Annotated in this window: 50 protein-coding genes and 4 pseudogenes (1 of these 54 running past the window's edge); 30 read left to right on the forward strand and 24 right to left on the reverse strand. The window is 62.7% G+C overall.

Annotated elements, in window-relative coordinates; genetic code table 11:
* Both CXY72_RS04720 and CXY72_RS04725 read left to right on the forward strand, forming a co-directional pair.
* Positions 1-753: SulP family inorganic anion transporter (locus CXY72_RS04720; protein WP_146071051.1), on the forward strand; the 753-nt coding region annotated here is incomplete at its 5' end.
* 692 nt (positions 754-1,445) lie between these two features.
* Positions 1,446-2,360 (forward strand): SDR family NAD(P)-dependent oxidoreductase, encoded by a 915-nt coding sequence (locus CXY72_RS04725; protein WP_199183956.1) that lies wholly within the window; start codon positions 1,446-1,448, stop codon positions 2,358-2,360.
* Between the two features lie 176 nt (positions 2,361-2,536).
* On the opposite strand, the gene CXY72_RS04730 is transcribed toward CXY72_RS04725, so the two are convergent.
* On the reverse strand, positions 2,537-3,133 hold the full coding sequence (locus CXY72_RS04730; protein ID WP_104126554.1) for a hypothetical protein: 597 nt from the start codon (positions 3,131-3,133) through the stop codon (positions 2,537-2,539).
* A gap of 200 nt (positions 3,134-3,333) precedes the next feature.
* Here CXY72_RS04730 and CXY72_RS04735 point away from each other — a divergent pair, with 200 nt between their 5' ends.
* The 4 genes from CXY72_RS04735 (at position 3,334) to CXY72_RS20000 (ending at position 5,372) form a co-directional block, all read left to right on the forward strand.
* Positions 3,334-3,552, forward strand: a complete 219-nt coding sequence (locus CXY72_RS04735; RefSeq protein ID WP_199183957.1) for a hypothetical protein — start codon at positions 3,334-3,336, stop codon at positions 3,550-3,552.
* 3 nt (positions 3,553-3,555) lie between these two features.
* Positions 3,556-4,113, forward strand: a complete 558-nt coding sequence (locus tag CXY72_RS04740) for a putative immunity protein (protein WP_104126555.1) — start codon at positions 3,556-3,558, stop codon at positions 4,111-4,113.
* Positions 4,114-4,326: 213 nt separating this feature from the next.
* The gene (locus CXY72_RS19995; RefSeq protein WP_233197656.1) at positions 4,327-5,037 is read left to right on the forward strand and encodes an NAD-dependent epimerase/dehydratase family protein; all 711 of its coding nucleotides are present in this window, start codon (positions 4,327-4,329) and stop codon (positions 5,035-5,037) included.
* Positions 5,034-5,372: a hypothetical protein gene (locus CXY72_RS20000; protein ID WP_233197657.1), complete on the forward strand. Its 339-nt coding sequence runs from the start codon at positions 5,034-5,036 to the stop codon at positions 5,370-5,372. The genes CXY72_RS19995 and CXY72_RS20000 overlap by 4 nt, the downstream gene beginning before the upstream one ends.
* 141 nt (positions 5,373-5,513) lie before the next feature.
* On the opposite strand, the pseudogene CXY72_RS04750 reads toward CXY72_RS20000, so the two are convergent.
* From CXY72_RS04750 to CXY72_RS19170, 4 genes and pseudogenes are all read right to left on the reverse strand, one after another.
* Positions 5,514-5,972 (reverse strand): annotated as a pseudogene (locus tag CXY72_RS04750) (recombinase family protein); the annotation flags it as partial.
* A gap of 3 nt (positions 5,973-5,975) precedes the next feature.
* Complete coding sequence (locus CXY72_RS04755; RefSeq protein ID WP_104126556.1) at positions 5,976-6,353, reverse strand: hypothetical protein; 378 nt, start codon at positions 6,351-6,353, stop codon at positions 5,976-5,978.
* A gap of 187 nt (positions 6,354-6,540) precedes the next feature.
* A complete protein-coding gene (locus CXY72_RS19485) occupies positions 6,541-6,864 on the reverse strand; it encodes a hypothetical protein (RefSeq protein WP_158252469.1) in 324 nt (107 codons plus the stop codon).
* 344 nt (positions 6,865-7,208) lie between these two features.
* On the reverse strand, positions 7,209-7,463 hold the full coding sequence (locus CXY72_RS19170) for a hypothetical protein (RefSeq protein ID WP_146071053.1): 255 nt from the start codon (positions 7,461-7,463) through the stop codon (positions 7,209-7,211).
* Between the two features lie 101 nt (positions 7,464-7,564).
* On the opposite strand from CXY72_RS19170, the pseudogene CXY72_RS20555 reads away from it, so the two are divergent.
* A pseudogene (locus CXY72_RS20555) lies at positions 7,565-7,831 on the forward strand (GNAT family N-acetyltransferase); the annotation flags it as partial.
* Positions 7,832-8,046: 215 nt separating this feature from the next.
* Here the strand turns inward: CXY72_RS20555 and CXY72_RS04770 are convergent.
* Positions 8,047-9,000: an LCP family protein gene (locus CXY72_RS04770; protein ID WP_233197659.1), complete on the reverse strand. Its 954-nt coding sequence runs from the start codon at positions 8,998-9,000 to the stop codon at positions 8,047-8,049.
* Between the two features lie 931 nt (positions 9,001-9,931).
* Here CXY72_RS04770 and CXY72_RS04780 point away from each other — a divergent pair.
* Entirely contained in the window at positions 9,932-10,648 is a 717-nt protein-coding gene (locus tag CXY72_RS04780; RefSeq protein ID WP_104126560.1) for a hypothetical protein, read from the forward strand.
* Between the two features lie 57 nt (positions 10,649-10,705).
* On the forward strand, positions 10,706-10,831 hold the full coding sequence (locus CXY72_RS04785) for a CatA-like O-acetyltransferase (RefSeq protein ID WP_233197660.1): 126 nt from the start codon (positions 10,706-10,708) through the stop codon (positions 10,829-10,831).
* 1 nt (position 10,832) lies between these two features.
* On the opposite strand, the gene CXY72_RS04790 is transcribed toward CXY72_RS04785, so the two are convergent.
* A complete protein-coding gene (locus CXY72_RS04790) occupies positions 10,833-11,462 on the reverse strand; it encodes a cysteine hydrolase family protein (RefSeq protein ID WP_104126561.1) in 630 nt (209 codons plus the stop codon).
* 467 nt (positions 11,463-11,929) lie between these two features.
* Between CXY72_RS04790 and CXY72_RS04795 the strand changes: the two genes are divergently transcribed.
* A complete protein-coding gene (locus CXY72_RS04795) occupies positions 11,930-13,276 on the forward strand; it encodes an acetyltransferase (RefSeq protein ID WP_104126562.1) in 1,347 nt (448 codons plus the stop codon).
* A 22-nt stretch (positions 13,277-13,298) separates the two neighbouring features.
* A complete protein-coding gene (locus CXY72_RS04800; RefSeq protein WP_104126563.1) occupies positions 13,299-13,820 on the forward strand; it encodes a hypothetical protein in 522 nt (173 codons plus the stop codon).
* 194 nt (positions 13,821-14,014) lie between these two features.
* On the opposite strand, the gene CXY72_RS04805 is transcribed toward CXY72_RS04800, so the two are convergent.
* From CXY72_RS04805 to CXY72_RS04815, 3 genes are read right to left on the reverse strand one after another with little or no spacing between them, the layout of a single operon-like run.
* Entirely contained in the window at positions 14,015-15,382 is a 1,368-nt protein-coding gene (locus CXY72_RS04805) for an Ig-like domain-containing protein (protein ID WP_146071055.1), read from the reverse strand.
* A 34-nt stretch (positions 15,383-15,416) separates the two neighbouring features.
* Entirely contained in the window at positions 15,417-16,172 is a 756-nt protein-coding gene (locus CXY72_RS04810) for a TIGR03943 family protein (protein WP_104126565.1), read from the reverse strand.
* Positions 16,162-17,256 (reverse strand): permease, encoded by a 1,095-nt coding sequence (locus CXY72_RS04815; RefSeq protein ID WP_233197658.1) that lies wholly within the window; start codon positions 17,254-17,256, stop codon positions 16,162-16,164. Before CXY72_RS04815 ends, CXY72_RS04810 begins: the two co-directional genes overlap by 11 nt.
* A 238-nt stretch (positions 17,257-17,494) precedes the next feature.
* Between CXY72_RS04815 and CXY72_RS04820 the strand changes: the two genes are divergently transcribed.
* Positions 17,495-18,397 carry a DUF808 domain-containing protein gene (locus CXY72_RS04820; RefSeq protein ID WP_104126608.1) on the forward strand — a complete coding sequence of 301 codons (903 nt, stop codon included), beginning with the start codon at positions 17,495-17,497 and terminating at the stop codon, positions 18,395-18,397.
* A 130-nt stretch (positions 18,398-18,527) separates the two neighbouring features.
* On the opposite strand, the gene CXY72_RS04825 is transcribed toward CXY72_RS04820, so the two are convergent.
* The 3 genes from CXY72_RS04825 to CXY72_RS04835 all read right to left on the reverse strand — a co-directional run bounded on the left by CXY72_RS04825 (position 18,528) and on the right by CXY72_RS04835 (position 24,197).
* Positions 18,528-20,144: an isocitrate lyase gene (locus CXY72_RS04825; protein WP_104126566.1), complete on the reverse strand. Its 1,617-nt coding sequence runs from the start codon at positions 20,142-20,144 to the stop codon at positions 18,528-18,530.
* Between the two features lie 305 nt (positions 20,145-20,449).
* Positions 20,450-21,604, reverse strand: coding sequence for a threonine synthase (locus tag CXY72_RS04830; RefSeq protein ID WP_104126567.1), 1,155 nt, complete (start codon positions 21,602-21,604; stop codon positions 20,450-20,452).
* Positions 21,605-21,629: 25 nt separating this feature from the next.
* Positions 21,630-24,197: an Ig-like domain-containing protein gene (locus CXY72_RS04835; protein WP_104126568.1), complete on the reverse strand. Its 2,568-nt coding sequence runs from the start codon at positions 24,195-24,197 to the stop codon at positions 21,630-21,632.
* Positions 24,198-24,504: 307 nt separating this feature from the next.
* Between CXY72_RS04835 and CXY72_RS04840 the strand changes: the two are divergent.
* From CXY72_RS04840 to CXY72_RS04850, 3 genes and pseudogenes are all read left to right on the forward strand, one after another.
* Positions 24,505-25,602: pseudogene (locus tag CXY72_RS04840) on the forward strand (type I restriction endonuclease).
* A 39-nt stretch (positions 25,603-25,641) separates the two neighbouring features.
* Positions 25,642-26,136 (forward strand): hypothetical protein, encoded by a 495-nt coding sequence (locus tag CXY72_RS04845; protein WP_104126569.1) that lies wholly within the window; start codon positions 25,642-25,644, stop codon positions 26,134-26,136.
* A gap of 16 nt (positions 26,137-26,152) precedes the next feature.
* On the forward strand, positions 26,153-26,590 hold the full coding sequence (locus CXY72_RS04850) for a hypothetical protein (RefSeq protein ID WP_104126570.1): 438 nt from the start codon (positions 26,153-26,155) through the stop codon (positions 26,588-26,590).
* Between the two features lie 150 nt (positions 26,591-26,740).
* On the opposite strand, the gene CXY72_RS19180 is transcribed toward CXY72_RS04850, so the two are convergent.
* Positions 26,741-26,965: a hypothetical protein gene (locus tag CXY72_RS19180; RefSeq protein ID WP_146071057.1), complete on the reverse strand. Its 225-nt coding sequence runs from the start codon at positions 26,963-26,965 to the stop codon at positions 26,741-26,743.
* Here CXY72_RS19180 and hutU point away from each other — a divergent pair.
* Genes hutU through CXY72_RS04860 form a run of 3 tightly spaced genes read left to right on the forward strand, consistent with a single transcriptional unit; the run spans position 26,964 to position 30,093 of the window.
* Positions 26,964-28,628 carry a urocanate hydratase gene (gene hutU / locus CXY72_RS04855; RefSeq protein WP_104126571.1) on the forward strand — a complete coding sequence of 555 codons (1,665 nt, stop codon included), beginning with the start codon at positions 26,964-26,966 and terminating at the stop codon, positions 28,626-28,628. The two genes, CXY72_RS19180 and hutU, sit on opposite strands and share 2 nt — an antisense overlap.
* A gap of 2 nt (positions 28,629-28,630) precedes the next feature.
* Entirely contained in the window at positions 28,631-28,753 is a 123-nt protein-coding gene (locus tag CXY72_RS20325) for a hypothetical protein (protein ID WP_255409254.1), read from the forward strand.
* Positions 28,750-30,093, forward strand: a complete 1,344-nt coding sequence (locus CXY72_RS04860; RefSeq protein ID WP_104126572.1) for a formimidoylglutamate deiminase — start codon at positions 28,750-28,752, stop codon at positions 30,091-30,093. Before CXY72_RS20325 ends, CXY72_RS04860 begins: the two co-directional genes overlap by 4 nt.
* Here the strand turns inward: CXY72_RS04860 and CXY72_RS04865 are convergent.
* Positions 30,087-30,512: pseudogene (locus CXY72_RS04865) on the reverse strand (hypothetical protein); the annotation flags it as partial. The gene CXY72_RS04860 and the pseudogene CXY72_RS04865 sit on opposite strands and share 7 nt — an antisense overlap.
* Positions 30,513-30,860: 348 nt before the next feature.
* Between CXY72_RS04865 and CXY72_RS04870 the strand changes: the two are divergent.
* The 4 genes from CXY72_RS04870 to CXY72_RS04885 all read left to right on the forward strand — a co-directional run bounded on the left by CXY72_RS04870 (position 30,861) and on the right by CXY72_RS04885 (position 42,274).
* Positions 30,861-35,930: a multicopper oxidase domain-containing protein gene (locus CXY72_RS04870; RefSeq protein ID WP_104126574.1), complete on the forward strand. Its 5,070-nt coding sequence runs from the start codon at positions 30,861-30,863 to the stop codon at positions 35,928-35,930.
* A gap of 299 nt (positions 35,931-36,229) precedes the next feature.
* Complete coding sequence (gene hutI, locus CXY72_RS04875; protein WP_104126575.1) at positions 36,230-37,411, forward strand: imidazolonepropionase; 1,182 nt, start codon at positions 36,230-36,232, stop codon at positions 37,409-37,411.
* Positions 37,412-37,455: 44 nt separating this feature from the next.
* Positions 37,456-39,582, forward strand: a complete 2,127-nt coding sequence (locus CXY72_RS04880; RefSeq protein ID WP_104126576.1) for a S9 family peptidase — start codon at positions 37,456-37,458, stop codon at positions 39,580-39,582.
* Between the two features lie 4 nt (positions 39,583-39,586).
* Positions 39,587-42,274: a DEAD/DEAH box helicase gene (locus CXY72_RS04885; protein ID WP_104126577.1), complete on the forward strand. Its 2,688-nt coding sequence runs from the start codon at positions 39,587-39,589 to the stop codon at positions 42,272-42,274.
* On the opposite strand, the gene mgrA is transcribed toward CXY72_RS04885, so the two are convergent.
* The 3 genes from mgrA to CXY72_RS04900 form a co-directional block, all read right to left on the reverse strand.
* Positions 42,275-43,300 carry an L-glyceraldehyde 3-phosphate reductase gene (mgrA, locus tag CXY72_RS04890; RefSeq protein WP_104126578.1) on the reverse strand — a complete coding sequence of 342 codons (1,026 nt, stop codon included), beginning with the start codon at positions 43,298-43,300 and terminating at the stop codon, positions 42,275-42,277.
* Positions 43,301-43,373: 73 nt separating this feature from the next.
* Positions 43,374-43,853 carry a Dps family protein gene (locus CXY72_RS04895; RefSeq protein ID WP_104126579.1) on the reverse strand — a complete coding sequence of 160 codons (480 nt, stop codon included), beginning with the start codon at positions 43,851-43,853 and terminating at the stop codon, positions 43,374-43,376.
* Positions 43,854-44,011: 158 nt separating this feature from the next.
* Positions 44,012-44,314: a hypothetical protein gene (locus CXY72_RS04900; protein WP_104126580.1), complete on the reverse strand. Its 303-nt coding sequence runs from the start codon at positions 44,312-44,314 to the stop codon at positions 44,012-44,014.
* Positions 44,315-44,451: 137 nt separating this feature from the next.
* Between CXY72_RS04900 and CXY72_RS04905 the strand changes: the two genes are divergently transcribed.
* Complete coding sequence (locus tag CXY72_RS04905; RefSeq protein ID WP_104126581.1) at positions 44,452-45,009, forward strand: MOSC domain-containing protein; 558 nt, start codon at positions 44,452-44,454, stop codon at positions 45,007-45,009.
* Positions 45,010-45,073: 64 nt separating this feature from the next.
* On the opposite strand, the gene CXY72_RS04910 is transcribed toward CXY72_RS04905, so the two are convergent.
* Both CXY72_RS04910 and CXY72_RS04915 read right to left on the reverse strand, forming a co-directional pair.
* Positions 45,074-45,949 (reverse strand): DarT ssDNA thymidine ADP-ribosyltransferase family protein, encoded by an 876-nt coding sequence (locus CXY72_RS04910; protein ID WP_146071058.1) that lies wholly within the window; start codon positions 45,947-45,949, stop codon positions 45,074-45,076.
* 188 nt (positions 45,950-46,137) lie between these two features.
* The gene (locus CXY72_RS04915) at positions 46,138-46,818 is read right to left on the reverse strand and encodes an HAD-IA family hydrolase (RefSeq protein WP_104126583.1); all 681 of its coding nucleotides are present in this window, start codon (positions 46,816-46,818) and stop codon (positions 46,138-46,140) included.
* Positions 46,819-46,947: 129 nt separating this feature from the next.
* Here CXY72_RS04915 and CXY72_RS04920 point away from each other — a divergent pair, with 129 nt between their 5' ends.
* Positions 46,948-47,691, forward strand: coding sequence for a sulfite exporter TauE/SafE family protein (locus tag CXY72_RS04920; RefSeq protein WP_104126584.1), 744 nt, complete (start codon positions 46,948-46,950; stop codon positions 47,689-47,691).
* A gap of 25 nt (positions 47,692-47,716) precedes the next feature.
* On the opposite strand, the gene CXY72_RS04925 is transcribed toward CXY72_RS04920, so the two are convergent.
* Positions 47,717-48,478 (reverse strand): endonuclease/exonuclease/phosphatase family protein, encoded by a 762-nt coding sequence (locus CXY72_RS04925; protein WP_146071059.1) that lies wholly within the window; start codon positions 48,476-48,478, stop codon positions 47,717-47,719.
* A 220-nt stretch (positions 48,479-48,698) separates the two neighbouring features.
* Here CXY72_RS04925 and CXY72_RS04930 point away from each other — a divergent pair, with 220 nt between their 5' ends.
* Positions 48,699-49,298 carry a histidine phosphatase family protein gene (locus CXY72_RS04930; protein WP_104126585.1) on the forward strand — a complete coding sequence of 200 codons (600 nt, stop codon included), beginning with the start codon at positions 48,699-48,701 and terminating at the stop codon, positions 49,296-49,298.
* Between the two features lie 265 nt (positions 49,299-49,563).
* A complete protein-coding gene (locus tag CXY72_RS04935) occupies positions 49,564-50,337 on the forward strand; it encodes an ice-binding family protein (protein WP_104126586.1) in 774 nt (257 codons plus the stop codon).
* A 77-nt stretch (positions 50,338-50,414) separates the two neighbouring features.
* On the opposite strand, the gene CXY72_RS04940 is transcribed toward CXY72_RS04935, so the two are convergent.
* The gene (locus CXY72_RS04940) at positions 50,415-50,705 is read right to left on the reverse strand and encodes a hypothetical protein (RefSeq protein ID WP_146071060.1); all 291 of its coding nucleotides are present in this window, start codon (positions 50,703-50,705) and stop codon (positions 50,415-50,417) included.
* Between the two features lie 62 nt (positions 50,706-50,767).
* Between CXY72_RS04940 and CXY72_RS04945 the strand changes: the two genes are divergently transcribed.
* From CXY72_RS04945 to CXY72_RS19490, 4 genes are all read left to right on the forward strand, one after another.
* The gene (locus CXY72_RS04945) at positions 50,768-51,064 is read left to right on the forward strand and encodes a hypothetical protein (protein WP_104126588.1); all 297 of its coding nucleotides are present in this window, start codon (positions 50,768-50,770) and stop codon (positions 51,062-51,064) included.
* A gap of 50 nt (positions 51,065-51,114) precedes the next feature.
* The gene (locus CXY72_RS04950) at positions 51,115-51,387 is read left to right on the forward strand and encodes a glutaredoxin domain-containing protein (protein WP_104126589.1); all 273 of its coding nucleotides are present in this window, start codon (positions 51,115-51,117) and stop codon (positions 51,385-51,387) included.
* 60 nt (positions 51,388-51,447) lie between these two features.
* Positions 51,448-51,771, forward strand: a complete 324-nt coding sequence (locus CXY72_RS04955) for a hypothetical protein (RefSeq protein ID WP_104126590.1) — start codon at positions 51,448-51,450, stop codon at positions 51,769-51,771.
* 242 nt (positions 51,772-52,013) lie between these two features.
* Positions 52,014-52,169, forward strand: a complete 156-nt coding sequence (locus CXY72_RS19490; protein WP_158252472.1) for a hypothetical protein — start codon at positions 52,014-52,016, stop codon at positions 52,167-52,169.
* A gap of 78 nt (positions 52,170-52,247) precedes the next feature.
* Here the strand turns inward: CXY72_RS19490 and CXY72_RS04960 are convergent, their stop codons facing one another.
* Together CXY72_RS04960 and CXY72_RS04965 are read right to left on the reverse strand one after the other, a co-directional pair.
* A complete protein-coding gene (locus tag CXY72_RS04960; protein ID WP_104126591.1) occupies positions 52,248-57,098 on the reverse strand; it encodes an NAD-glutamate dehydrogenase in 4,851 nt (1,616 codons plus the stop codon).
* A gap of 353 nt (positions 57,099-57,451) precedes the next feature.
* Positions 57,452-57,671 carry the end of a hypothetical protein gene (locus CXY72_RS04965; RefSeq protein WP_104126592.1) on the reverse strand. It continues 659 nt past the right edge of the window, so 220 of the gene's 879 nt are visible here — the last part of the coding sequence; its start codon lies beyond the right edge, outside the window; its stop codon occupies positions 57,452-57,454.

A 57,671-nucleotide genomic window follows, 5' to 3' on the forward strand; every position in this document is an offset into this window, starting at 1 on the left:
GTCGACGAGATCACCGACACCCACTCCAACAAAACCCGTGAGACCTGGGGCCAGGGCGTCGCCAACATCCTGAGCGGCTTGTTCGGAGGAATGGGCGGTTGCGCCATGATCGGCCAGACCATGATCAACGTCAAGGCCTCGGGCGCCCGCACCCGCATCTCCACCTTCCTCGCCGGCGTCTTCCTGCTCGTTCTGGTACTCGGCCTCGGCGATGTACTCGCCGTCGTGCCCATGGCCGCCCTGGTCGCGGTGATGATCATCGTGTCGTATCTGACCTTTGACTGGCACAGCGTCCGCTTGTCAACTCTCAAGCGAATGCCGGGGAGCGAGACCACCGTCATGGTCACCACGGTCGTCATCATCGTTCTCACCCACAACCTGGCCATCGGCGTCGTCGCCGGCGTGATCGTGGCGATGGTCGCCTTCGCGCGCCGGGTCGCCCACCTGGCCCGGGTGGAACGCACGGTTAAGCTCGACCAGCCCGTGCCGACGGCGTATTACACCGTGACCGGGGCGCTGTTCTTCGCCTCGAGCAACGACCTGATGACCCAGTTCGAATACGCCGACGACCCCGCCCGCATCGTTATCGATCTGTCGGCATCACACATCTGGGACGCCTCAACCGTCGCCACCCTCGACGCCATCACCTACAAATATGAACGGCACGACAAGCACGTCGTCATCGAGGGATTGAACGAGGCAAGTCACGAACTGCATGCCCGCCTCGCCGGCAACCTCGGCGGCGAGCACTAACCGGGGCAGCTGCGTCGCCGCGCACCGGCGCTGACGGTTCGACGGCCTGACGACTCGGTGCGGGCCGTCTACGAGCTTCAGGCCGACATACAGCCGATCAGGCCAGGCAGCAACGCGATTTTTGGCCAAGTGCATCACCTCCAGACGGTCACCGCCCGTTCAACGCTCCTCCTTTTCCCTGTCGAGCTTCGCACACCGCCGTGAGTTCGCCCGCGTCGCGGCGGGCGAACGACGCAACCCCGCGTGTTCTGACGCCCAGGCGGACGACTCGAATTCTGCCCACATTCTGCCCACAACTGGCAGGCAGTGTATGAGTAGTGGTGGACACTTGTGTGATCCATAAATGGCCTCGAATCGGGTATTTTGTCCTTGGTCACTGACCACGTCTGCGGCGTGGTTCGCCCTCCGGAGGCAGGGGCGGCAGTTCGAATCTGCCTGGGGGCACACTCGCAAGATCCGCGTAATCACGCGGATCTACGCCCCATCTGGTGTAAGTGAAGATGTCGGCAATTCGTCGCTTGCCCACATTCATTTTTGTAATGAACTGATTCAGCGCCGCTCCAACGCTGTCTAAGGCAGCAGCGGCTGCATCAAACCACCCGCGTCGATAAACCCGATTGCGGAGCACACCGCCACCGCGAGCGCCGACAAACAGGTGATCCGTCGGCCTAGGGGATCATCACGACCGACGTGTGCACGTCCGCAAAGCAGACCACCCCTATTTTCGGGCGTCGCGCCACGCTGTTAAAATCAACGGAACAACACTTGCAGGTGGACTGGCCTGGTCGTGCTGGCATGCAAGTGCCCTACAGACTAGAAGCAGTAAGAGAGATACATTGACGAATTTCTCAGGACGCAGCATCTTTATCACGGGTGGAGCTGGCGCGATCGGTGTCGCAACAGCGGAAGCTTTCCTCCGCCTCGGCGCGAAGGTCGCCTTAGTGGACATATCCCAAGAAGCCCTCGACGCAAAAAAGACGGAATTGTTACCGCACGGCGAGGTGATCACCATTCAGGCGAACGTGACCGATGAAGCCGATGTTGCACGGTACGTCGCTGAAACGGTCTCCGCGTTCGGCACCATCGACGTCTTCTTCAACAACGCCGGCATCGAAGGTAAAGTCGCCGCAATCGTCGACACCCCAATTGAAGACCTGGATTCCGTTCTCGCTGTCAACGTCCGCGGGGCGTTTCTCGGCCTCAAGCACGTCCTACCAATCATGACGAAGCGCGGCAGCGGAAGCATCATAAACACATCCTCCGTCTCCGGTTTAAGTGGGACCCCGAACCTGTCCCCCTACGTCACATCAAAGCACGCGCTCGTCGGCCTGATGAAGGTCGCCGCTTTGGAAGCAGCACCGTTCAACGTCCGCGTGAATTCTGTCCACCCGTCCCCGGTCAACACACGCATGATGCGCTCGTTGGAAGCTGGCTTCAGCCCAGACGATGCTGAAGGTGCGCAGGCTGCGTTTGCTAAGGCAATCCCGCTCGGCCGTTACGGTGAAGCAGCCGACATCGCCAACCTCGTCGTGTTTCTTGGATCCGATGAAAGTGCATTCATCACCGGCGCTCAATACCGCGTCGATGGCGGAATGGGCGCCCTGTAACGGTTTAAAGCCCTGACGATGAATTGGCTGGGCGGACGAACGAAACGCTCGGCGGCCCGGCCAATTCATGTCGCCTGAGCGTCTCAGGAATCGATACCTGCGGAACCGAACTGAGTCGAGTCCTCAGTTCTAGGAGCGATCCCGTTGCCATCCACGTTCTTACCTGACGCAGCAGCCTACGGGTGCGCGAAGGGCTCGATCGAGCCCCCCTGCACTAGAGCCCGGGACCCAGGGGTGTCGCAAGACACTTCTGCGAGGTACATCCAGTTGTCGCCGTCGAACCCACCCGTCACTCGTAGTTGGTCGCTGTCGACCAGTCCAGCGAGCTGGGCCCCGTAGGTGAACGAGTCATAATCCGGGTCGAAGCTGGTAGTAGGGAAGGTTGACGTCCAGACCCGCGCGTAGCATTCAGCGGCAGTCCACGGGTCCTCGTCCCTATCGAACCAGGAGTTCTTTGCGGAGAAGGCGACTTCGTAGCCGTCTGACCTTTTCTCCCAGTGCGGGGTACCACTCACGTCCTCGGACTCGGTCCAGCAGGCGGACTCCGGTGGCGCGGCGCGCGGCACGTCCCACGTTCCCTCGAACGCGTCGAAGGTGGGCCGGATGGAGCCCGCGATCGTGTCGGTGATGCTCGACCACTCGGTCAGCGTGACGCCGAACGCAGCGGCCGGCGACACATGGGCATCGGTGGACTGGGAAGCGCAGCCGGTAACGCCCCACAAGAAAAGCGAGACAACTGAGAGAACGAGCGCGGTGCTTCGGATGCGAGCCATGGCTTCACCCTAAGACCAGCGTTGCTGCGGGCGAGTCGGGCGCAGGTATGACGAACCTGATCGGTGTCATTCTTCGAATTCGTCTGCACAAACGTTAGTCCTCGCGTGCACACCTTCTGCCAGTCACCGACGAACCTCAATTTCCGTAAGGTGAGCCCCTACCGGGCGACAGGTGAGTCGGTCAGGGTACGTTGGTAAACGTGACTAGCCCTAGCGGACGTATCGCCCTGATCACCGTCGGCGTGATCGCTCTAATCCTTGGTGGAGTCTGGGCCGGGCAGGGCCTGAATCTGATCCCGGGAAGTTTCATGACGGGCAACCGGATGTGGCTTTCCATCGGGCTCATCCTCGCGATCGTCGGCATCATCCTGATTGTGCTCGGCCTACGACGGCCAAGGCACGGCCGCACGAGCCGGTGAGACTTGCCTTCCCCGCAGTCACTCAGTGAAGCTGATCGACGCTTCGTCGCAGCGTGGGCCGCGGACTGTGCCGAGCGAGTCCTGGTCTTTTTTGAGACGGAGGCTCCAACAGACGGCCGACCACGTGATGCCATCGCTCGTACTCGGGCATTTGCTCAGGGTGAACTTGATACCGCCGGCGAAATTCGTAGGCGCTTCGTTGCTGGTCGGGCCGCGCAAGCCGTGAACTCGCCCTCGGCAGTGGCAGCTGCTCGGGCTGCTGGACAAGCCTCCGGCGTCGCTCACATGGGCGCGCACGCACTCGGCGCAGCCGCTTACGCCGCGAAAGCCGCCGGGCTGGCCGCCACGGATCAGGCCGCGGCAGTCTCCAATGAGATCTCCTGGCAACTCGAGCACATGAATGCCCCAGTCAGGGCAGCGCTTCGGCAGTTGCCACCACTTGGTGAGGACTCCGCGGGCCCACTCGGTTCAGGGCTTCTCGCGTCGGGCATCCTCGGGTCGATCATTCGGAGAATTCAGGCCGTCCTAGACAGCAGTTCACCAGAGGATGGTGCCCGGTAGCCGGACGTTGGCGGCCGCACGTTCGGCGCCAACTCGCCGACGTGTCGAAACCTCGGGAGAGTGGCATTGTGGAACCTCACAGAATCCGAGGATGCCAGCTAACCCGGACTACCCACGTGCGTGCTGAGAGGCGACCTGCCCAGCGTGTGTCTCGGTCTTTCCAGAGCGAGAGAGATGAGACGCATTGAAGGACCTGCTCAATCTACGCCACGAGTGAACACCCTTGCTGATCTCGCGAACGTTCAGTTGGCTGAGGGCATGGATTTACTGATTTTGGGCGGGACTGCTTTGCTGGGGCAGGCTATCGCGCAAGCCGCACTGGATCGTGGACACGCTGTGACCTGCCTGGCGCGGGGCAGTTCATCTGCCCCGAAGGGGGCGACCTTCATATCTGCTGACCGCGATGACGACGACGGTCTAGCGTCGGTCGCTTCGCGATCCTGGGCCGCAGTGATCGACGTGTCGCGCCAACCTGGGCAGGTTCGCCGTCCCGTGCGTGATCTGAGCACCCAACACTGGGTGTTCATCTCCTCCGGCAACGTCTACGCCGACTTCTCCACCGTCGAGCAGGACGAGAACGCACCGCTTCGACCTCCACTGCAGGGTGAGGTGATGGAGGCCATGTTGACCTACGGCGAGGCGAAGGTCGCCTGCGAGAACGCTGTCCGCGCCAGCAACTCCTCGGCCACGATCGTGCGCTCGGGGCTGATCGGGGGCCGGGTGATTGGTCGGGCCGGACCGGGTAATGGCCATGGCGATTTGCCAATCCCACTGGGGATGACGTCATCGTCCCTGACGACCCCGACTTCCCATGCGCGATCGTCGACGTGCGCGATCTTGCTTTATGGCTCATCACCGCCGCCGAGCAGCACCTCGATTCAACGTTCAACGCCACAGGCCCGACCATCCCCTTCCACCAGGTGATCACCGTCGCCGCGCGGGTGACCAACAGTGCCACACAGCCACGTGCCGTTCCGGCCGAGAAGTTAGCCGAGCTCGAGATCGGTTCATGGATGGGCCCGGCCTCACTTCCGCTATGGATCGATGACCCAGCATGGCGTGGTTTCGCCACCATGAACACCGACCGTGCACGTGCTGCCGGCCTTGTGACACGACCATTGGAGGACACCCTGCGAGACACGCTTGCCTACGAGAACCAACGCACAGAACCCAGGCAGGCTGGTCTCAACGACGAGCAGGAACAGCGAGTCCGGGCCGCGCTCGATCAAACCAGCGCCCGACCGCGCGTTGGCCACTAAAAATAGGATCCGACATTCCATGACCGTCAAGCGGATGGCGACCGGGACACCGACGAATCATCGTCGCCTTCGCGGTTGTCATTTTTCGAAGTCGTCTGCACAAAACGCCCGTTTACCCATAGTCCTCGGCACGATGCACGTTCAGGCGGCGGTGTCCCCGGCTCGTTGGATTGCCCGGTAGACCGTGAATCTGGCGACGCTGATTAGTTCTGCGATCTGTGCGGTGGTGTGTTCGCCGCGCTAGTGGACCTCGACCAGGTGATTCTCCTGCGCCGGGGACAGTTTGGGCTGCTTGCCGCGCAACCGGCCAGTAGCTTTGGCGACTTACATCCCTTCGCGGGTGCGTGCTCGGATCAGGTCGGCCTCGAATTCAGCGACCATCGTGAGCACCTTGAAGAGGAGCCTGCCGACTGGGTCGGTGGGGTCATGGACGGAACCGCCGATTCTGAGCTTGACTTCACGAAGGGTGAGATCATCAACGATGTCTTTGGCCTCACGAAGTGAACGGGCCAGCCGGTCGAGCTTGGTCACGACGAGGGTGTCACCGGCACGGCAGGCGGCTAACGCTTCGCGAAGACCTAGCCGGGCCCGGTTAGTTCCGGGTCAGCGTGGCTTTTCGTCGGTAGTGGGTATGACGACTACGCCAACGCCTAGGACCGTGTGGCAGTCGAATCCGGCGTTGTTCGTTTCTCGGTCGAGCTGCCAGTAGGATCGGCCGAACCGGTCGCAAATGAGGCCGCCCACGTCGCCTGCAACCGTCGTATAGCGGATAGTGCCTTCGGCATCCGTCTCGGTCTTTCCCATCGCGCCCTCGACCGGCCCGGTGTCGACGATCGGGTCGGGCGTTGGCGTGGGGATCGGCGCTGTCGTTGGGCTCGCCGACGGCATCGCCGGTGGAGCATTGGTGGGCAAGGTGCAGCCTGCTAAGAGAAGAGCGCCAATCAGCGCGACCCCCGCGACGCTCAGCTGACGGAGCGACATTGTGCAGCATGAGATGAGAGGCATAGCTTTTTCGTCTCTTGAGTAGTCGTCAGAATACGCCGTGACCGCTCCGCGGCCACGTACTCTCAGCTTGCCGAAGGACGCCGAGCAGCGCGAGTCGGCTGTTCGGAGGACACGGCCTCGTCGTTGTCTGAAACCGCGATGGCCTTCGCCAGTTGAACGCGCTTCAACTGCAGGTGGGTACGTGGGGCATTCCACTACGGGCGCTCCAAACGTGCGTCGTTGCTCTGCGGCTGCGGATTCTCACGCTGCCAGAAGAGGGTCGGGCAAATCGTCGATAATGCGCGAGCCCGACGAGGCGCTCCCCGCAACTGGCAACAAAAGCATTGACTTCATGCGTGCCGTCGTTTACCCCAGTCCAAACACGTTCAACAATGCCTTCATCAGAAGAAAGTGCGTAAAAAGCTCGATATCCTCGATAAAGCCCCGCCCACTCGATGAAATCTGATGCCTGCACCGCGCGAACAAAGACTAAGTCGTTTGTGCTCATCGCCCCAGAGTAGTGGCCCGCATTCTGTTCCCGATGGAGGTTTCCCTTGCGGGCTCCCGCTGCGTTAGACATGTTTGAGATGTCTGACGTAAACCACAAGTGCCGCAACGAGAAGCGCAAGTGACGCCACCTAGAACAGCCAGACCGTTCCGTGGAAGACTTCGAAGCGCGCGTAGGCAGAAAGTGCAGCGGCGAGCAGAATCAAAGTCACTACGGCTACGCGGCTACGCGGCTACGCGGCTACGCGGCTACGCGGCTACGTCGCGAAGTTCGCCGATTGTCTTTCATGAAGCCATCTTCGAACGCAACACCGCTACTGTCCAATTGACGGTTCCGGAAATGACCTAGGCAGTAAAGACATCGTCGGGTTGTGGGCCAGTACCGGTGGTGAGGGCGAGAACGCCACGTTGCGGATGTCCGTACTGACCGAAATCATGCCCGTTCGTGCGGGAGCTCACGAAGAAATCACGATCGGACGTCCGGCTCCCTACACCATACGAGGCCCACTCGGGGGCGCCGACTGTGCCACCGATCTGACAAACGCCGGACATTTCGTTTGCTGTCTCGTTGTCGATTGTTTCGATGTAGATGCCGATCACGCCGTCGTCCCTGACAGCGGTGATCGCTTCCTCGAATGGTGCCCTTAGCGGGATCACCCAGGGGCCTTCAGTCGTTCAACATAAGCTGATGGGTCGCTCAAGAGAGCAACGGACGTGGCTATGCCACAGATGCAGTTCGAGCAATGACCGCGCTGGCATTCAAAGAATTGGGCTCGCTTAGGGTTCAGGCGGAGACGCTGATCCCCAACGCGCGCTCCCAACGAGTCCTCGAACGCGTGGGCTGCGTGCGCTATGGCACGGCACCCCAATACCTGAAAAATAGCAGGCCGGTAGCAGGACCACTTCATGTCTCAGCTGCTCACCAATTCCCAATGCACGGGCAACTTACGCTTATTTCGTCCGCTTAGTAGCGCGGTGTGATCGCTGTCACCCGGTGGAGGCTTGGGCGCACGAGTCATCCTGCGCTGTTTGACCGGTGAGTCCGTCTAACGCTTGAACGGTCGACTCTGGGGCGGGGACGACGGTTTCGCTCGGATCCGGCGTTGACGTTTCGACCGGCACCGATGCATCCGTTGTTGATGTTGGTGTTGGTATTGGCGTTGTTCCAGGGAGGGTGAAGGGCTCATCGGTGGCGAGTTTGGTGAACATGTCTGCGGCCACCGCTTTCAGGGGAACGACCTTGCCGGGGAAGTTGGAGTCTCCGGTCGTGCCGGGATACTGCACGAACAGCAACCGATCCAGGTCGATGTCTTGGAGGGCCAGGGCCATCGATACCATGGTNGATTTTGGCGAGGGACGTCGAGAGCTTGATGTTGGTGGCCGCGGCGGTGGCGAGGTTGATCAGGGTCGGAATGCTCGTGAGTGTTCCGTTGCCCTGCACCGTGCGCATGAGTGAGGCCATGTAGATCTGTTGTGAGGAAATCCGTGACAGGTCGCTCTCGTCGCCGACGCCGTGGCGGCTACGCAGAAACGCCAAGGCGGTATCCCCGGCGACGACGCTCGTACCCGCGGGCAGATACAGGCCTGCCGAGTCGTCGTTCACGGGCGCAGTCAGGCAGATGGGTACTCCGCCGACAGCGTCGCTCATTTGCACGACCCCGTCGAATGAGATGAGTCCGGCATACGGAATGGTGAGTCCCGTCAGCTCGGACACGGTTTTGACCACACACGGTAGCCCGCCCCGGGACATGGCCTCATTGATGGGGCGGGCGGCCATCGCCGAAAACTCGGCACCGCTCTCGCCATCCGTGCATGCCGGGTGCGGCACGATGAGGTCGCGGGGGATGCTTACGACGACAGCGTTACTGTGGTCGGCGGACACGTGCACAAGAATGTTCACATCGTTGCGAGTGCCGTCGCGTTCGCCATACGCCGCGCTTTGAGTTGCGTCGTTGTCGACGCCGACCATGAGAATGTTGAAGCCGTTTTCGTAGCTTTCGAGCTGTGGCACGAGCGCTGCCGTGTCGCCAGCAGTGATGTCGATGGCGTTATCATCGACCGTCTTACTGAAGCTCCACACCGACACAGCAGCGACCGCTGACGTGCTGACTACAGCAACGGTCAGCACGGCCGCCACCAGTTTCAAGGCTGTGGCGTACGAATTCGAGCGCTTTAATCGCCCATGACGTGCGATCCCGACCATCCGCTTGCTTCCCCCGCTCGCGTCAACCACAAAGCCCCGTCCCCTTGAGTTCGATCTTTGACCGAACCATCTCTTTGCGTTGCGACAGATCATGCCCCTCGACGTTGCGCTGGGCCCTCCCGAGGTTACCGCTTTCCACGGCGACGGCTGTGACGCACGGACAGGGCCCACGTTACCGAGACTGAAGTTGCTGGGCGCCATTCTGGCAAGGGGAATCCTCCACAGGCTGGCCTGAAACTCAATTTGTCGGTGGGTCTTCTCGAAGTCACGAGAACTCGCAGTACTCGTGGACCCCACCAAGGAATCACCCTTTTCGGTGGGAACGAGCGTCGAGTGGACCTCACACGCTATTACCGTCGTCGACGAACATGAGCGAGACTCGGCACTACAAATTGACAAGCTCATGCGTAAACCCAGCTAGCGTCACCCCTTCACCGACGTACTCCATCAACGTAACTTCGACTCCTCGGTGGCGACGCTGGCGCCGACCGGATAGGCATGCGGCCCGACAGCATGTCAGTCGTCAGCATCGATGCTGAGACGGGCGAGGCCGACATCAGTGGCCTACCCCGCGACCAGGTGTCGCTTCTCGAGACGCAGTGGCGGCTTTCATCAGATTCCCGCAGGGGGGTTCCCTTTGCGGGAATCTCTGTTCGCCCGGACAGCATCCAAGTTCACGGCGCAAGTTGAAGAGCCTGCATCAAGGCAACGGTCCACGCATAGACATCGCACACACGACCGCACCTGTCGAATTGTCGAACGAGCTGAGGCAGTGCGAAACTCAATCTGAGACAGTGGGGCGCCAAGGCGCAGAGCGACGACGTCATCTCAACGCGGAGTAGACGATAAACACCAAGGGGATTTTATGAAGCGTGTGACATTTGTTTTGGCCGCAGCGACCGCAACGGCTGTTATCTTGTCCGGCTGCCAAGCGGAGCAACCCGTCGCACCTGATTCATCAGCGTCGGTCTCTTCAACCCCCGCCCAGACGGATGAACCCACTGCGCAGGAATCTGCACAGGCGTGGGCGGACGAGACATTCGGAACGTTCAAGGCTTTCACTGTCACCGGTAGCGGCGCTGATGAAATTGTCTTTCCCGACGACGCTAAATCTGGCTTTTACACAATCACGTGGGCGCCCGGCCACTATGCCAATGAGCAGTCCGGCGCGCAGGTTTATGGTGAAGACGGCACGTACCACGAAACTGGCATGGCTGACTATCAAGGCGATGTCGCCAGTGTCGCCTATGGCTTGGACTCCACGGTTGGCCCGGCGGGCTGGATCGCCGTCGGGCCCGGCGCCGGCGACTGGTCCATTACCGTGTCACCGATTTCGGCCCTTCCCGCGCTACCCGAGACCGGCGGCTACGACGCCTATCTGTACGCAGGTACAGAGCAACCGGTCATCTTCTCGTCCACAAACTCGGGGCGGGTCAACGTGCGACAGTTCAATGGCATCGACTCGACCGACAGCATCCTCCCTCAACAAGACTTCACGGCTGTTGGAACTCTCCTCGCTGGACCCAGCGTCGTGAACGTCCAGCTGGAAAGCGTGAGCCCTTGGACGCGATCCACGAACTAGCCAGGACGACACGACCGGATTAGCGGCCGGTTCGGTCCAGGGGACCACAAAACACCCATTGACCTAGCCACCTGGCCGCGTCGAGAACATTTCGACCATTACCAAACCCGTGTCCCGTGCACTTACAACGTGACAGTCCAACTCGATGCGACCCGTTTTGTACCGATTTCTGCTGTTCGTTGAATTACCTGGCGTCCCGCCCCCGGGCAGCTGACTCAATGAGGTTGTCTGCTGCGACAGCGTTCCCGGATGATACGGCTTCGGTCCAGGCGCTCGTCGTGGCGACCGCAGCCCAGTTGGAGTTCAGGACGGCCATGATTGTCTCGTGCACCCGCTTTGCCGGCGCAGAACCAGCGGAATTCACAATGTCGATGGCTCCGGTTGCATCCGACAGCACCTCAACGGCGAACCCGAGGGGTTCAGCAGCGGCGGCGGAACCGATAACGCAGTTGTTCGTCATGTAGCCCACGATGGTGATTGTGTCGATTCCGCGTTCGCGCAACCATTCCTCAAGGCCCGTACCCGCGAAGATGCTGGCGAATGACTTCGTGAAGCGATGAGCCACATTGTCGGCGCGCTTCGCGATCTCGGGGCGCAATTCGAAGGTCGACGACTCCGGCGCGAAGACCGGGAACCCCGCGGGAGATTGATGTTGCCCAACGACGACCGGAATGCCAGCCTGCTCAGCAACGTCCATTGCCTCGGCAATACGACTAAGTGACTCATCGCGTGCGGGATATTGGATCGGCAGCAGTCCTTCAAAATACTCCTGTTGGGCGTCGATGACGATCAGGGCGCGGCGGGGTGCGGACATTGGGATCTCCCTTGGTTGATGTGGTGGGACGGGGCTTCAAACGGATGGGATGCGGTGCTTTCGGTGAGGACAACTTTCTGGTCGGCTCCGGCAGACGATGTTTGACGATGTTACGTCGCCGATTTCAATGAGGGCGGCGGCCTCGGCTGGAGCGACCGGGCTGAGACGCCGCTACCGTTCATTTTCGCATGCGGCCGCAAGGTGCACCCAAGCATTCGTTGAAACGCTTTCACATCGGCTCCCGCCGATAGGGCAAGGCAGCCCAGCAAATCCGCATTTCCCAAAAAACAAGCCCATAAATCGGGGTAGCTAGCGAGAAAGCCCGTATGCCACACTGGCGCACACTAAGTTCACTGACGAATTGACGTCGCGTCACATCCGGTATCACCGGGATGAGCGCCAGGGATGTGAGAGGAAGACCCATGAGAGGAAGACCCATGAGAGGAAGACCCATGAGAGGAAGAATCATGAGACGTACACTCGCGGCGAGCGGCGCGGCATCGGCACTGCTGCTGACGGGGCTGGTGTCTTTGAGCGCCACGGCCGCCGAGCCCGAGGGTTGCCACCCCACCAAGGAGAACCGTCCGGTCTGCCAGGCTGGATCTTCTGCCGAGACCGCGACCTTCTTGGACTCCACAGCAAAGGTCGAGGAGCCGGAGCACATCAGCCTGGCCGAACACGTGTACGTCGGCCCGTTCGCCGAGCTGGTTGCCGATGACGATGCCCCCATCAGCGTCGGTGACGAGAGCAACGTCCAGGACAACGTCCTGATCCTCGGCGCACGAGACGACGACGGTGACTCCGCCGGTGACTCCGACTCCGACGATGACGGTGACGGTGACGGTGGGCGTGAGACCGCCCGCGGTGAAGGCCACGCGGAGCCCGGCGTCGAGATCGGCGATCGTGTCATCCTGGCGCACGGTGTCTCGGTAATCGGACCGGCCCAGATCGGTGTCGAGGGCAATGACATTCCGGCCGACCCGGCCGGCGACCAGGAGGTCTTCCTGTCGTTCTCGAGCCAGGTGGACGGTGCTGTCCTGGAACGCAACACCGGTGTCGGGGCGCTTGGCCGGGTCGGCCCCGGCGTGCGGCTGCGCAGCGGCTTCATCGTGCTGCCCGGCAAGAACGTCACCACCCAGACGGAGGCTGACGACCCTGCGCTGGGCAAGGTGCGCCTCATCAACGAGGCCGATGTGGCCTTCAACGAGGCCGTCATCGAGGTGAACACCGCTTTCGCGCGAGAATACACCCGGTTGTACCGGGACAACCCGAGCAACGTGCGCGGCGTGAACTTCGACCCGGGGCACACCGAGTTCAACCACGACCGCGACCTGCCGAGCTTCGCCGGGCAGGAGAAGCGGGTGCCCGGGTTCCGGAATCGGCTGATCGGTGACCTGAACCTGATCGACACCTTCAGTCGTTTCTCCAGCGTCAGTGGCGCACGAATCTCGCTACGGGCCGACGAAGGTGAGCCCTTCGGAGTCGGGTCGGTGGACCGGATGGGCGATGACGTGGTCTTCCATGCGCTGGAAGAAGCTGACCTAGTCGTCGGTGATCGCGTGGAGTACGGCGACAAGGTCGTCGTACACGGTGGCGGCAGAGTGGCCGTTGCCGGTGAGCCCGAGGAGCCCACGGTGGTGGGCGACGACGTGGTGCTGGAGGACGAGTCCATCGTGTTTCGCAGCACCATCGGGGACGGCAGCGTGATCGGTCAGCGCAGCGTGGTCGTCGGCAGCGAGCTGGCGCCCGGCACTGAGGTCCCGCCGCGAACGGTCATCATCAACGGCGTCAAGTTCGGCGACGTCGAGTGGTGACGACTCCTTGAGGAAACGCCACGTGACGGGGCGGCGCCTGCCGCCCCGTCACGTGCACCCGCGCTCGGTCGCGCTGCTGACCGGTCTGGGTCTGTCCGCCTTGCTCCTAGTCGGATGTTCGACCCCGGCGGACACCGCGCAGCCGGAGACAGCACCGGCCGAACCCGTGGAGGCCGGCGTACCGGTTGAGGTGGTCGAGGCCGTCCTCAACGACGAGATGACCGCCGAGCAGAACGGCCGGATATCCTGGACCACCACCTGGCGCGCCTGCTTCGAGCGGGACGGGGGCAACACGACACGGTTCGAGGCGCAGGCGGTGACGACAGAAGGGGCCGGAACCAGCCTCCGGAAGATGGACGGGCAGTGTCTGGAGCTCGACATCGCCAGCGGCGTCAACGACGCGGCTGCCGGGATGCTCGGACGCGACATCCAACTGGCCGAGGCCTCCACATTGGCCTACCGCGTCCGTGCCGTGCTTGACGACGGCGCGGTGACTCCCTGGACCGAGCCGATACGCGTCGGGGCTACCAGACCACCCGGATAGCTCCCACCCCACCGCGCACCCGGGCGTCCGTGCGACACCGTGCACGGCACGATACCGTCCGCTACGTCGTGGGCTGCCCGGTTGGACGGTGAAGTCTCGAGCGTGTCGGAGGGCTTTTCCGCAGCCATCCAAGGTCATCGTGTCAGAGCCCTGGCGCTTTGGGGATGGTGAATTTTATTTGCCAGCGAGTCGAATTACTTACACCAGTGCGGTTGGAATCCGTTGATGCTGCGGTTGCTGACACCGGTGCTCAGGTCTACGAACGTAGTCATCATTGCGGAAGAGCCAGGCAGAGTCGGGTATTGATCACTATCTCCCCCGCGAGGGAAGGTTTCCACCGCCACATATCGACCGTTCGGGGATACGCAAAAATCCCGAATGTCGGTGTCCGGTGAGGCTGGCACGTAGACGAACGAGCTGCCTTCGTCGTCGGTGAGAGCCAGGAGCGGGCGGGACGTTCCATCGGTGCCCCACGCGTAATACAGGCGAACGTATTCGCCCTCCCGGTTGAGGACTTCAAGTTTTGCGGGGATGGCATCACCAAGCTCATCATCGGCAGGTAAGTCCAAAGGGGTCACGGTACTGTCGCGCAGATCTATTGATGCGCCTTGGGTCGGGTCAGCAACCACCAAAGAGTTTGTTCCTGGGATGAGGCCCCGCATCTCGACGTGCTGGCCGAGGGGAACTATGTCACCCTCCACAGTCACGTCGATCAGATACATGACCTCGTCCGGACCGTGCGCCACCAGGGATGTGGTGTTAGGAACGAAAACGTAGTCCGTTACCGGCAGGGGCCGCTGGTCGAGGCCGAAAACAGGTTGTGGCACTGCTGTCTGCTCGTTGACGTCGTATGTGTAGAGAGTGTCAACCGGATCGTGATCCCCACCAACTAGCCCGCCAGTGAGCGTGAAACCGATCAGATTTGTCGTGCGTGATGTTTGAAGATCTTTCAGGACCGTATCGGAGGGCAGTACAATTTCAAGCTCGGTTTCCTCCGTGAGAGAAAACAGTGTGAGGTGATTTTTATTATCCTGATCTAGCGTGACCACGGCGAGATACCCCGGAAGCACCGCGAATTCCTGTATCCGCTCCGCTGTGAATAGTGCTCGCCCCGCCTCGGTACCCAGAAGCGTGTCGCGCCGTATTTCGTCCGGTCGCTTCGTGCCATCATCGGTGGTTCTTGAGTCGCGATGCAGGGTGTACAGGTCCACATCATCGGTGGTGAAGTCATACTCAATCGACGCCTGGGCGCCCTGGAACAATCCGATTACCGGGTCGATGTTGACCCGGTAATCGGTGTTGTAGTTGAGGGCCTCTTCGAAGGTGATGGTTACGACTGTGCCGTCTACGGCGACGGATACCGGGACCTCTGGGGTTACCGTGATCTGATCCCGGTCGATGCTGGATATCGGCTGGTCGGTGTTGAGCAACAATCGTTGCCCCGCGTGATCGATGACACTTCCGAGGTTGATCGCCGCCGATTCCAATCGGGGTCCTCGTGTGGTGTTGAGCAGTGCCAGTGCGCCCGCCAGCATGGCGAGGACGATGACGGTCGTGAGCAACAGCCGGGTGAAGTCTCGGCCGGATCGGGTGAAATCAGTAGACATACGGCTGTTGGGGTTGGTCGACGGCGGCTACCACTTCAGGAATGATGACTATTCCCTCACTGCTGGCGACGCTGGGATTAGCGGTCAGGCCGCCAGAAACACCCACCCAACTGTCGAGCGGAAATGCGTCCTGCCATCCCGGCCGGTACACCGGCACTCCCACCGGTTGGGCATCGACTACGCAGTGGCTCACGACGAATCGTGCCACGTAGAACACGTTCTCTGGATCCTCCTGGTCGGGCGTCACGAATCCGGTGAGCTGAGCTTTTTTTCCGGCGTAAAATTCGACCCCGGCGCCTTGTCGCAGCAGTGAGGCCCAGTCTTTGACAGAGAATTGTGAGGCGTCTCCTGCTGTCAACTTTGCCGACTCTTCCTCGGTCAGCGCTGCGGCGGAACCGTTCAAATCGCGTTGCTCCAGGGTGGTTGTCGTGAGGGTCGTGGGTGGCAAAACCAACAGAGCCACCGCAGAGGCGGCGATCACTATGCTGCTTGCACCTGCCCAGAAACGCTTGTGCCCGGTTTCGGCTTCGTGATCGTGCCCTGCGTGTTCGTCATCTGGGGACAACGCGAATGACACGATAACGACCGCGGCGGCCACGACCGCCATGATGATCGAAAAAGCAAAATACCGGGGATGAATGTAGAGGCCCAATTGACCGGTGATGCCCAGCCACACCGTCGCGACAATTCCGATCAAGCTCAACAGGGCTCCCCGCCATCGAGTGATCAGATGACTAAGCGACATAGTTCACCGCCAGCCCCAGCGCGGCCGAACAGAGCGCCACAACGCTCGTAATTTGGACCAATGTTCGCGTCGTGAACGTGGTTCGCATCAGAACGAGCATTTTGATGTCAATCATCGGGCCGAAGACCAGGAAAGCGACGATCGCACCAGGAAGGAACGTCGCTCCAAACGACAACACGAAGAACGCGTCCACGTTCGAACAAATCGATACGACGAAGGCCAGCACCATAAGAGCCAGGACGGACCACACCGGATTGGTGCCCAGGGTAACTAACACGTCACGGGGTATCCCCACCTGGATCGCTCCGGCAATGGCGCAACCAATGAACAACGCCGGCATCATCGCGCTGGTCTCTTTCGTGAAGAGACGAACACTGCGCTGCAGTTTGCCAGTGGCAGTGTGATGCTCCCCTTCGCTGGCGCAGGCCGCCTGGAACTGCGACGTGAGGAGGGCCTCCTGACGGGGGTGTCGGCTGTATATCCAGCCGATGAGGTTTGCAATTAAAAACCCGCCAGCGATACGACTGACCAAGATTCCGTTCTCCCAGCCGAACGCTTGATACGTCGTGATGATTGTGATCGGGTTGAGAATTGGCGCGGCAAGAAGGAACGTCATCGCCTCGGCTACAGTGAGCCCCTTTATGATGAGGCCGCGGGTGAGGGGTACATTTCCGCATTCGCAAACAGGGACCAGAACACCGATCAGCGAAACCGCAAACCGCCGCAATACTCCCCGTCGCGGCAAGTGACGAAGCAAAAAGCCATCCGGAAGCCAAACCTGTACGACGACAGACAAAAAAATACCCAAGAAAACAAACGGCAGTGACTCGATAAGTACGCTCACGGCCAGTGTGACGAAGTCCTTGGCAGAGTCCGACATCCCTGTAGCCACAGACTGAGGTGCCGACATGCGCAATACAGCAAGGAGAGCTAACACGGCCAGCCCCAAGAGCAAGCCCATCAGCCCGCGGCGTTGGCCCCTGGCTCTTTCACCACCCCGCTGCGCAGCTTTACCTGGCTCCGCCGCAGCCGTATCGGTCAACAGCACGGAATCTTCTCGCTGAGTGCCGATAGTTCTGCTCATTTCGTTTGCGAAGCGCTGTTTCGACCCACGCGCGGCCAGACAGTTTCAGACCCAACAATTCATCCGGGTACAGAAAGAGCATCTCACACACAGTCTCACCACCCGAGCTTGAGACACCCGGCGGCGTTGCTTACTTGATCGTCCCTGAGCCAGGAATCACCCGCACCCGCGACGCAGTATTGTGGACACCACTGCCATCGCCCTGCACCAGAGCGATGCCCGATCCGAGGAGAACCAGATGTCGGTCGGCCTGCTTGCCGTAGTGGATGACATACTCAGCGCCGCCCTCAAGGCGAGTGTGAAGACGGCAGGAGTCGTCATCGACGATGCTGCCGTCACCCCGCAGTACGTTCAGGGGCTGTCGCCGGCGCGCGAGCTTCACGTGGTCTGGCGGATCGCACTGGGCAGCCTGTTCAATAAGTTCATCATCATCATCCCGCTGGCACTGCTCCTGTCCGCGTTCGCGCCATGGGTGTTGCCGTGGTTGCTGATCTTTGGCGGCACCTATCTGTGCTTCGAGGGTGCCGAGAAAGTGACCGAATGGTTCGGCGTTCATCATGGCGCCGGCGAGACGGAAACGAGGGATGAGCGCAAGCTCATCTTCGGCGCCATTCGCACCGATCTAATCCTTAGCACAGAGATCATGCTCATCTCGCTGGCAGGCCTTGATCCTGATTTCGAGATCTGGATGACGCTCGGTGCTCTGGTGGTGATCGGCCTCGGCATGACGGTGCTCGTCTACGGCGCGGTCGCTTTGCTGGTGAAGATCGATGACGTCGGACTGACGTTGATGGAGAACTCAGCACGATGGCTGCGACGCACCGGTGCGCGCATCGTGCGGTCAATGCCCGCCGTGTTCCGGGTGATCGGCATCATCGGGACGGTCGCTATGTTGTGGGTTGGCGGCCACCTGGTTATCTCAAACCTGGCCGATACGTTCTGGCAAGCGCCCTACGACGTGCTGCACGCAGCAACTCAAATCGTCGAAATGGCCGGACCCGTCGTCGTCTGGGTCACCGACACCGCTATGTCGGCCGTGTTCGGCCTCATTCTTGGTCTGATCATTGTCGTGATCGTTCTGGGAATATCGCGCCTTCTCAAGCAGAACCGACCAGACGGCAATGTGCCCGGACGGGTCTGATACGCGCCGATTGCGGCGGCGGTCAGTCGCGATCTGACAGCTCCACGGCTGTTCCCTCCTCCCTCGGTCTGTGTAACGAAGAAGCCCCAGTCGATTGACTGGGGCTTCTTCGTTATGAGCTTTGTGGGAGTCAGTGGCTGCTCAGAGCCGGTTCGTCGAACTGGTTGCTCGTGTTGTTCACGCCGCCAGCCTTCAGTGCTGCGTCGCCGGCGAAGTACTCCTTGTGGTTGTCACCCAGGTCGGAACCGGACATGTTCTGGTGCTTGACCGTGGCGATTCCCTCGCGAATTTCGCGACGCTGCACGCCCTTGACATAGGCGAGCATGCCCTGGTCGGCGAAGTAGCCCTTGGCCAGATCATCCGTCGAGAGTGCGGCCGTGTGATAGGTCGGCAGGGTGATGAGGTGGTGGAAGATACCGGCCTCCTGTGAGCTGTCGCGTTGGAAGGTACGAATCTTCTCGTCGGCGTTGAGGGCCAGTTCGGTCTCGTCATAGTCGACGCTCATGAGCTTGGCGCGGTCGTAAGCGGAGACATCCTTGCCCTCGGCGAGGAAGGCGTCGTATGCCTGCTGGCGAAAGTTCAAAGTCCAGTTGAACGACGGGCTGTTGTTGTAGACCAGCTTGGCATTCGGGATGGCCTTGCGAACCTCGTTCATCATGGCCGCGATCTGGCCGATGTGCGGCTTCTCGGTCTCGATCCAGAGCAGGTCGGCGCCGTTTTGCAGTGACGTGATGCTGTCCAGCACGCAGCGCGCCTCACCGGTTCCGGAACGGAACTGGAAGAGGTTGCTGGCCAGGCGCTTCGGGCGCAAAAGCTTGCCGCCCCGCTTGATGACGACGTCGCCGTTGCCCAGGTCGGCCTCGGTGATCTCGTCGACGTCGAGGAACGAGTTGTACTGGTCGCCGAGGTCGCCGGGCTGGTTGGTCACGGCGAGCTTCTGCGTGAGGCCGGCACCGAGCGAGTCGGTGCGGGACACGATGATGCCGTTTTCGATGCCGAGCTCGAGGAACGCATACCGAACGGCGTTGATCTTGGCGATGAAGTCTTCGTGGGGAACGGTGACTTTGCCGTCCTGGTGACCGCACTGCTTCTCGTCCGAGACCTGGTTTTCGATCTGGATGGCGCAGGCGCCGGCCTCGATCATTTTCTTGGCCAGGAGGTAGGTAGCTTCGGGGTTTCCGAAACCGGCGTCGATGTCGGCGATGATCGGCACGACGTGGGTCTCGAAGGCGTCGATTTGACCGGTGAGCGTGGCGATCTTGGCGTCGTCGCCAACGATGCGAGCATTGTCCAGGGCCGTGAAGAGCAGGTCGAGCTCGCGGGCGTCGGCCTGACGGAGGAACGTGTAGAGCTCTTCAACGAGGCCCGGGACGGCCGTCTTCTCGTGCATGGACTGGTCGGGGAGAGGACCGAATTCGCTGCGCAGCGCGGCAACCATCCAACCGGACAGGTACAGGTAGCGCTTGTTGGTGGTTTTGAGGTGCTTCTTGATCGAGATCATCTTCTGCTGGCCGATGAACCCGTGCCAGACGCCGAGCGACTGGGTGTAGATCGAGGAGTCAGCGTCGTACTCCCCCATGTCCTTGCGCATGATGTCTGCGGTGTACTGAGCTATCTCCAGGCCGGTTTTGAACCGGTTCTGGGCCCGCATACGGGCGACGGATTCGGGGTTGATTGCGTCCCAGCTGCTTCCGACCTGCTGCTTGAGGGCTTCAATGTCCTCGATGTCTTTCTGGTACACAGTCATGTTTTTTCCTTCGACGTCTGAGTTGGGCTGAGCCGGGACAACTGACTCAACTGGCCGGTATCGGCTGCTAAACCCAGATTGGCGCAAGAACAACCGGTCTTCTCAGGAAAAGTGCGCAGAAGAAATGAAGTTCTTCTGCAAATGAAAAGTTATGCGTCAGGAATTCACCTATTCCGACCACAGGCCGGGTACGAGGATGACCAACCGGCATCGTGGGCACCGATGGCAGGATTCAAGACCTTCAGCGGTGTCTACGCCGTCCGCCATCATCTCGGTGCCGCAGGCGGGACACAGGGGGTACTCGTTCACCGTGTCACCGATTTCAGGCCGGCACCGCACAACGGCACGACCACCGATTGGGCGGTGAGCAGGCGCGCGGCCACCGCCCAAGTGGAGCTGTCGGAGACATACGTTCGGTCGACAGCGGCGCGCACGGCGGCGAATGAGACCGCTGAGGTTGGCTCGACGAAGAGCCCCTCGTCAGCCAGCTCCTGGCGTGCGGCCGCGATCTGCTGGTCGGTGACGGAGATTATGGTGCCACCGGTGGCGCGCACGGCCCGGAGAAGCTGTTTCCCCCGGGGCGGCGCCGTGATGGCGATGCCCTCCGCGATCGTGGCGCCGTTTTGAACGGCCAGGGGTGCGTCGAGTCCCTGCGCCATGGCCTGTTCGAGCGGTGAACACGCGGATGCCTGCACCGCGACGATGCGCGGCATCCGCTCGGCAAGTCCAGCGGCAACCAGCTCGCTGAAGGCGAGGTAACAGCCGAGAACCATCGTTCCGTTGCCCACCGGAACCACCACCGTCTCGGGCAGCGAGCGTGCGCACTGCTCCCAGATCTCGTAGCCGTAGGTTTTCACGCCGTGCAGAAAGTACGGGTGGTAGACGTGGCTCGCGTACAGCACGCCATCTTGCCCCGCTGCCAGCAGTGCCGCCGCAGAGGTGTCCGCTCGCGAACCTGGCACCAGCTCAACCGTCGCGCCGTGCGCACGCATTTGCGCGAGTTTGCCGGGCGAGGTGGATTCGGGAACGTACACCGTGCAGCCGATCCCGGCCCGCCCGAAATAGGCGGCCATCGCCGTGCCGGCGTTTCCGCTGCTGTCGACCATGGCCCGTGTGACGCCCAACCGTTTGGCGAGGGTGGCGAGCACGACCGCGCCGCGGTCTTTGAACGACAGCGTCGGCAACAGAAAGTCAAGCTTGAGCTGCACGTGAGGCAACGCGCGGGAGGGCACGAGGGGCGAGAACCCCTCCCCCAGGGTAACCGTGGGGTCCACCGCGATAGGGAGGACTTCGGTGTAGCGCCAGAGTGAGGGGCTGCGGCCGGGCAGAGCCGTGGCATCCATCGTCAGCACGAAATCGACCACGTCGAGGAGACCGCCGCAGCTGCACCGCCAGACCAGGCTCGCCACCGGATAGATTGCGGCGCACTCTGAGCAGACAAGGTCAGGTAAAGCGGGCATCGTCTCAGACTAACTTGCCCCGCTATCAACTACCCGTGGTGAACTTCCAGCTGCTCGTCGAGACGGGGTTGCCAGCGAGGTCACGCACCATCGTGGTGCCGCCAGTGACCATGACGGTGAAACTGGTCCTGGCTGCGAGCGTGGAACCGGGGTTCAGGATCCATTTGTTGGTCATGCCGCTGCGGGAGACAACGCCGGCGATCTGTGCGCCGGTCAGGGTATTCTTCAGCGTGAAAGTGGATGCGGCAACTCCGGCCATCCCCTCACTGAACGTCGCCGAGACGCTCGCGGTACGACTCACGCCCGTGGCCCCGCTGGAGGGAGTCCGGATGGTGATCGTGGGCGCCGGCCCGGTCGTGAAGCTCCACCCCGTCGACACCAGCGGATTGCCCGCCCCGTCGCGGATCGCCGTAGCTCCCCCGGTGAGGCTGACAGCGTATTTCGTGTCGGGCGCGAGACTCGCGCTCGGGTTGAGGGTGGCAATTCGCGTCGCCGCGTCATAGCTGACCACGGCAGGGACAGTCGAACCGGCATTGTTTTTCAGTCGCATCGTGGTCGGCGAGACTCCCTGCACGGCTTCGCTGAATGTTGCCGTCGTATTGGCGGTCTTCGCGACTCGGGTGGCGCGGCTCACCGGCGATTTCGCCGCGACCGTGGGAGTCGTCGTGTCGATTCCTCCGATTGTTCCGGTCACGATGAGGTCGTCAAATTTGGCGGCGTCGTTCTTGCTGCCGAAGCCGACTCGGCCGGAAGAGAACGTCGCGTCGGTAGCTGCGGCGAGGAGGGTGGTGCCACGAAAGACGCGAATGGCCGCACCCTGTCGTTCGATGCGAATGGAGTAGAAGGTGTTTGCTGTGATCGTGGGGGTGAAGTCAGCGATCTGGGCGGCAACACCACGCGAAACGCAAAACAGACCGTTGCTGGCGGCATCTTGTCCTTCGCTGAAGTTCGCGAAGTAATAGTTGAGTGCATCGCGGTAGTCGAAGACGATCGAGAAATCGTTCCACGGTGACGTTGAGGCCACGGTCATCCCGGTGGCCATGACCGAGAAATCCCCGGCCATCATTGTTTTCTGCAGAGCGAGATTAGCGTTTGGCACGGCAGCTGTCGACGGGGCTGTGAGCGAATACCGGCCCGACGCTACCGCCCACGTGCCGCCACGAATCTCCGTGAAGTTCGCGGCCGACGAGGTGAATGTTTCGCGAACGGCCGCAACTTTCGGAATCACGGTGGTGGGGGCTGAAATCCGAGCGCTGGATCCGGACGAATTCTCTGCGGATACGGACACGGTGTAGGACGTCCCGTTAGTGAGACCGTTGATTGTTGCAGTTCGTTCGCTTCCATCGCCGGTCCACAGCCATTGGGCACCGGAAGACGCAATGACAACCACGTGATAGAGATCCACCACCGGAGCCCCGACAGCAGGCCCGGCCCATCCTACGAACACGCGGGCATCGCCAGCGATCGCCGTGACGGCGGTCGGCGGGATGGGTTTGACCACGGACACGATCGGGCTCAGAAATCCGCTGTTCGCCGTGTTCCAGTGGGTGGCGAGATAGTTCGACGCGGGCGGCGTGCCCGGATAGTAGTAGTCTTCGCTGTGACAGTCGACGGCCGAGGCGAGCCCCGCACAGGTGAAGGTCAGCCGACCGCCGAGGGCGAAATAGGGCCCTCCGTCGTCGTAACACATGAGGTCGTTCTCGTCGTAGCAGTGGCCGCCCTTGGTGGAGTGCTGCGCCGAATCCTGCACGGCACCAATATTGTGACCAATCTCGTGGGCGCTCACAGGCATATCCAGATAGGCCGACATGGAATAACGCGGCCGCGAATCGTTATTGGCGTTGGCGGCAGCACTTGGCTGATCGTCGCCGGTCAGCTCGCCCTGACCGCCATACGGGTAGACATCCTGAATCTGGTCGATGTAGGTGATGTACAAGCGGTCGTTCCCAATGAGATTCACCGGCCCCAGGCCCTGCTCGACCTGGTTCTGCATGCTCACCACATAGTCGGCGAAGGTGTACGTGCCATCCGTTCCGACCGGAGCCAGTGTCACGTTGCGCACCGTCACATCGGCACCATTCGTGCACAGAAACCGGTAACTCTGGCTGGTCGCGGCATCCACTGCCTCGAGGTTGTTGTTGACCTGCCGCATGATGTCGCGCAGCGGGGCCAGCATTTCGGCGAACCGGTTGGTGCGATCCTGCGGTACGCCGTAGATCACCTCGATGCGCTTGCCGCTCACGCCGCCCGCGCTGCACAACGCGGTCAGTTCCGACGCCGGGGCGGCGGCTACACGCTGCTCCTGAGCAGCAGATGTCTGCTTCAGCTTGGCCGCACCGCCGAAAGCAGCGACGGGGTCGGGCCCGTGGCTGCACAGCGTGGTTTTGGCGATCGTGATCTTCAGTCGAGCGCAGAGTTTGGCCAGGTCGGGGGCGGTCCGCACGATGCTCGCGGTTGAGGCGGGCACGCTGGACGCATCAGCGACATCGGTCGGCATCAGAGTAAACGAGGCGGCGATAGTGGCGAATACGGCGATCGCACCGAGTGCTTGACGCATGATGCGGGACGGCTTTGGAGCACGAACAAATTTCATTCTCAGGTCCTTCTGTGCTGACCACGACGAGTTCGTCACAGTAATGCGGTTCAGCCGACCGAACAAGGCCCGGCGCGCTGGGTCATAGTAAGAAGTGCAGCCAATCCAACGCGATTGCGCAGGCGGCCAAAATGGCGATGCGCTCGTCTAAGGCCGCCGTCACACCTTCCGCCTCTGGCGTGTTTGGCAGCAGCCACGATTCAGGAAAAAGAGGATCGCGCCCCTCTGCATCAAATCGCATCGAAGCGCGTCTGATTTAGGTTGAGGCGATAAGGTCGTAGGTAGAAAATCACCAATCGGGGGAACTATGGAATTTGCAGAACTAATAGGGGCGTTGGCTCTCAAAGTACGAAACCAGCGCGGAGCAATTCAGACTGAAGAAGCGACCAAAAACGCTTTTATCATGCCCTTCATCTCAACCATCCTGGGCTACGACGTTTTCAATCCGTTGGAAGTCGTCTCCGAATTCACCGCCGATGTCGGCGTGAAAAAAGGCGAAAAGGTCGACTACGCGATTATGCGCGACGGCGAAGTCCAGATCCTTGTCGAATGTAAGAAGTCCACAGAAGCGTTGAAGATTGAACACGCCTCACAATTGTTCCGCTACTTCGCCGTCACCAATGCGCGTATCGCCGTTCTCACAAATGGCGAAATTTACCAGTTTTATACGGACTTAGACGCGCCCAACCGTATGGATGAAAAGCCGTTTTTGGTTCTGGACTTGATGGACATCGACGAAACGCTGATTCCGGAACTGAGGAAATTGACCAAGGACGTCTTTGACCTCGACTCCATCATTAACTCGGCAGAGGAACTCAAGTACATCGGTCAAATAAAGCGCACTATCGCGGCTCAGTTCACGGAGCCGGAAGATGACTGGATTCGATTTTTCACGACACGAGTTTACGACGGTGCTTTTACGCAAAAGATCCGTGAGCAATTTACGTCCTTGGTGGCAAAATCGACAAAGCAGTTTCTGAACGATCAGGTTAACGACCGCTTGAAAACAGCGCTGGGCGGTTCGAATTTTTCGGGTGCAACGTCAGAAGTGCGCGGCGAAGTCATCAACAGCCACGAGATAGTTGAGATCGATCTCGCCTGAGACACCGAGATCGAGACGACTCTTGAAGAGCTAGAGGGGTATCAAATCGTCAAAGCGATTGCCTGCAGCGAAGTAAAGCCACAACGAGTGATGCATAGAGATTCAAAATCCTATTTCGCAGTGCTTCTCGATGACAACAATCGCAAGCCGGTGGCGCGACTTCACTTTAACGGACGGAAGCAGAAGTATCTCGGAGTCTTCGACGCCGACAAGGTTGAGACTCGCCACCCTATCGACACCCTTGACGAGATATATCTCTTCGCGAAGGACATTCGCGAAACGATTAAGAGCTACCAAAACTAAATAGTTTGACGCCATGCTATGCGCCATAAGGTGGGAGTCATGATGATCCACCGGTACTGGCGCATCCTGCTTGTCGCGCCGGTAATCGGATTTCTGCTGGGGGCAGGTGTGTTCGGGGTGATAGCCCTGGGCGGTAATCCCTACACGCGAACCGGCCAGAGCGCCGGAGGTGTCGTGCGGGCGATTCTGGCCTACGGTGCCGTCGGTCTCGTGGTGAGCGGCGCCGCGCTGATCGGCGGCTTCGTTCTGGTCAGCTGCCTCGACCGGCATCTCACGAAATCATCGGGCACTCGCACGGCACTGGCCGCTCTCGGCGCGGCCGGCGGCGTGCTGACAATGGGGATCGTGTTGGTGATTGTGTCGGAGACGATGAGAAACGGCGGTTGGTCCTACTTGCTGGTCATTATCAGCCTGGTCGTCGCCAGCGTGGCGGGCAGTGTGGCCGCGATGCTGGTTTACCGGGCCGAGCGATGCGAGCGCACCCGGCCAGATCGAGTCGAGCATCCGCTGCCCAGTGCCTGGGTGGACTTCTAGACCGTAGGGTGGGCACATGGTTATTCGGCGCTATTGGCGCATCGCGGTGTTTGCACCGTTCGTGGGGTTTCTGCTCGCGGCGGGCGTGGCGGTCGTGATGACCGACGCCGGTAGTGGAGAAACCGAATTTCGGTTCTGGTTCGTCGTGCTTTCCATGGCGAACTACGGCATGATTGGCTTCGTCATCGGGGCGGTCGCACTACTGGGCGGGCTCGCCGCAATAGCGATTGCCGATCGACGCCTGACGAAATCGCGGCGCCGGCGCGTCACAGTGGCCGCATTCGGCGCGATGGGCGGTGTGGTGGTGCTGTCCGCGGCCATCGCGGCTGTGCTATCGGTGATGGACGACGGACTGTATGCCGGCATCACCATTGCGTTCGGCCTGGCGTTCGGTGCGGCGGCCAGCGTCGTGGCGGCCGTCATGGTGCTCTATGCGGAAAGGCTCAGCCGCTAAGCCGCAGCAAACCGCTTCTGGGAACACACCTTGATTTTTTCGCCTCGATCTCCCGGTTTTTGGGTGGTGCGGCGCTCACGAGGTCTTCGAGCAGGTGCCGGGAGATGTGAGTGGCACATGCCTTCAGGGTAATCAAGGCGTGCACACCCTTCAAGACCCGGGCGTAGGATGCCCTGCTTCGCCTGCTTCGCCGGCTTCGAGGAGACGTCCATGCCAGCAACCACGGCCGACCTGACCGCGCCACTGCGCGCTGCCGGTTGTGTCGTCGTCGAGGAGGAGGCCCAGCTGCTGCTCTCGGTCCAGCCGTCGTCGGCCGAACTCAACGCCAGGGTCGACCATCGCGTCGCCGGATTTGTGATCACAGGAGATATCCATGACAGTCCCCCACACCGCACGCCCTGTTCGCGCCGCCCGCGGCACCGAACTGACCGCGAAAAGCTGGCAGACCGAGGGGCCACTGCGCATGCTCATGAACAACCTCGACCCGGACGTTGCCGAGCGCCCCGACGACCTCGTGGTCTACGGCGGTACGGGCAAGGCCGCTCGCAATTGGGAATGCTTCGATGCGATCGTGCGCACCCTCGAAACGCTGGAGCAAGACGAAACCCTGCTTGTCCAGTCGGGCAAACCGGTCGGTGTCTTTCGCACCCACGAGTGGGCGCCGCGCGTACTCATCGCCAACTCCAATCTCGTCGGCGACTGGGCTACCTGGCCCGAGTTTCGCCGCCTCGAGCATCTCGGTCTGACCATGTACGGGCAGATGACCGCCGGATCCTGGATCTATATCGGCACCCAGGGTATCCTGCAGGGTACCTACGAGACCTTCGGTGCCGTCGCTACCAAAAAATTCAACGGCACCCTGGCCGGCACCCTGACCCTGACCGGCGGGGCCGGCGGCATGGGCGGCGCACAGCCGCTCGCCGTCACCATGAATGACGGTGTCGCGCTCATCGTCGACGTCGACCCGGCCCGGCTGCAACGCCGCGTCGACCACGGCTATCTCGACGAGATGACCGACGATATCGACGAGGCGATCGCCCGGGTGATTGCAGCCAGGACCGAACGCCGGGCGCTGTCGGTGGGCCTGGTCGGCAATGCCGCGACCGTATTCACGGAGCTGCTGGCCCGCCGGATACCCATTGACATCGTCACCGACCAGACCAGCGCGCACGACCCGCTGTCCTATCTGCCCGAGGGTGTCAGCGTCGAACAGTGGCACGCTTATGCGGCAGAGAATCCCGAAGAGTTCACTGTGCGCGCCCGGGCCACGATGGCCAAGCAGGTGCAGGCCATGGTCGAATTTCAGGATGCCGGCGCTGAGGTCTTCGACTACGGCAACTCCATTCGTGCCGAGGCGCAGCTCGGCGGCTACGAGCGAGCTTTTGAGTTTCCCGGGTTTGTGCCCGCCTACATTCGTCCGCTGTTCGCCGAGGGTAAAGGTCCATTCCGCTGGGTGGCGCTCTCGGGCGACCCGGCCGACATCCTGGCCACCGACAGAGCCATTCTGAAACTGTTTCCCAACGACGCCGGGCTGCACCGCTGGATCACCAAAGCTCAGGAAAAGGTGCAGTTCGAAGGCCTGCCGGCGCGCATTTGCTGGCTCGGTTACCAGGAACGACACCGCGCCGGGCTGAAGTTCAACGAGATGGTCGCCTCCGGTGAGCTCAGGGCGCCGATCGTGATCGGCCGCGACCACCTCGACTCCGGCTCGGTCGCCTCGCCCTATCGCGAAACGGAAGATATGAAGGACGGCTCCGACGCGATCGCCGACTGGCCGCTGTTGAACGCACTGCTGAACACCGCTTCCGGCGCGACCTGGGTATCCATTCACCATGGCGGTGGCGTGGGAATGGGTCGCAGCATCCATGCCGGGCAGGTGATCGTCGCCGATGGCACCGCGCTGGCCGCCGAGAAGATCGAGCGGGTGCTCACCAACGACCCGGGCACCGGGGTCATGCGTCACGTCGATGCTGGCTACGAGCGGGCCGAAGAGGTGGCCCGCGAGTGCGGCCTGCGCGTGCCCATGTGGGAAGAGTAAAAATGCCCCAGCAGCCTGCTGAACAAACCGGATGCCCCACCAGCCTCACCGAGAAATTCGGTGCAGCCGCGGACCGCGTGGCCGGAATCGACGCCCGTGAACAACTCCTGCGGGATCTGCGGTGACCGCGTTCTGGTGCGAATCATTGCTGATCGACGGGGTCCACGTCGCAGGGGTGCGGCTCGAAGTCGACCCGGCCGGTCGCATCACGCGCGTTCAGGTTGAGCCTGCGAAGGCGGCGGATATCCGCTTGCGAACGGTTGTTCCGGGGTTCGGCAATGCCCACTCGCACGCATTTCATCGGGCCTTGCGGGACCAGACCCACGGGGATGGCGGTGATTTCTGGCTCTGGCGCGAGCGGATGTACCGGGTCGCCGCCCAGCTCGACCCGTCGAACTACCAGGCGCTGGCTACCGCGGTGTTTGCGGAGATGCTCGTGAGCGGGTACACGGCCGTCGGGGAGTTCCACTACGTGCATCATCGCGCGGACGGGGCACCGTATGAGCCAGCGCACGCTATGGAACTGGCGCTTGCGGCGGCGGCGCGGGCCGTGGGCATCCGTTTGGTGCTACTCGACACGCTCTATTTGACGGGCGGCATCGGTCGGGAACTGGCGCCGGAGCAACGCGCGTTCAGCGACGGAAGTGCCGCCGGGTGGCTGGCCCGTTGGCAGTCGCTGCGCACGCAGCTCGCGGGCGACGACCTGGTTACCCTCGGGGCGGCTCTGCACTCGGTGCGGGCCGTCACGCCCGACGCGATGCGGGAGGTGCTCGCGGGGCTACCACGCGAGGTTGCCCTGCATATCCACCTCTCGGAGCAGCCGCTGGAGAACAGGGACTGCCTGGCCGCCTACGGCCTGACCCCGACCGGCCTGCTCGAGTCGGTCGGGGCACTCGCGCCGCGCCTGAGTGTCGTGCACGCTACGCACCTCAGCGACACCGACCGGGCCCTGCTCGGTGACGCCGGCGTGACCGTGGTGATGTGCCCGACCACCGAGGCCGACCTCGGCGACGGCGTCGGCCCGGCGCACGCCCTCGCCACGGCCGGTTCGCCGATTGCGCTCGGCTCCGATCAAAACGCGGTCATCGATCCGTTCCTGGAGATGCGCGGCCTCGAAATGGGTGAACGACTCGTCTCGAAGCGGCGCGGACGTTTCGCCCCCGCCGCTTTGTTGGCAGCCGCGTCGACCGCCGGCGATGCCGCCCTTGGACTCGGACGCCACCGGCTGCAACCGGGTGATCTATGCGATCTCGTCGAGATCAGCACGACCGGGGTGCGCACGGTCGGCTCCCTTGCCGGGCAGCTGCCGCTGACCGCCACGGCCTCCGATGTACTGCGCGTTTTCGTGGGCGGACGACTGGTAGCCGAGTGTGGCCAGCTGATCGGCGGCGAGCGGCCGGCAGCACTGATGACCGACGCGCTCGCTAGGGCCTGTCAATCAACAACACGCGTAGTTCAGGGTTGATCTGCTGGGCTTTCGGTGTAGTTCCAGTCGCCGTGGAAGTCATGCTTGGTGAGGTGTTGGGTTTCCAGGTCTGCCATCTCGCGGTCGGTGATCTTGATGCTTTTGGGGTAGATCGTGTCGTCGAGTCTGGCTGTGACGGTTAGACCTGTACGGGTAGTGGCACCGGCAATGAGAGTGACGATGACTTCGTGGCTGGTTAGCGGCTGGCCGGCCGCTAGGTGCTCTTCGACCGCGGCGTTGGTGTGGGCGAACTGGGCATCCCGGTCCGGGTGACGGCCACCCTCGATGGTCTTGGCATTGCCCTGCAGGCTGAAACTCTCCTCCCGCAGCAGGCCCGCCACGGTCGGCGCGGACACCCTGTGACCCTGCTCGGCCAGCTCGTCGGCCAGGTAGCGCAGACTCTTCGATCTCCACGGCAACCGGATTCACGCCGCGAAGGAAAAACCATCATGAGATCTCAAGAGTCGACGCCACCAGCGCCCCAGGGCAGTCCCGTGGCGCCCTTGCGCATTCTGTGCCTGTCGACCTTGGCGGCCCGTTGTCGGGCGACAGCGGGGACCTCGATCGAGCACTACTGCCACACCGCCCGAAAGCCTGGTCTTGACTCCCTGATGACCATTTCTAGCCCAAGGTTTTCTCAAGGTCGGCCGAGCAAGGTTGCCCCGTGGATCACCACACCCGTGACCAAGCCACTCCGCCCTGATTTGTTCCAGCTCAAGGGTTCGGCTTGACCTCAGCACACCATCAATGCCGTGACAGGGAGACAAATGAACATTTCTATGAGAGCTCGCGTCGGCATGGGGGTGGTGCTCGCTTACGGCGGCACGGCCTGGCTCCACGGGCTTCACGCAGCCTCTGCCCAGCAAGACTGGAGTTTCGGCACCTCAGCGTTGCACTTCCTTCGGGACGGGACACTGTCGCTTTCGCTAGTGGTCCCGGCCGTCCTGGTCGTGTTCGCGATGATCGCTCGCCTGCGGCCGGCATCTCGGATGATCTCCTTGGCTCGCGCCACGGTCGCGGTCGTCGGTGTCACCACGGCTGTGTTCATGTCAGGTGCGATCGGCCACACGCTGATCTTCCCCTCTGAGCATGCCTCCGCCGCCCACGCGGTTGCCTCAGCTGTCGCACCGGCTGCCCAGGCAGCTCCTGGCACCAGTGTTGCACTTGGTGCTGTCCCGCCACCTGGCGCGCCAGGTGCCCCAGTCGCTGCCGCGACCAAGCCCGGGTTTCACCCGCACCAGCCCTCGGCGGCGTGGTTGGCCAAGACGGGCCAAGCCAATGACTCCGCCAAAGCCGCTGCCGACCCGCACGCTGCGCACAACGGCGCCGCTGAGGCCCCTACCGCTGCCGCCGCCGCCGCTGCCGACCCGCACACTGCGCACAACGGTACAGCCTCTTCCGCTGGCACTACTGGCGCAGCGGTAGCCGAATCGGCCACGGGCGGCCACATGGAGGCGACCTCGGGTGCTGCACTCTTCGAGCACGGAGCCATCGAGGCCGCTCGCGTGTTGCCGGTGCTTCTGCTCCTCGCCCTGGCAGGCCTCGTCCTGGGCATGCGCCGAAGCGGTGACGTGACCGGTGGGTATGCCCCGAAGCCGGTACGGCGTACCCGGTCTGTCGTGACCCCGACGCCGGCACGGCGTGCCCGGTCCGTCGTGGCCCCGACGCCACGCCGCTCTCGCCTGGTTATCGCCGTGGCGGCGGGCGGTGTCGTCGTGATGACGACTTCCGCTCTGATGGGTTCCTCTTCGGCGACAGCTGTCATTGGCGATCCGATCACTTCGGCCAATGGGGTCTGCCCGGCCGGTGCCCGCGCTATTGAGTACGACCTGGCCGCCTTCCAGGTGACCATCCCTCTCAACGGCTGGGGCGACAAACTGCCCAACGGCCTGATGTATGCCCTCAAGAACGCCGACGCAAGGGTGAACAAGGAAAAAATCCTTGCCAACCCCAACCTCACCCAGCCGCTCGTCGTGCGCGCCAACGTCGGTGACTGCGTGTCCGTCAAGGTACGCAACGACATCGCGGGCCGGCGAATCGGCCTGTCCACCCAGGGCCTCGTTCAAGCGGACGTGAAGACTTCCGACGGCGCGCGGGTGGGCCTAAACCCGGACACGACCATCTCCACGGGCACCGAGCGCACCTACACCTGGTACGCCGACCGGGAGGGCGAGGCGCCGCTGTACGACAACGCCAACCTCGACCCGAACGACCCGAAGCACACCTCCGTCCAGAACGGCCTGTACGGCGCGGTCGTCGTGCACCCGAAGGACTCGACCTGGCACAATCAGATCACCGGGGCCGACCTGCTCACGGGCGGGCGGGCCGTCGAGTCCCAGCTGTTCGCCGACATCCGGGCGGGCGCGGCCTCGACCCGTTCGGCCGTCATGATCTTCCTCGACGAGAACGAGGGCGTCCTGGACCGGGACGGGAAGCAACCGACCTTCCCGACGACCGGGCTGAAGGACTCGAGCTTCGGCATCAACTACCGCTCGGAGCCGCTGCGCAACCGGCTGCGGGCCATCCTCGAGCACCGTGGGACCGTCACTCCGGAGAACCCGGGTGGCGTGGCCAAGACCATCACGCTCCCCAACGGCAAGACCTATGCCCCAAGTGACAACTTCTGCAACGGCTACGTGCCCGAGCTCGGCAAGGTCGTCGACGACCCCGGCGCCAAGTGCATGGGCGAGGAGTCCCACCTGCAGTCGTGGGTGTTCGGCGACGAGGGCAAGCTGACCCGAACCGTCGACGGCGTGAAGGTGACCGATTCGGACAACCTGATCCCGAAGGGGTACGTCGGTGACCCGTTGAAGTTCCACGTCGTCCACCCGGGCGCCAAGGAGACCCACCCCTGGCACCAGCACACCCAGCGCTGGAACGCTGACCCGAAGAACCCGAAGTCACCGCTCAACGACGTCCAGTCGTTTGGCCCACATGAGGCTCGAGAGCTGAAGATTGAGGGAGGTGCCGGCGGCACCCAGGGCACGGTCGGTGACACGATCTTCCACTGCCATCTCTACCCGCACTTCGCCCAGGGTTTCTGGGGCCACCTGCGGATCTTCGACAAGTTGCGCGACGGCACGGCACAGTATGCCGACGGCACGCCCCTGGAGGCGCTGCAGGAGCTGCCGAACCGGGCAGGCGCCACGGCGGCCCCGACCGCAGCACAGCCCGGTTTCCCACTGTTCGTCAAGGGTGACGTCGGCCAGCGTGCCTACCGTCCGCCGAACGCGGTGGTCAAAGACACTTTCGCTGCTATCCGTCGCCCCGGCGACGCCCCCCGTGGCCCGACCGCACTTGAGGCCGCAGGGATGCCTGCTCTTGACCCGGACAAGCCCGGCAACGGCTACATCGACCCGTGCCCGACAACGGCACCAACACGGGTCTACCGGCCACACGTCATCGACACCCCAATCACCTATAACTCCGCGGGCTGGAAGGACAAGCAGGGAAGGGTCTACGTGGAGGAATCCGATGCGGTCGCTGTGCGGACAGGACAGAAGGCACCCGAGCCGTACACCATCCGGTCTAGGGTTGGTGAGTGCGTTCAGCTGTTCACCAGCAATGACCTGCACCTCGACGAGAATCCCAACGTCCCCCTCGACCACGTGAACCGCCTCGACGGTGATTACATGGCCACCGAGGAGACATCCGAGGTCTCGACACACGTGCACCTGGTCAAGTTCGACCAGGTTGCCTCCGACGGCACCAGCGTGGGCTGGAACTACAGCTCCTCGGCGATGCCTGGCCAGACCTACGGCTATCGGTGGTTCGTGGACACAGCCTTGCGGACGACCTTCTTCCACGACCACCAGTACGCCAACCTGCACCAGCAGAAGGGCCTCTATGCCGCGATGAACGTCGAGCCCGCTGACGCCACGTGGCACGATCCGAAGACTGGTGCTGCGACGAACGGGGTCGGCCCCATGGCCGATATCCGCTCAGCCAGCGGCCCGGACTTCCGGGAGATGACCATCTTCTACTCCGACCGAACGCCCATGTGGAAGGACAACGGCACTGGTCCACCGATCAACCCACCTTCGGCACCAGACAACTACGGCCAGGACCAGGGCGGCTACTCGATCAACTACAAGAACGCCCCGTTCCAGATCCGGACGAAACCTGGGGTTCACGGCGCTAAGGGCGACCCCGCGTACACCTACTCATCTGCGGTCAACGGCGATCCCGATACGCCGCTCCTGAGGGCATACTCGAAGGACCCTGTGGTCATCCGCAACGTGGCTGGCTCCCACGAGGAGATGCACGAGTTCAACCTTCACGGTCACCGTTGGCTGAATGAGCCGGACAATCCCCTGTCTCGGACGGTCGACACCCAGACCCTCTCGCTCGCGGAGTACTTCAACTACGAGCTGCAGGGCTCGCAGGTGGTCAAGACCAACCCCGGTGCTGCATCAACAGTCGCCAAAGCCTCGAACAGCGTCGCCAACGGCACCCCGTCGATCCTGCAGGACGGCGCAGGTTCCCCCGGTGACTACCTGTATGGCTCCCCGTTGCTCGAGGACCAGTGGATGGGGATGTGGGGTCTGTTCCGGGTCCCCAAGAACGCGGTCTCCGACCTCCAGCCGCTGCCCGACCGGCCAGCTCCTGGAAGTGGCGACGCGTGGCCAGCCCTGAAGCCCGGTGACGCGCTCAAGGTTGCCCCAACAGGATCGCTGGGTTCGGTCACCCCGTGCCCGACAGGGTCAAGGGCGGTCGCCGTCAACGTGTCGGCCATCGCCAAGGACATCGTGTATAACGCGAAGTCAGGTGACCACGACCCGTACGGCACGATGTTCGTGCGAAGCGAGGACGTGACTAAGGTTCGCTCGGGTGCCATGAAGACCGAGCCCCTGGTGATCCGAGCGAATGTGGGTGATTGCGTCACGGTGACGCTCAAGAACGAGCTGCCGCGGACGCCCGCAGCGCACACCGGTGACCTACCGTTGCCTGCGGACGTGACAAACTTCCCACGTTCCAACCGGGTGTCCATGCACCCAAACCTGTTGACCTACAATGTCCTTGACTCCGACGGGGCGACGGTCGGGTACAACTACGACCAGACCGTGGCGCCAGGAGTTACGACAAAGTACACATGGTATGTCCATGCCGCGGTCGAGGACGGCGCAGCGAACCTGCTCGACTTCGCTGACCGGCGTGGGAGTCGCCACCACGGGTCCTACGGGTCGCTGTTGATCGAGCCAAAGGGCTCGACATACGTCAACCCCAACTCCGGGGTTGCGATCACCTCGGGCGCACAGGCCAACGTCACCTACACCGACGCCGCTGGCGTCAAACGCAGCTTCCGCGAGGCTGTGCTCAACTGGGTCGACGGTCTGATCCTGCGAGACAAGGCCGGGGCCATCCTCCCCTACCCAGCGGAGGGCGAGCCCAGCGACCAGGGGCACCGGGGCATCAACTACACGACCGAGCGTTTCGCCCCTCGCCTGGCGAAGGATCCAGAGGTGGCCAACGTCATGTCGTCGGTGGTGCACGGCGACCCGGCCACACCGCTCGTGCGGGCCTATGTCGGAGACGAGACGCACCTGCGGCTCGTATCGGGTGGTGACCGCGACCGGCCACACACCTTCAGCCTGAACGGGCACGGGTGGCGCTACCAGCCAAGCGACCCGAACGCGATGATCAAGACAGCTGAGGGCGGTCTGCTCACAGGCAACGCCTTCAACTACAACCTGCTCGGTGGGGCCGGTGGACTCCAGAAGCTTCCTGGGGACTACCTTTACCGGGACGGCGGTCTGGAGAACCAGGTCAACCAGGGCCTGTGGGGCATCTTCAGGGTAGAGGGCTCGCCCAAGGCGGACTTGAAGCCTCTGCAGTAGTCCATCCGGTGTGAGAACAGCTTAAGAACGTGAGCCGGCGGCATCTCGGGTGCCGCCGGCTCACGCGCGCTCCTGGGCGCGCTGGAGCTAGGAGCGTCACCGAGCGGGGCCCGCGGGCCGGATATCCCGAACCTCGTGTCCTCAGAGCGCGCGCCACATCCCGCGCAGCCAGAAAACAACGCGGCGAACTTCGCCGCCAACGACTCTTCGACCTCCACGGAAACCGACGCAGCATGACTATGGCACCCAAAACGGCATACGTCTGGGTTATTTACTCACGCGCTCGTTAGGCTCGAAAGATGACTGCGGCCAAGCCTGACGGTACCGAGCTTGTGACGGGTATCGGTGAGCTGACCACCCACGACGAATCGGGCGAACGACGCCGCGACGCCGCCCTCGTGATCGGCGCGGGTCACATTCTCTGGATCGGCGCCGCTGCAAAAGCTCCCGCGGCCGATCGTCGAACGGATGTCGACGGCCGCGCGGTTCTGCCCGGCTGGGTCGACACGCACACCCATCTCATGTTCGGCGGCGACCGTTCGGCGGAGTTCGAGGCCCGCATGGCCGGCCAGCCCTACGCTGCGGGCGGCATCAATACGACCGTCGCCGCCACGCGGGCCGCGACCGAGGAACAGCTCGTGGCGACGGCACGGCGTTTGCGCCACGAGGCCGAAGTGCAGGGCACCACCTTTCTCGAAACAAAGACCGGGTACGGGCTCGATGTTGAAAGCGAGACACGTTCGGCGCATGCTGCCGCCCAGGTGGCCGATGTCGTGACCTTTCTCGGCGCCCACATCGTGCCCGTCGGAATGGACCGTCGCGGTTACCTCGATCTTGTGACCGGGCCGATGCTCACCGCCGTGCGACCTTATGTGCAGTTCATCGACGCGTTCTGCGAGCAAGGCGCGTTCGACGTGGAGGAAACCCGAGAAGTACTGCTGGCCGGCCGGGCCGCCGGCCTGGGAATCCGTGTGCACGGCAATCAGCTCGGCTTCAGTGGTGGCGTGCGACTCGCCGCCGAGCTGGGCGCGGCGAGCGTCGACCACTGCAACTACCTGGAGCCGGTCGACATCGACGCGTTGGCCGCCGGAACGACGGTGGCCACCCTGCTGCCGGCCTGCGACCTGTCAACGCGGCAGCCGTTTGCGCCGGCCCGACGACTGCTCGACGCCGGCGTGACCATCGCCTTGGCGACCAACTGCAATCCAGGGACCTCCTACACAACGTCGATGCCGTTTTGCGTGGCGACGGCCGTGCTGCAAATGGGCCTGACCGTGGGCGAGGCCGTCTGGGCGGCGACGCGCGGTGCGGCCCGGTCGCTTGGCCAAGACCGGGAAGCGGATACCGTCGGCTCCCTGCAGGTCGGCGGCCGCGCCGACCTGCAGGTTCTGAACGCCCCCTCGATTGCGCACCTGGCCTACCGCCCCGGGGTTCCCCTGACCGGCGCCGTCTGGAGGCACGGGCTACGCCGTGGTTCCTGACGACGAAATACCTCGCGCGCCCGCGCGCAAACTACGCTGGGGGGATGACCTCTGGCCCGAGCACACCTCCCCTGGCACACAAGAAGCCGCAGAATCGCGAATACCACGGCGACGTCTATATCGACGACTACGAGTGGTTGCGTAACAAGGACAGCCCCGAGGTCATCGCCCACCTCGAGGCGGAGAACAGCTACACGGATGCCCGCACCGCCCACCAGGAACCGCTCCGGCAGCAGATTTTCAACGAGATCAAAAACCGCACCCAGGAGACCGACCTGAGTGTTCCGGTGCGCCGGGGAAACTACTGGTACTACACCCGCACGGTCGAGGGCCAGGAGTACGGCATCCACTGTCGCGCGCCGATCAGCAGCCCGAGTGACTGGGCTGCTCCCCTCATCAGCGGCAGCGCCCAGGTCGGCCTGACCGGCGAGCAGATCCTGCTCGATGACAACGTCGAAGCCGACGGCCACGAGTTCTTTTCGCTCGGCAGCTTCGATCTCAGCGACGATGGCACCCACCTGCTCTACGCCGTCGATGTCGAGGGCGACGAACGCTATACGATCCGGGTACGCGTCATCGCGACCGGCGAGAACCTGCCAGACACTATCCCGAACACGAGCGCCGGCGCCCTGTTCGACCCGAGTGGACGCTACCTTTTTTACACCACCGTCGACGACGCCTGGCGCCCCGACACCGTCTGGCGGCACGAAATCGGAGCCGCACGAAGCACCGACACCAGCATCTTTCACGAACCCGATGAACGGTTCTGGGTCGGCATCGGCATCACTCGCAGCCGCAAATTCCTCATGATCGAGGCCGGCTCGAGCGTCACCACCGAATCCTGGCTCCTCGATGCGACCGACCCCACCGGTGACTTCACCGTGGTCTGGCCCCGGCACGACCACACCGAATACGATGTTGAGCACGCCATCATCAACGGTGAAGACCGCCTCTTGATCGTGCATAACGGCGGCGGCGCGGTCAATTTCGAGCTGGTCAGCGTCACCGCAGAAGATCCGCAAGGCCCCCAGCGTATGCTGCTGCCGCATGACCCACAGATCCGCCTCGAAAGCGTCGACGCGTTCGCTGACTTTCTGGTCGTGGAGTACCGCCGGGACGGCCTCACCCGGATCGCCATCGATCGGCACGACGAGAGCGGACTGACCGAGCTCGACTTCGACGAGCCGTTGTTCGCCGTCGGCTCGGCCGGCAACCCGGAGTGGACGCAGCCGACCATTCGATTCGGCTTCACAAGCTTCGTCACCCCGTCAACGGTGTACGACCTCATCGTGGCTACTGGCGAGCGCCGCCTGCTCAAGCAGCAGCCGGTGCTCGGCGGTTATGACCCGACGCTGTACGAACAGCGCCGCGAGTGGGCGACCGCCGAAGACGGCACCCGGATACCCCTCTCGCTGGTCTACCGCCGCGACCTCGTCCTGCCCGGCACCCCGGCGCCGACACTGCTCTACGGCTATGGATCGTACGAGCACAGCATCGACCCCGGATTCGGTATCGCCCGGCTCAGCCTGCTCGACCGCGGCATGATCTTCGCCATCGCGCACGTGCGCGGCGGCGGCGAACTCGGCCGAACCTGGTACGAAACCGGCAAAACCCTGACCAAGCGCAACACCTTCACCGACTTCGTGAGTTGCGCCCGGCACATCATCGACGCGGGCTTCACGACCCCCGACCAACTGGTCGCCGAGGGCGGCAGCGCCGGCGGACTGCTCATGGGCGCCGTGGCGAACCTCGCGCCCGAGCTGTTCGCCGGCATCCTCGCCGAGGTTCCATTCGTCGACGCCCTCACCTCGATTCTCGACCCCTCACTGCCGCTCACCGTGATCGAGTGGGACGAGTGGGGCGATCCCCTGCACGATGCCGAGGTGTACGCCTACATGAAGTCGTACTCCCCGGTCGAAAACGTGCGCGCCGTTGCCTACCCGCGTATTCTCGCCGTGACCAGCCTGAACGATACCCGCGTTCTTTACGTCGAGCCGGCAAAATGGGTGGCTAAACTCCGGGAAGTCGGAGCGGATGCCCTGCTCAAGACCGAAATGTCGGCCGGCCACGGCGGCGTCTCCGGTCGCTACAGCGCATGGCATGAGCGAGCGTTCAACTACGCCTGGGTGCTGGGTACCGCCGGCCTGAATCCGTCAGAGAGCGACAGCTAGGGGAATGTCGAACGGCCCAGACCTAACCCCTGCGTGGAAGCGGCTGGTACAGGCGCCCGAGCAGCCAGCATCCGCTCTGCCGCGAATCGGCAATTTCGGGCAACCGCGTGCACTGGCTACCGGCCCGAAAGTGGCGATGGGGCTGCAGTTCGAGCTGCGCGAGCAGACTCCACGCACGAATGACCGGTGGCGTGGTCCGACGGCCAAGCCGGTGAAAACGCTCGAGCCCGGCCACGGCGAGTTTCGGCTCGGCGTGCGGCCGGTCATCTCGAATGCGAAGGGTAACTGGGTGCGCAGCAACGTCACCTGGAGCCACCTCACCTTTCAGCTGAACCGGTTCAACCTCGACCCCGAACACCACCGCTGGATCTCGCAATTCGCCGCCCTCTACAAAGCCGTGCGCGAGGTGTGCACGAGCCAGGAGACCGACTGGATCTACCTCGACAACTTCACCAGTGCGCTGCTCTGGCCATTGCTGCGAGAAGCCGAACAGCTCGGCATCGGCTTCGTCGGCGCCAAGAAAGACGTCTCTGTGCGAATCGGTTCGCTCGCCGAGATCAGCCTGGACGCCTCCCGAACGGATGCTGCCGGCCCCCTCGTTCTTCAAGCCCGCCTGCACATCGACGGGGAGGACCACCCCCTCGAGGCTGCCGGAATCATCGCCGGCCACGGCATCTACAGTGTGCGGTTCGGCCTGCCGACCGTGTTCACGCTCGCACCGACCGCTGGCCCACTGAACCGCGAGCAGCGTCACCTGGTCGGACGCGTCGAAACGGCGATGGTTCCCGCAGAGGATACGGGCGAGTTTCTCGGCTCCGTCTACCCGGCGCTGCAGCGCACCGTCTTGGTCACCAGCACGGATGCCTCGGTGCGCTTTCCCGAGGTACTGCCCGATGACTTTGAGCGCACCGAAGTGCCGCACTTGGTGATCACAACGGTGGAGACCGACCAGCGCGACTGGTTCGACCTCGGCGTGATCGTCACCGTCGGCGCGATCACGGTGCCATTCGGCCCGCTGTTCACGGCGCTTGCGAAGGGCCAGACCCGCCTGAAACTGGTCGACAACAGCTATCTCTCCCTGCAGAGCCCCGAATTCGAGCAGCTGCACGAACTCATCACCGAAGCCCGCGCACTGCAGGAGTGGGAGACCGGCCTGCGCATCAGCCGCTACCAAGCCAGTTTATGGAGCGATTTCGAGGATCTCGCCGACGAGACAGTGCCGGCCGTCTCGTGGCGGGCCGCCGCCGCCGGCCTCAAAAATCTGGTCGGCATCGACCCGACCACGGTTCCCGGCGGCGTACGCGCCACCCTGCGCCCCTACCAGCAGGAGGGGTTCGCCTGGCTCGCATTTCTCTGGAAGCACCGGCTGGGCGGAGTGCTCGCCGATGACATGGGCCTCGGTAAAACACTCCAGACCCTGGCGCTGCTGGTGCACGCGACTGCCTCTGAACCGGGGCCGTTCCTGGTCGTGGCACCGACATCCGTTGTGGCGAACTGGCAGAACGAGGCGACTCGATTCACACCCGGACTGCGGGTGCGCACCCTCACGGCGACGGAGGTAAAAAGCCGCACGCTCATAGCGGATGCCGCCACCGACGTCGACGTACTCATCACGTCGTACGCGTTGTTCCGTCTCGATTTCGATGCGTACCAGGCGGTGGCCTGGGCTGGCCTCATTCTCGATGAGGCGCAATTCGTGAAGAACCGCACGAGCCGCGCCTATGCCTGCGCGAAAGAATTGAACACGCCCTTCAAACTGGCCATCACGGGGACTCCACTGGAGAACAACCTGATGGATCTGTGGTCGCTGTTCAGTATTGTCGCGCCGGGCCTGTTTGCCTCATCGCGCAAATTCATCGAGGACTACGTACGGCCGGTGACCCGGGGAGAGAACCCCGAGCGGCTCGCGAAGCTGCGGCGGCGCATCCGCCCGCTGATTTTGCGCCGGACCAAGGACGTCGTGGCCCGTGACCTGCCGCCCAAGCAGGAGCAGGAGCTGCAGATCGCGCTGAACCCGGCGCACCAGAAGCTCTACGACACGTTTCTGCAGCGGGAACGGCAAAAGCTCTACGGGTTGATCGAGGAACTTGACAAGAACCGGTTCATCATTTTTCGCTCGCTCACCCTGCTGCGCCTGTTGAGCCTCGACGCATCCCTCGTCGACACGAAGTATGCGGGCGTGCGTTCGAGCAAGCTCGATGCCCTGTTCGAACAGCTCGACGATGTCATCAGCGAGGGACACCGGGCACTCGTCTTCAGCCAGTTCACATCATTTTTGAAGCTCGCCGCCGCCCGCCTCGACGCGCAGGGTGTTCCGTATTGCTACCTCGACGGGTCGACGTTGCGGCGAAGCGAGGTGATCGACCGGTTTAAAAGCGGTGCGGCGCCGGTGTTCCTGATCAGTCTCAAGGCCGGTGGCTTCGGTCTCAACCTCACCGAAGCCGACTACGTCTTTCTGCTCGACCCGTGGTGGAACCCGCAAACCGAGGCACAGGCCATCGACCGCACCCACCGCATCGGCCAGACCCGCAACGTGATGGTCTACCGCCTCGTCGCGACCGGCACTATCGAAGAGAAGGTCGTGGCGCTCCAGAAGCAAAAATCGCAGCTGTTCAACGCTGTGCTCGACGATGATGCCATGTTCAGCACCGCACTGACCGCCGATGACATTCGCGGTCTCCTCGAGCCGTGATCAGACCGCGCTCGACGCCGCCCACAGGTTGATGCCGTTATCGACGGCGTGCTCGTCGATGGCAGCCAGTTCCTCGGCGCTGAAGTCGAGGTTCTCCAGCGCCCCCACGTTTGCCTCAAGCTGGGCGACCGACGATGCCCCGATAAGCGCGCTGGTCACCTCTGAATTGCGCAGCACCCAGGCCAATGCCAACTGGGCGAGTGACTGACCACGTGCGGAGGCGATCTCGGTCAGGGCGCGGATACGGGTCAGCGCCTCCGCGCTCACCATGGACTTGTTCGCCGAGCCATCCCGGGCGACCCGGGAGTCCGCCGGAATACCACCGAGATAGCGGTCGGTGAGCAGCCCCTGGGCCAGCGGCGAGAACGCGATACAGCCGACGCCGATGTCGTCGAACGTATCGAGCAGGTCGTCCTCGACCCAGCGATTGAACATCGAGTAGGAAGGCTGGTGAATCAACAGCGGGGTTCCGAGGTCGGCCAGAATCGCTGCTGCTTCTCGGGTGCGTGCGGGCGAGTACGACGAAATTCCGGCGTAGAGGGCGCGGCCACTCGTCACGGCGGTGTGCAGTGCGCCCATGGTCTCTTCGAGCGGGGTATCGGGGTCGGCACGGTGCGAGTAGAAGATATCAACGTAGTCAACGCCCATGCGCGAGAGCGACTGGTCGAGACTCGACAGTAAGTATTTACGGCTGCCGAAGTTGCCATACGGGCCCGGCCACATGTCGTAGCCGGCTTTGGTCGAGAGCACGAGTTCGTCGCGGTGGGCGCTGAAATCTTCGCGGTACAGCTGGCCGAAGTTCGTTTCGGCCGACCCGGCGGGCGGACCGTAGTTGTTGGCCAGGTCGAAGTGGGTGATGCCCAGGTCGAATGCCCGGCGGAGAATAGCTCGTTGTGTAGCGAGCGGCTTGTCATCGCCGAAGTTCTGCCACAGACCGAGCGAAATGGCGGGAAGCTTGAGGCCGCTGCGCCCGACACGACGGTAGGGCATGGACTCATAGCGGGATTCATTCGCGAGATAGGTCATTTGATCATGATCGCACTTTTCTCGTCCACACCGACGCTACCCCAGGAGAAACCTGGAGTACGCGTCAGAAGGATCAGTGTGCGGATTTCACCCCGGAACGCTTGCGCGGTTTGCGGTTCTCCGCGCTGACCATCCAGGAATACTGCTCGAGCTTCTCGATGAAAGCGTGAAGAAGATCGGCACTGGTGGGATCTTCCTCGTCAACCTCGTTGTGCACCTTGCGCATGTTGGCAACCGTGGCGTCGAGCCGTTCGGTGATGAGGGTGACCGTCTCGGCCGTGTCGACTTCGCCGTCGGGAAATTTCGGCAGGTGGGTGGCCTTGGTGACCGTCTCGCTGCGACCATCAGGCATCGCGTCGAGTGCGCGCATGCGTTCGGCGACCTGGTCGGAGAATTCACGCACATCGACGATGATCTCATCGAGTTGCAAGTGCAGGTCGCGGAAGTTCTTTCCCACGACGCTCCAATGCGCCTGTTTGCCCTGCACGTGCAATTCGATCAGGTCGACCAGAACGGACTGCAGGTTGTTACTGAGTGTTTCGGAGGCGTGCATGGTGTCCTTTCAATCGGGGAGAATTTGCCTCAAGGCTATATCACGACCGTGTGATCTGGGCCACACTGCAATCACCCGACCGAGGGCCGCAGACCCGACGTGCGGCCCCCAACACCCGGGCTTATCGGCGGCGCGGCGTAGGGCACGCTCTGCTTTCGTCAGGCGTCCTTAGGGGCGCGCGGCGGGCGCGGTTTGCTGTACTTCTTGTGCGCGGTCTGCGGGGCGGTACCCAGTAGGCGTGCGATATCCGCCCAGGAACAGCCACCGTCGCGCATGGCGTTGACCGCCGCGGTGACTCGCAGGTTGACGTCGACGCGATCGCGCACCGCGCGTTCCAACTCTCGCTCCAGAGCCCGGTAGGGCCGGGCAATAGGCGGGGCGGTTTCGTCTGTCGGCAGTGACGCTGGTTCAGCCATACCCTCAGTGGCCTGGTAGTGATTGTCGGGGGCAACACTAGTCATCGGCAACCTTTCCACTGATGAAATGTAGGCCCAGCGTGCTGGTGCGTCAACCACTTGACGCAGACACTTTGACGTCTGCACAGTCGGCGTTGTACACGTTCCCTCGAACGTGCGTGCGCTATGGCAGAATCGAGGGCATGGCACTCGAGAGACGTCCCGGCGCGGTCGTTTCGGTCAGCCGCGATGACGCGCACCGCTTCAGCAAGCCGGTGGTCGCAAGCATCCGTTTGCTGGCTGGAATCGGTGTCGACGGCGATTCTCACTCGGGCGCCACGGTGCAGCACCGCTACGCCAAAAAACGTAATCCCACGGCGCCCAACCTCTGCCAGGTGCACTTCATGGCCGCAGAGTTGTTCGACGACCTCGTGCTCACCGGGTATACGGTCGCACCGGGCAAGCTCGGCGAAAACGTGACGACCATCGGAATTGATCTGATGACCCTGCCGCTCGGAACCCGACTGTACCTCGGCAGCGACGCCGTGGTCTCGATCACCGGCATGCGCAGCCCCTGCTCGCTCATCAACAGCTACCAGAAAGGCCTGATGAAGCAGCTCATCACAACGGATGCCGCCGGCTCGGTTCAGCGCCGCGGCGGAATCATGGGCGTCGTGGTGACCGGCGGCATCGTGCACCCGGGCGACCGGATCCGGGTGGAGCTGCCCGTCGGTGAGCAGCTCCCGCTCGGGGTCGTCTAGGTCTGGATTCACTATCAGGCCAGATCATGGGCCTACTCTCCGGGTCCGGGCCGAAAACCAAGCCTTACTGGGGATCAGCGGAGGTGTGGAACCACGGCGGGTAGACCGCAACCTTGGGCTGATACGAGCTGGCCTTCAGGATGCCGCGCACAGTTTCGCGCACGTTGTCGTTGCAGACGCCGATGAGCGTGATCAGGTCCATCGGCACGGCGTCGGGAACGAGTAGCTCGGCTTCGAGAATCATCGCGCCGTCTGCTTCGGCGCGAAGGGTCTGCAGCATACGTTCGGCGGTGGCCGGCGTGGCGCCGAACCGGGTCAGCGCGCCGGCGGCATCACCGTTGGTGACGGCGATCACACTCGCAACGAACGGAACCGCTTCCTCGGCGGGGTCTATCTGGGCCTCGTCTACCCGAGCCTTGGCCGAGACAATTTCAGCCGCGGCACGCTCCGCCATCCCATCGTTGATCTTTTTGACCGTACTCACGAGCATGACAAAGTCGAAGGCCTCGGAGCCGTGGGCATCGCGCGCCAGGCGCGGGTCAGCGGCTTCAGCGGCTTCAGCGCGCACGCTCTCCCAGACGGTCGCATTCGGCGACAGAAAGAAGGGCACGTACTCAGCAACACTGCGACCATCACCGGAGACGCGGGCAGCCCGGCGCAGGTCGCGGGTGCCCGGTGCGGAGATATCGACGGTGGGCCGCGCGGTGAGGGCGTCGTTGGCGAGCAGGCGTCCGTCCTGCAGAATCGCACCGAGGTTGCTGATGTGCGTGAGGTGGTACACGCGCTGCTCGTCGACGTTGTCGGTCGAGACCTTCTCAGTGCGCACCGGGCGAGGCGCGCCGGCGACGCGAACCGGGCGAGCCGTGCGTGCCGCAGGCATAGCCGCGGTCGGCAGCGGGTCGCGCAGCGAGGACAGCTTCGGAGCGCGGGTCTTCTTCACCGGAATGAGGGGCTCAGTAATAATTTTGGGAAAGCACAGAGCGCACAATTGGCCCTCGAGTCCGTGGATGCATTCGTCGTCCAAGAGGGAAAAACCTTTCGTTACGCGGCTCGCGCCACTCGGAAAAGCCGAATGCACATACCGTCTGTCAACGTTACGTTCATTTGGGTGGCAGCGCTGACCGTTCTTTAGTTTTTCGGCAACTCGAACCGAACAATGAGACCGTCGTCAGTGCATTCCACGCGCAGATGATCGAGCCCGGGCACGACGAGGTCGGCGTCGAGTTCGGCTGCTGGATAGGTTCCGGCGACCCCGATCGTGGTGCAGCCAGCGGCTCGGCCGGCCTGCAACCCGGCGGGTGCATCCTCGATGACCAGACACCGGCGCGGGTCGACGCCGAGCCGGGCGGCTCCCTCCAGAAACGGTTCAGGGAACGGTTTGCCGCGCGGGGTGTCATCGATGGTCACGATCACGCTCGGTGCCACCAAAGCGGATGCCGCCAGCCGTGCGACCGCCAGTGGCCGCGCGCAGGACGTGACGATCGCCCGTCGACTCTCCGGCAGGCTGTTCAGGAGCGCTGCGGCGCCGGGCAGCACGGTGATGTCTTCGGTGTCAGCGGTTTCGAGGGCGAGAATGCGGTCGATTGCCTCGTCGACGCGGGCGGCCGGCACGAGTTCTGCGATGATGTCGCGCGCCGGGCGACCGTGGGCGGTTTCGTCTTCAGCTACGCCCCATTCCCTTCTCCAAACGGCCCACGAACGGTCGACCGCCGGCGTGGAATCGATGAGGGTACCGTCCATGTCGAACAATACGGCGTCGAAGGTGCGCCCCTGCAAAACGTTTTCGGTGGCAGAACTGAGGTCGGTCATCCGTTGTCCTTTCGTCGCGCCGGCTAGCTGCCAATGTGTCAACGCTAGGCCACCGAGCATTACCCACGCCATTCGGTGCGGCCCGGGCCGGTATCGTGGACAGCAACAACCGAGCTGGGAGACCTTGACGTGTGGACGACCGTTCTGGTGATTGCGGCCGTACTGGTGGGGTCGAGCATGCAGCGCATCACGGGCATGGGTTTCGCCCTGGTAGCGGCGCCTTTTCTGGTTTTATTGCTCGGGCCGGTTGACGGCGTCATCGTGGTCAACGTGTGCGGGGTCCTCACGGCGAGCATCATCTTGATGCGAGTATTTCGGCTGGTGGACTGGCGGCGCTACATAGTTCTGGCGCTCTGCGCTGTCGTCGGCATCGTGCCCGGCTCCTATGTTTTGCAGTTCGTTTCGGTCGCCTGGCTCGAAATTTCGATCGGCGTCCTCGTGGCAGCCGGTCTGACCATATCGGTGAATCTCGGCCGGGTCGTCGTGCGCGACCGACTCGGTTTTCGCGTGGTGGCCGGCATGGCCAGCGGGTTCATGAACACGACGGCCGGTGTCGGCGGTCCGGCGGTGAGCATTTACGCGATTGCCACGGGATGGCCGCAGCGGTCCTTTGCCGCGACCATGCAACCGTACTTTCTCACGATCGGGCTGGCGTCCCTGGCCTCAAAATTCGCCTTGGGATCGGCCGACCTGCCCCAGTTGCCCGTGCCGGTCTGGGTGCTCATCGGATGCGCCTGCATCGTGGGGCTCATCATTGGTGACCGGCTGGCCACTGTGGTCGAACCGCACGTGGCCCGCCGCCTGCTCGTAATCGTTGCCTACCTCGGGTCGTTCGCGACCATCGTGCGCGGAGTAATCGAACTGCTCGTCTAAGGCAGGCGGCGGTTTGGCCAGTAACTCAAATGGTGAAGTCGGCGCCCTCGATGGATACCGACTCGGATGCGGCCGGGTTGGCCACGTGATGCGCGGCATCCGTCTGCATCCTGTGCTCGTTGGAATAGGTAGCCGTTACCAGAATGGGCATGTGATCTGAGGTGCCCTGCGGGAGAGTCTCGACATTGGAAATTATCAAGCCCATCGAGGTCGCCAGGTCGAAGTGTCCGCGAAAGAACTTATACCGGGTATACGTGCGCGTATCGCTGAGCGTGAGATCGTAGCCGGACTGGTTCACCTTATTGCCGAGCTTGCCCTGGAAGATCGGATAATTATAGTCGCCGACCATGAGGGTCGGCAGGCCGGGGCCCAGAACGCTCAACTCTTCGTGGGCGTTACGAATCTGGTTGCGGCGCAGAGAATTGAGCGCGGTCAGCGGCGCTGCGTGAAACGATGCCACGACGAACTCCCGCTGAGCGACATTATCAACCAGGCGGGTGGCGATCAGGCGTTCGTGCGCGGGTGCGGCAACACGGTCGTGCAGGGACTTCTTGAGCGCGAAGGTCTGCGTCCTGATCGCCGTGAAGCGGTCCTTGCGATAGTAGATGGCCAGGCCGAGGCGATTGCGATGAGTCGAGTCGGCCAGGTGCAGGTTTCCGACCTCGGCTGGCAGATCGATGGTGTTGCATTCCTGCAGGCAGAGAATGTTGGGACTGTACCGTTCGGCCAGAGCGACGAGTTCGCCGCTGGCACGGTTCTTGCGGAGGTTGTAACTAATGACCCTCATGGCACCCGTCTCAGACTCGATGGCTAGGCCTTTAGCCTACGTCTCTCGCCGGAGTCGAAATTGAACATCCGGGGTCAGTTGACACATGCGCAGGTGGCGTCCAGCCTGCCGATTTTTTCGGACCGCAGGGTCGACGCCGAAGCGTTCCCGTCGGGGCTGCCCGGCGCACGAAACGTAGACTTGATCGGCCGCGTTCCCGCGGCACACGCGAGGGAGCCGCATGACCCAGAACGACATCGTTCTTATTCGCCACGGGCAGACCGAGTGGAGCATCTCCGGTCAACACACCGGGCGCACCGACATTCCATTGACCGACTTCGGGCGCCGTCAAGCGGATGCTCTCGGCGAGATGCTGGACGGGCGACACTTCGATCGGGTCTACTCGAGCCCGCTGGTACGTGCCTGGGAAACCATGGAACGGGCCGGTTACGGCGCGCAGGGCGTGGCCACCGACGACGTGCTGGAATGGGATTACGGGGTGTACGAGGGACGCCGAACCGTGGACATCCGCTTGGAAATTCCCGGCTGGACCGTGTGGGGCGATCCTATTGTGGGTGGTGAATCCGTGGAGGAAGTGGGCGCACGGGCCGATCTCGCCATCGACGCCTGCCTCGCAGCCGAGGGCCGGGTTGCCATTTTCGCCCACGGACATTTTTTGCGCATCATGACCGCACGCTGGATGGGCCTGCCCGCCGTCGCTGGCAAGAGCCTGAGCCTCGGCACCGCAACCGTGTCAACGCTCGGATGGGAGCGCGAGAACCGCGTATTGCAGATGTGGAACGACTCCTCCCACCTGAGCTCGATGGACCCGATCGTTTAGTCGTCCGGCGAACCATGGACGGCAAACTGCCGTACTACCCCTAGTCTGGGGTTAGACAGATTCTATTCGTTGGAATCATTGTCGTGGGGGCGCACGAACGTATGTGCGTATTGCGCCCGGTGGGCACGACAGTTGGGGCTTGGGGGCGTCACCTACTTTCGAGCCTGATCAACGGGAGAAGCCCGGTGTGTAGCACCGGCGGCTATATCAGCACGTGGCCCTGCCCCGACCCGCATCGTGCGGGTCTTTGGAGAGGGAAAAAAACATGAGTTCGTTCACACAGCTTTCATCGTCGCGCAAGCGACTTCTCGGCGCCCTCCTGGTCGTCGGTATCATCGGAGTGGGCAGCATCGGCGTCGGCGGAGCCATCGCATCCGAACCCGCACCGCGCGCCGCAGTCGACCTTGGAGAGGCCGGCACGTTCGCCATCCTCTCCAAGTCCGGCATCACGGATGTCTATGCGTCCGCGATCAGCGGAAACGTCGGAGCGAGCCCCATCACGGGAGCTGCTATTCACGTCACCTGCCCGGAGGTCGACGGAACGATTTACAGCGTCGATGCCGAGGGCCCCTCCTGCATCGTGACCGATGACACGTACCTCACCGAGGCCGTCAGCGACCTCGAGATCGCCTATACCGATGCCGCCGGGCGCACCACTCCGGACTTCATCAACTTGGGCGCCGGCGAAATCGGTGGCCTGACCCTCACGCAGGGCCTCTACAAGTGGGGCACCGACGTGAATATCTCCACCGACGTCACCCTCACCGGCACCGCGGATGACGTCTTCATCTTTCAGATCTCCAAGGACCTGGAACAGGCTTCAGCTCAGAACGTGATTCTCGCCGGCGGCGTGCAGGCCAAGAACGTGTTCTGGCAGGTTGCCGGATCCGTCGCCATCGGCACGACCGCGCACTTCGAAGGCACCATCCTCAGCCAGACGATGATCGCCATGAAGACCGGAGCCACCATCAACGGACGCCTCCTGGCCCAGACGGCCGTCACACTGCAGAGCAACACGGTCACCGCGCCCGTCGAGTAGCTTCGCAACATATGCACACGGGCGCGGCTGACGTCATGTCGCCCGCGCCCGAGTGCCGTACCGCACGAACGTCGAGGTCAGCGCACCGGCACCCAGGTTCCCTTGACTCGCTCGGTGATCAGCGACGCCCGTAACTCGGCGACGACCCGCAGATCTGCCACGACGTGGGCGCCGATCTGCAGGGCCGACGCCGAGTCATCCGCCGTGAAACGCACGATGACCCGGGCTGCACCGGCGACGATCGTCAGATCGGACGCTTCCACCGTGGTGAATTCGGCGGCCGCAGCCGCCGCCCGGGGTACAACCGAGGCGGGCTCAGTTCCCGAGTGCAGGGATTCGATACTCATGGTGACGCGATAAGAAGGCATAGATTCAGGGTACGGGTACTGCTTTACTGTACGAGTCCTCAACCCCTCATATTCGGAGCCCCATGACGTTCACTGCCACCATCATCGCCCAGGTTCAACGCACCAAGCCCGATGCCCTCGCGGCCATCGCCACCGCCCTCGGTACGAACGTAGAGAACCCGGCTGGAGCGAACGCTTTCATCGCGCTGCCCGACGGCGGCCGGATTGATGTGGAGATTCCCAAGTTCGGCGAAAGCCTGCCCCTGACCATCGACGTGGTGGACGTGCGTGGCCAGGCCGAAGCGCGGGCATCCGCTCAAAACATTCTGGATCTGCTCGAGCAGTCCACCGGCTGGCAGGTCGACCACCTGCACGACTAAAGCGGATGCCCCATCCCTGACACTCAGGTGCTCCGCTTACACTCGTATTTATGACTGAATCGACTGCCGCCGCGTCGCGCATCACGATGTATGGAGCACAGTGGTGCAGCGATTGCCGTCGTTCCAAGTCGCTGCTCGACCGCCTCGAGGTGGACTACGACTACGTCGATCTGCTGCTTGTCGAGGACGGCGCCGACCGCGCCCGCGCCATTAGCGGACGCACCAACATTCCCGTCATCGTGTTTCCCGACGACACGCACCTGGTCGAGCCGAGCGACGCCGAGGTCCGCACCAGGCTCACCCAACTCGGCTACATCGGCTGACCCAGCCTCACCCCCCCCGTGCTACTGTCAGAAATCGCAGGCACTAACGGGGGTCGCATCATGCACGCAATTATCACGACGTCGACGCGGCACATTCCCATTTCGCTCTGGATCAGCGCGGCACTGTTCGTTGTCTACTGCGTGCCCGGCGTCGCAGTGTGCTCGTCTGTGCGCGATGACCCGCTCAACGTTCTCGTGCTGCTTTCGGTTTCTCCACTCATGTTCGTCGGCATGGTCATCTCGGTGGTCGACATTGTGCGCACCCGTAATCGCGGCGGCATCAACCCGCCGTACGCGCGGCTGCAATGGGTCGGCCTCGGACTCATGGTCCTAGCGATGCCGCTGTGGATGGCCGCTGCCATTGTGATTGCCTCCCTGCCCTAGCCGAACCCGGCTCACTCGCGAGCAGAGATTCACTGCCTTTTTTAGCGGCGAGTTTTCCTACCGTTAGTGCAGAACTCTTGATGTTTGAACGCCTTTACGCGTAGCGTCAGAGTGTTACCCCAGACCTCGGTAGCGGTTTTGACCGCTTCGAGTCAGGGGTTTTGATGTTTCACACGTTTCTACATCCGATAAGCAGGTTGTCCGGCGAGGCATGGACCTCCGTGGGGATAGCTCTTCCTCCCATGACTGTCACCATCACTCCGGCCATCGATTTCGATCAGCAATCGTCGTCTCGCGTGCCGCCAGCGCACGGCCCCCCACTCGCCAGTGCCACGATTACGTCGACCCCGCTCGAGGACTGGCTCGACAATCTCCCGGTGCGCGACTGGGATGCCTGAGCGCCGTTGTCCCGACCGCCGGCGGCGCCAATCAGCAGCGTTAGCAATGGGTCAGTCGCACCCGCCGTCACTCAATGCTCAGCGGCGCACGATGGAACGCAGCAGGCGCACGGCGACCGAGAGAGACGCCATGTCGTCTTGCGCGAGCGAATTGACCTCGTCGAACACGCTACGGGCCCGGCCGAGCTGTTCAGCGTTGAGTTCTTCCCAAGCGAGGAGGCGCTCGTCGGCAGTTCCGGCATGTGGTTCATCGAGCACGGACCGCGTCATATTTGCGACGGTCGAGTAGAGGTCGTCGCGGAGAGCTGCGCGAGCGAGAGCCTGCCAGCGGTTCTTGCGCGGCAACTTGGTGATGCGCTCGAGCAGATTGTCGATGCCGAAACGGTTGTAGATCGTGTAATAGATTTCGGCGACCCGGGTGACCTGCACACCCGCCCTGGCCGCGATCATGGCCACGTCGAGCAGCGCGTACGCTTCGAACAATTCCGACCAGCGGCGACCGAGCTGGTCGGGCAGACCCCACTCCCTGGCCTTCTTCTCCTGTGTTTCGAGGCGCCCGCGATCGGTGCCCTGTAGGTAGTCGCCGAGGTGCGCGCGCACGAGCGCGATCTGCGGCTTGTACGCGGCGATGACCGCGCCGACAGGCATGTTGGCACCCTGATTGACCTGCCAACGCACAGCACGGTCGAGCAAGCGGCGAATGTCCAGGTGGATCGACGTCCATTTTTTGGTCGGGAACGACGACGGTAGCGCGTTGAGTTCGTCGACCATCGAGTCGAGGTCGAAAACCTCGCGCAGAGCCACGAAAGCGCGCGCGATCGTCGCCGAGTTAGCCGAGGTCTCCTCCATCGCACGGAAAGCGAAGGTGACGCCGCCGAGGTTGATCATGTCGTTCGCGACGACCGTCGCGATAATCTCCCGGCGAAGCGGATGCGTGTCCAGCTCGGCATCGAAACGTTCGGACAGGTGCTTCGGGAAGTATGCGCGCAGGGTATTACCGAACCACGGGTCATCGGCCAGGTCGCTGCTCCGCAGCGCGGTAGCCAGCGCGATCTTGGCGTAGGCGGCAAGCACGCTCAACTCGGGGCTGGTTAGTCCCTGCCCGCGGTCCAGACGCTCCCGTAGTGTGGCTGTCGTCGGCAAAGCCTCCAGCTCGCGCTGCAGATCTCCCGATCCTTCAAGCCAGTTCATGAGGCGCTCGTAGCTCGGGCTCCAGTTGTTCACGAGCATGCGGTCGTTGAGCAGCAGAATATTCTGGTCGACGTTGTCCACCAGCACTAGCCGCCCGACCTCGTCGGTCATCTCGGCGAGGAACCCGGCCCGCTCGGCCGGGTCGAGTTTGCCGGCGGCGACCATTCGGTCCACGAAGATCTTGATGTTGACTTCGTGGTCGGAACAGTCCACCCCGGCCGAGTTGTCGATCGCGTCGGTGTTGAGGATGACTCCGGCAAGCGCAGCTTCGATGCGGCCGAGTTGAGTGAACCCGAGGTTGCCGCCCTCGCCGACGACTTTGACCCGCAGGTCCCGGCCATCGACCCGAATGCCGTCGTTGGCTTTATCGCCAACCTGCGCGGCCGATTCGCTGCTCGCTTTGATGTAAGTTCCGATACCGCCGTTGTAGAGCAGGTCAGCCGGCGTTAGCAGAATCGCCCGTAGCAATTCCGGCGGGCTCAGCTGGGCGGTCCCCTCTGGCAGCCCGAGCACGACCTGCACCTCGGCCGAGATGGGAACGACCTTGGCCTGGCGAGGGAAGACGCCGCCACCAGCGCTGATCAGATCGGTCCGGTAGTCGGCCCAGGATGAGCGCGGCAGCTCGAACAACCGGGTGCGTTCCGTGAAAGAGAGCGACGGATCGGGGTTGGGGTCGAGAAAAATGTGCCGATGGTCGAAAGCCGCGACGAGTTTGGTGTGCTTGGAGAGCAGCATGCCGTTGCCGAAGACGTCGCCGGACATGTCGCCGACACCGACGACGGTGAAGTCGTCGGTTTGAATGTCAACACCGAGTTCGCTGAAGTGGCGCTTGACCGACTCCCAGGCGCCCTTGGCGGTGATTCCCATCTCCTTGTGGTCGTAGCCGACCGAACCACCGGAGGCGAAAGCGTCGCCGAGCCAGAAACCGTATTCGGCGGCCAGCTCATTGGCGATGTCGGAGAAGGATGCCGTGCCCTTGTCAGCGGCGACGACAAGGTAGCTGTCATCGTCGTCATGCCGCACCACCCGGTGCGGTGCAACGACGTGTTCGCCATCGACGTCGGCCACCAGGTTGTCGGTCAGGTCGAGCAGTCCACGAATGAAGGTCTTGTAGCTATCGATACCCTCGGCCATCCAGGCCGCACGGTCACGACCGGGGTCGGGTAGCTTCTTGGCGAAGAATCCACCCTTGGCGCCGGTGGGCACGATGACGGCGTTCTTGACCGTTTGGGCCTTGACCAGGCCGAGCACCTCGGTCCGGAAGTCTTCACGGCGGTCGGACCAGCGCAGCCCGCCGCGGGCTACCTTGCCAAAACGCAGGTGCACACCCTCCACGCGCGGCGAATACACCCAGATTTCGTACATAGGCCTGGGTGAGGGCATCTGCGCGATCTGTGATGGATCGAGTTTGATGCTGAGATAGGGCTTGTACTGAAAGAAATTCGTGCGCAGCGTCGCTTCGATCAGGGTGATGAGCGTGCGCAGCACCCGGTCGGCGTCGAGGGTGGCCACCTGCTCCATTGCGACCCGCAGCTGTTCGCGTACGTCGGCGACGCGGAGCATCCGCTCGTCGTCGGCCAGATCCGGATCGAATCGGGCCTCGAACAGGGCAACGAGGCCGAGCGTGACGGCCGGGTTGGCCAGCAAGGCGTTCGCGACGAAACCGTAAGAGTTGGTGTTGCCGATCTGGCGCAGGTACTTGGCGTAGCTGCGAAGAATAACCACGCGGTGCCAAGGTAATCCGTCTTGTAGGACCAGGCGGTCGAGGCTGTCGGATTCGATGGCGCCGCTGATGGCCGCGCCGAAGGAGTCTGCCAGCAGTGCGCCGGTCGCGACCGGGTCGACTCCGGCCGGGTAGTGCAGGCCGAGGTCGTAGAGGTAGAAGCGACGCCCATCGGTGGTCTGAATTTCAAACGGCACCTCATCGAGCACCTCGATGCCGAGGTTTTGCAGAAAGGGCAGAATCTGGCTGAGGCTTTTCGGTTCGGTCATGTAGAGCTTGATGCGGGCGTCCTCGCCCGGGTCTCCGGCCGTTTTGGGCAGATACACGTAGAGTCCGGGGCGACTGTTTTTCGCAGCGCAGGCCTCGAATCGCCCGATGTCTTGCAGCGCATCAGTAATTTCGTAGTCGACCCGGTAACTGGCGGGAAAAGCGTCGGCCCACACGTCGGCCAACCGCTCCGCGTCCTCAACCGAGTGTGCCTTGCACAGTTCGTCGCTGATCCCCTCGGGCCAGGATCGAACGGCTCTGGCCAGGCGTTGTTCCAGCGCCGCGATATCGACGGAGTCCGCCAGGACATCTTTGGGCAGGCGGATGCGATAGAACAAGCGCGCCAGCGCAGATTCGGTCATTCGCGCTTCAAAATCGAGCGACTCCGAGTTGAACGTCTCTTGTAGTTCTTTCTCGATGCGCAGTCGCACGCCGGTGTTGTAGCGGTCACGCGGAAGGTAGACCAGGGCTGACATGAACCGGCCGTAAATGTCGGGTCGTAGAAACAGACTGGTGCGACGGCGCTCTTGCAGACGCTGAATCGCGAGCGACGCTGTGACGAGGGCGGGCACCTCGATCTGGAAGAGCTCGTCACGAGGATACGTTTCCATGATGCCGAGCAAGTCTTTTCCGCTGTGCGAGTCGGGCGGAAAACCGACCTCGGTCATGACAGCCTCGACCTTCTCGCGCAGCACCGGAACCGCGGTGACCGAACTGGTGTACGCACTCGCGGCGAACAGGCCGATAAACCGCTGCTCACCGTCGACCTCGCCGGCGGCATCGAAACTCTTGATTCCGATGTAGTCGAAGTAGGCGGGACGGTGCACGGTGGACCGGGAGTTGGCCTTGGTGATCACCAGGGCGGTGCGCTCGCGCGCCTTGTGACGGCCGGCATCGGTCAGGTGCTGAATCTGGTGGCGGTCGTCGGCGGAACGCAGCAGACCGAGGCCGCTGCCCTTGATGAGAGTGAGCACGTCCTCACCGTCCTGCGTTTCGAGGTTGTATTCGCGGTAACCGAGAAAAGCGAAATTACCCTCGTCGAGCCACTGCAAAAGCTGCTGGGTCTGGCGAAGGTCTTTGATGTGCTCGCCGTCAACGATTGTGTCGAGCGCTTGTGCGATCTGCATGGCTTTGGTGCGCATGAGCGGCCAGTCTTCGACCGCGGCCCGCACGTCGTTGAGCACAGCAGTTAGCCCAGCGATGAGGCTGGTCTGCTCATCGTCGCTCGCGCTGTCGATCTCGATGGCGATCCAGGACTCGAGATGTGAGGCATCATCACCGGTCGCGATGAGGTGGGCGATATTGGGCATGGCCGAGGTGTCACCACTGGAGACGCCGGCACTGGAGACGCCGACGCTGGCCGGGATGCGGTTGATATCGACGAGATCGTTCGTGGACTTGCTGCGAGCGACGATGAGCAGGGGGTGCACGACCAAGTGGATGGCGGAGTGCTGGCGCACCAGCTCGGCCGTGACTGAGTCAACGAGAAAAGGCATGTCGTCGGTGACGATATAGACGACACTCCGACCGGATTCATTGTGGATCTCGACGGCCGCGGTCTTGGGTACCCGGCGCTGCGCGACCCGCCAATGGGCACGCGCCCGAGCTTCCAAAAGCTCCCGGGTGTAGGCCGCTGCATCTTCGTCTGTTAGATGCTCATAGTAATCAACTATGAACGTTTCGAGCGTTGGGCCTGAAGGGGATAGATCCGACGGCGACGGACCCGATCGGGTGAAACCAGACGACATTGAAAAAACGCCTCCATGAAATTCATCGCCGTGCGGGTGCGGCTTGTTCACGCCCACAAGCTACCGGACACTGCCGGCCTTCCCAGCTGGGAATCCGGCACGGCAATGACCAGGCAACCTACGAGCAACAACCAGCGCACTGTGAACACAGACGAACTCTGAGTGCGGGCTCCTGCGACGGGCACATCGGTGTGCCTCGCCGAACTCAATCACGGAGTCCTTATAAACACATCGTAGCGCCGGGCCCTGCACCCTGGTTGGTCACCGCAGAACCTGCGACCGGCCACTATGAAAGAGCCTGTTGCTCGTCGATTCGGTCGTGACCGGGGCATAAACCGCTGACGCCGAGCGCTTTAGTACCAGCCGACAGACTGCGAGTGCGACCAGGCCGCGCACGGCGTTCCGTAGGACGAGGCTTTGATATAGCCGAGACCCCAGCTGATCTGCGTGGTGGCGTTGGTAGCCCAGTCGTCGCCGGCCGACGCCATCTTGCTACCGGGAAGTGCCTGAGGAATTCCGGTCGCACCACTGCTGGAATTCATGGCCGCATAGTTCCAGCGCGATTCCTTCTGC

It is taken from the genome of Cryobacterium sp. Y57 (assembly GCF_002929505.1).
In the GTDB taxonomy this organism is placed as follows: Bacteria; Actinomycetota; Actinomycetes; order Actinomycetales; family Microbacteriaceae; genus Cryobacterium.

What these genes read in the sequence shown, in the direction of transcription:
- CXY72_RS04880 (WP_104126576.1), top strand. Translation starts at nt 37,456, where the DNA reads ATGACCTCTGGCCCGAGCACACCTCCCCTGGCACACAAGAAGCCGCAG.
- CXY72_RS20325 (WP_255409254.1), top strand. Translation starts at nt 28,631, where the DNA reads ATGCCCCAGCAGCCTGCTGAACAAACCGGATGCCCCACCAGCCTCACC.
- CXY72_RS04850 (WP_104126570.1), top strand. Translation starts at nt 26,153, where the DNA reads ATGGTTATTCGGCGCTATTGGCGCATCGCGGTGTTTGCACCGTTCGTG.
- CXY72_RS04845 (WP_104126569.1), top strand. Translation starts at nt 25,642, where the DNA reads ATGATGATCCACCGGTACTGGCGCATCCTGCTTGTCGCGCCGGTAATC.
- CXY72_RS04795 (WP_104126562.1), top strand. Translation starts at nt 11,930, where the DNA reads ATGAGACGTACACTCGCGGCGAGCGGCGCGGCATCGGCACTGCTGCTG.
- CXY72_RS04870 (WP_104126574.1), top strand. Translation starts at nt 30,861, where the DNA reads ATGAACATTTCTATGAGAGCTCGCGTCGGCATGGGGGTGGTGCTCGCT.
- CXY72_RS04930 (WP_104126585.1), top strand. Translation starts at nt 48,699, where the DNA reads ATGACCCAGAACGACATCGTTCTTATTCGCCACGGGCAGACCGAGTGG.
- CXY72_RS04815 (WP_233197658.1), bottom strand. Translation starts at nt 17,256, where the DNA reads ATGAGCAGAACTATCGGCACTCAGCGAGAAGATTCCGTGCTGTTGACC.
- CXY72_RS04885 (WP_104126577.1), top strand. Translation starts at nt 39,587, where the DNA reads ATGTCGAACGGCCCAGACCTAACCCCTGCGTGGAAGCGGCTGGTACAG.
- CXY72_RS04900 (WP_104126580.1), bottom strand. Translation starts at nt 44,314, where the DNA reads ATGACTAGTGTTGCCCCCGACAATCACTACCAGGCCACTGAGGGTATG.
- CXY72_RS04825 (WP_104126566.1), bottom strand. Translation starts at nt 20,144, where the DNA reads ATGACTGTGTACCAGAAAGACATCGAGGACATTGAAGCCCTCAAGCAG.
- CXY72_RS04960 (WP_104126591.1), bottom strand. Translation starts at nt 57,098, where the DNA reads ATGTCGTCTGGTTTCACCCGATCGGGTCCGTCGCCGTCGGATCTATCC.
- CXY72_RS04945 (WP_104126588.1), top strand. Translation starts at nt 50,768, where the DNA reads ATGACGTTCACTGCCACCATCATCGCCCAGGTTCAACGCACCAAGCCC.
- CXY72_RS04835 (WP_104126568.1), bottom strand. Translation starts at nt 24,197, where the DNA reads ATGAAATTTGTTCGTGCTCCAAAGCCGTCCCGCATCATGCGTCAAGCA.
- CXY72_RS04955 (WP_104126590.1), top strand. Translation starts at nt 51,448, where the DNA reads ATGCACGCAATTATCACGACGTCGACGCGGCACATTCCCATTTCGCTC.
- CXY72_RS04925 (WP_146071059.1), bottom strand. Translation starts at nt 48,478, where the DNA reads ATGAGGGTCATTAGTTACAACCTCCGCAAGAACCGTGCCAGCGGCGAA.
- CXY72_RS04790 (WP_104126561.1), bottom strand. Translation starts at nt 11,462, where the DNA reads ATGTCCGCACCCCGCCGCGCCCTGATCGTCATCGACGCCCAACAGGAG.
- hutI (WP_104126575.1), top strand. Translation starts at nt 36,230, where the DNA reads ATGACTGCGGCCAAGCCTGACGGTACCGAGCTTGTGACGGGTATCGGT.
- CXY72_RS04905 (WP_104126581.1), top strand. Translation starts at nt 44,452, where the DNA reads ATGGCACTCGAGAGACGTCCCGGCGCGGTCGTTTCGGTCAGCCGCGAT.
- CXY72_RS04810 (WP_104126565.1), bottom strand. Translation starts at nt 16,172, where the DNA reads ATGTCGCTTAGTCATCTGATCACTCGATGGCGGGGAGCCCTGTTGAGC.
- CXY72_RS04915 (WP_104126583.1), bottom strand. Translation starts at nt 46,818, where the DNA reads ATGACCGACCTCAGTTCTGCCACCGAAAACGTTTTGCAGGGGCGCACC.
- CXY72_RS04730 (WP_104126554.1), bottom strand. Translation starts at nt 3,133, where the DNA reads ATGGCTCGCATCCGAAGCACCGCGCTCGTTCTCTCAGTTGTCTCGCTT.
- CXY72_RS04780 (WP_104126560.1), top strand. Translation starts at nt 9,932, where the DNA reads ATGAAGCGTGTGACATTTGTTTTGGCCGCAGCGACCGCAACGGCTGTT.
- mgrA (WP_104126578.1), bottom strand. Translation starts at nt 43,300, where the DNA reads ATGACCTATCTCGCGAATGAATCCCGCTATGAGTCCATGCCCTACCGT.
- CXY72_RS04895 (WP_104126579.1), bottom strand. Translation starts at nt 43,853, where the DNA reads ATGCACGCCTCCGAAACACTCAGTAACAACCTGCAGTCCGTTCTGGTC.
- CXY72_RS19180 (WP_146071057.1), bottom strand. Translation starts at nt 26,965, where the DNA reads ATGGATATCTCCTGTGATCACAAATCCGGCGACGCGATGGTCGACCCT.
- hutU (WP_104126571.1), top strand. Translation starts at nt 26,964, where the DNA reads ATGACAGTCCCCCACACCGCACGCCCTGTTCGCGCCGCCCGCGGCACC.
- CXY72_RS04940 (WP_146071060.1), bottom strand. Translation starts at nt 50,705, where the DNA reads ATGCCTTCTTATCGCGTCACCATGAGTATCGAATCCCTGCACTCGGGA.
- CXY72_RS04830 (WP_104126567.1), bottom strand. Translation starts at nt 21,604, where the DNA reads ATGCCCGCTTTACCTGACCTTGTCTGCTCAGAGTGCGCCGCAATCTAT.
- CXY72_RS04950 (WP_104126589.1), top strand. Translation starts at nt 51,115, where the DNA reads ATGACTGAATCGACTGCCGCCGCGTCGCGCATCACGATGTATGGAGCA.
- CXY72_RS04820 (WP_104126608.1), top strand. Translation starts at nt 17,495, where the DNA reads ATGTCGGTCGGCCTGCTTGCCGTAGTGGATGACATACTCAGCGCCGCC.
- CXY72_RS04755 (WP_104126556.1), bottom strand. Translation starts at nt 6,353, where the DNA reads ATGTCGCTCCGTCAGCTGAGCGTCGCGGGGGTCGCGCTGATTGGCGCT.
- CXY72_RS04935 (WP_104126586.1), top strand. Translation starts at nt 49,564, where the DNA reads ATGAGTTCGTTCACACAGCTTTCATCGTCGCGCAAGCGACTTCTCGGC.
- CXY72_RS19485 (WP_158252469.1), bottom strand. Translation starts at nt 6,864, where the DNA reads ATGAGCACAAACGACTTAGTCTTTGTTCGCGCGGTGCAGGCATCAGAT.
- CXY72_RS19490 (WP_158252472.1), top strand. Translation starts at nt 52,014, where the DNA reads ATGACTGTCACCATCACTCCGGCCATCGATTTCGATCAGCAATCGTCG.